Below are 57,671 nucleotides of genomic sequence, written 5' to 3' on the forward strand. Positions count from 1 at the left end.
GCGATTGAAAGCGCCCGGGGGGCACATGGGCGCGTGACCGAATCCATGGCTTCCCCCTCGAATCGCCCCCCGGAATCGCTGCGCGAGCAGGTGCGCAGCGCGGTGATATGGCGTTCGGGTACCCAGATTCTCGGCCAGATCGTCACCTGGGCCTCCACATTCCTGGTGATTCGAATCCTGAGCCCCAGCGATTACGGGCTGTTCGCCATGACCCAGGTGGTCCTGGTGCTGCTCAACATGATCAACGGCTATGGACTCGCGAGCGCGCTCGTGCGGCGCGAGGACGCGGGGCGCCATGCGCAGCGCCAGCTCTTCGGCATGCTGATCCTGCTCAACGTCGCGCTGGCGGCGACCCAGTTCGCCACCGCCCCCTTCGCCGCCGCCTATTACCGCCAGCCGATGGTGGCGGATCTGCTGCGCGTTCAGGCGCTGCTGTATCTCGCCACCCCGTTCATCGCCCTGCCCCAGGCGCTGCTCAGCCGGTCGATGGATTTCCGCCACCAGGCCAAGGTGAACCTGGTATCGGCGCTGGCCGGGGCGGTCACCGCGCTGGCCGGGGCGATGGCGGGGCTGGGCGTGTGGACGCTGGTGCTCGCGCCGATCGCGCTGTTCTTCACCCGTGCGATCGGCATGACGATGGCTGCGCGGAGCTGGATGTGGCCCAGCTTCGATTTCCGCGGCGCCGGCGACATCGCGCGATTCGGCGGAATGATGGCGGCGGGCCAGGTCTTCTGGTTCCTGCAGAGCCAGGCCGATGTGTTCATCGCCGGTCGCCTGTTCGATCCGCACACGCTGGGCATCTACACCACCAGCCTGTTCCTCACGCAGATCTTCGTGTCGAAGTTCGTGCCGCCGCTGAACGAGGTCGCCTTCTCCGCCTATGCCCGCATCCAGCATGATCGCGACGCGGTGGCGGCGGCGTTCGTGAAGGCGGCGCGCGTGATCATGGTCGCGGCAATGCCCTTCTACCTGGGCCTGGCCGCCACGGCCGAGCCGCTGGTCGCGGTGGTGCTGGGGCCGAAATGGATGGAGGCGGCGCCGATCGTCCACTGGCTGGCGCTGGCGATGCCGATGATGACACTGCAGGCGCTGTTCGCCCCCGCGAGCGACGCGATGGGCAAGCCGGCGATCAGCGCGCGCAACGGCGCCACCGGCGCGGTGCTGCTGCCCATCGGTTTTCTGATCGGGGTGCAATGGGGCATCGGCGGCATGGTGGCGGCTTGGTTCGTCGCCTACCCGCTGTTCCTGGCCGCCAGCGCGATCCGCACGCTGCCCGTGCTCGGCGTCAGCGCGCGCGAACTGGCGTCCGCGATTTCCCAGCCGGTGCTGGCGGCGATCGCGATGGCGCTGGTGGTGTCGATCGTCGACACCTGGCTGATCCCGCTGCCGCCCGCGGGCCGCCTGCTGTTCCTGGTCGGCACCGGCGCCGCGGTCTATGGCGCCTGGCTAGCCATCTTCGCGCGCGAGACGGTGGACGAGCTGATCGATCTGGTGCGCAACCGCGGCGCCCAGCCCGGATAGACGCTGGCTCAAGCCGGCAGAACCGCCCGAGCCAATGCGGAAGCGCTCAGGCCGTCTGGATATACAGCCGCATCGCCTCGGCCTCCGACTCGATCCTGTCGATCCGGTGCTTCACCAGATCGCCGATCGAAACGAAGCCGATGCACCGCCCGCGCTCGACCACCGGCAGGTGACGGATGCGCCGCCGCGTCATCAGCGCCAGCGCGCCGAGCACCGATTCGGATGGCTTCACGGTAACCGCCGGCGCGGTCATCACCTCCGACACGCGCCGCTCCATCGCCGCCACGCCTTCGCGCGCCAGCCCATAGATCACGTCACGTTCGGAAAAGATGCCCGCAACGGCATCGCCCACCAGCACCGGCACCGCGCCGATCCGCCGCGCGGCGAGCAACGCCGCCGCCTCCGCCACCGTCCGGTCCCCGGCGATGGCGATCACCTCCTGACCCTTGCCTTCCAGGATTGCCGCGATTGTCATCGCTTCCTCTCCTCAATCCGTTCAGGCGGTTGAGTCTCCCACGATTCGGGCGCAATTGCAAAGCCATGGACCAGCTCTCTACCGGCCTTGCCGATCCGGAACACGCAGCTCACGCCTGGGGCCGCTTCCGCGCGATCCTGAAGTGGATGGCGCTTGTCGCCGTGCTGGTGTCGGCGCTGGCGGTATGGCTGGTCGGCCAGTCGCTGGGCGAGTTTTACTGGAGCGCCTCGATCGCCACCGCGGCGGGCACCTTTTTCACGGTGATGATGGCCGCCGCGCTGATGGGGCTGGTGTTCCTCAGCTCCGGCACCGGCCATGACGAGCAGGTGGAAGATCCGCTGAAAGGCGAGATCGATCTGGATTAGGAGGGTGCCGCCGCAAAGTAGAAGCGGCGTCTATACCCGTTCGCGCTGAGCCTGCCGAAGGGCACCTAACCGCTTGCGATACGCCCTGGATGGCAGCCCTTCGAAAGGCTCAGGGCGAACGGCCGATCGTGGATGCACCGCCCCGCCGCTCAGCGCAGGAGGATCGCGAAATCCAGCACCGCCTCGCCATTGGCCGGAACGGTGACGCGCCACGTCTTCACGCCCTTGCGCTCGACGATGCCCGCGGGCTTGCCCGCCAGCCGATAGGGGATCGCGAACTCGAATGTCTCGGGCGTGCCGCGCGCGTTGGTCACGCGCACGCGATAGGGCGCGCGCCGCTTGCCCGGGGGCCGCGCGATCAGCTCGTACCGCACCTCGGGCGATTCGCCGGTGTCCAGCTCCACCTCTTCGCCGATCGCCAGGTCGCGCAGATCCGCCTCGGCGAGCAGCAGCGATCCGTGCGAGGCCGTCCGCTCGAACACCGCGACCTGCCCGGCGGGCAGCGGCACGCCCAGCCCCTTCGCCTCGCGATTCTCGGTCCGCAGCATCCGCGTGGCTGGCTCGCTGCCCGGCGCGTAATCGGGATCGTAATCCACCGCATCGAACTCGGCGGCATAGACGCGCTCGAAGCGCACATTGCCGCGATCGATCATCGCGACCTGCTTGCGCCCCTGCGCCGCAACGGTCACCGGCTCCGGGATGCGATAGAGCTTCAGGTCGCCCAGTTCCTCCTGCTCCGCGACGACGACGGCCACCGGGCTCGCCACGTCGAACATGGCGGCCTCCCGCCGGCTGCCCGTCACGATGATCTCGTCGCCGGCCGGGGCCATCATCATCGGCGCGGGGGGAGGCGCAGGTGGCACCGGCATGCCCCAGCTCGGGTGAGTGCTGGTGATGTCCATCGGCCAGCATTGCAGGTGCAGCTCCGGCGCCGGTCCGTTCGGCAGCGGCGCGGAATCCTCCTTGTTCGGCGCACCCGCCACCGCATTGGTCCCGGCGTTGGCGAAGCCCTGGCTGCCGCCGTTGACGATCGTCAGCCAGGCGAACAGCGACATCGACTTCCCGTCCTCCGCCACCTCCGCCACATAATTGGCCTGCCAGTCCAGCCCCTGGGCCAGATAGGAAAGCTGGACCGTCACCGTTACGGACGCCGCGCTGTCGGTCACCACCGAAAGGGTCGGCTTGGCCGAAAGATCGCCGGGAACCCCGGAATAGGAGATGCCCTCGGGCAGGCCGGAGCAGCGCAACGCCTCCACCCCGTCCGCGGTGGAAAACAGAACGCCCCCGCCCGGCCCGGACTGGATCACCGCCTCGCCCTCGGTCACCTTGCCGGTCGCGCGGCTGGTGCGGCGGATGGTCACGCGGCGCTTCAGATAGGCGTCGATCAGCGCCGCCGGGGAAAGGAGCCGTGCATCGCGGTTCTTCTCGTTCACGCCCTGGGGCAGCCCGGTGACGATCGCCGTCTCCGGCATCATCCCCTGCGAAACGCCGACGAAGCGGATCACCGATCGTCCTGCCGGGATGGTGATCGTCCGCGTCTCGGTGATCAGCGCATAGCCGCCGGGCCAATCGTCATCGATCGCCCCCTCGCCGCGGCCCGGATCGCGATAGACGGTGACCGACACCGCATCGATTCGATCCGATTCGACCAGCGGCTGCGCCTGAGCCTGCGGCGCAAGCACCGCCGCCGCCATCAGCCCGATCAGGATCGCGATCCGCCGCATCGCCGGATCAGTAGCGCGAATCGAACACCACGGTGACAGATGCCTTGCCGTTGGCGGGCACCGGCACCTTCCATTCCATGCGCTCGGCCGAAACGCGGTCGCCCGTGATGCTCTGCTCCAGCACGCGGACATCGCCCCACAGCCCGTTCTGCGCCAAGTCCACCGTCACCCCTTCCGCCTTGGCGTTGGTGAAGTCGTAGCGCATCGTCGTGCGCCAGCGGCTGGAGGAGATGCGCTTGCGCTCCACCACGGTGGAGGTGCCCTTCACGTCAAAGGCATCGCCGGTGCGGATCGACATCTGCGATCCCATCGGCGCGGCGTCGACGCGGCTTTCGCCGATGAACTGCGGATCGCCCCGCGCATCGCGCATATAGACGCGGATCGTGCCGGCGGGGAGCTGGTCGCCCAGCCCGCCGTTCCTGGAGGTGGAGAATTTCAGCACCGAAGACGCGCTGCGCGGGTCCGGGTTGGTGCCCAGCCAGCCGTTGACCCATTCATAAGTCTTGCGCGCGGGCGAACCCTTCACATCCAGGAAGCTGACCTGCTTCTGCTGGGCGTTGGCGATCGTGGTGCGCTCGCCCAGCGGATAGAGGTAGAAATCGCCCAGCCGTTCGCGCGGGCTGGTCTCGGTTCCCGCCTCGTCGATCGTCGATCCCTGCAGCCGCGAAAAGCCGCCGCCGCGCGGGTTGCCCGCCACCAGCAGCACCTCTGCATTGCGATAGGTGGTGCCGGTATTGTTGGTCAGCGTCACCCAGCCCTGCATGTCGATGGCGCCCTTCGCCTCGTCGAACAGCATCACATAGTCGCTGGTCCAGCCCAGCCCGGGCGTCAGGTAGGATAGCGTCGCGGGCACGCGGCCGGCGCGCGCCACCTGCAGCGTCACCGACAGCGTCGGGCGCGCGCGCAGATTCTCGGGCACCTTGTCGAAGATCACGCGCACCGGCAGCCCGTCGTCACGCAGCACCTCGATCCGGTTGCCGATCTGGAGCACGATGCCGCCGTTGGCCGCCAGCACCCGCGCCTGCTCGCGCGTCTCGGCTCCGGTCGCGGGGTTGGTGCGCACCAGCGTCACCACCGATCCCACCGCCTTTTCCATCAGCTTGTCGGGCGACAGCAGGTCGTAATCGAAATTCTGCTCGACGATGCCGATGCCCGGGCCGGAAAGCGTCACCGTCTCCGATCGGATCTGCGCGGAGACGTCGGGGAATTCCTGCCGCGTGCGGCCCGGCGCCAGATCGAGCTGGCGCACGTCCTGCACCAGCGACTGGCCGTTCTGATAGATGGTGACGGCGACGTCGCCCTGCGCGCTCGCGTCCGGGGCCGGTATCGCCTGCTGGGCCTGAGCCACGGCCGGAACCATGACCGGGGCGGCGGCCGCCGCCAGATAAGCCAACCAGCGCATCATGCTCTCCCAGCTCGATATCCGGCGCCGATGCTAGCAGCCCGGCGCGGAAGGGCTAGTCGATATTCGACGGGCCGAGCGAATATCCTCCCGCGCCCGCGGCCCCCCGCGCGCATGAAAAAGGGGCGGATCGCTCCGCCCCTTTCCCTGGTCTTCAGTCTGGTCCGGCTTCAGGCCGTCGCCTCGGCGTCGCGGCGCGGGCGGCCGCGGCGGCGCGGCTTGGCCTCGCCCTCCTCGGCGGCCGGAGCTTCCTCGGCGGCGATGGCCGGGGGCAGCACGGCGACGTCGATCGCGCCCTCACCGGAAGCGGCTGCCTCCTCGCGGCGCGGGCGGCCACGGCGCGGCTGACGCTCCTGGCGTTCCTGGCGCTCAAGGCGCGGCGCGGGCTCGGCGCCCTCGTCCTCGGCATCGGCCTGCCAGCCGCCGTTGGCATGGCCATTGCCATTGCTGTTGTTGCTGTTACCGTTGTTGCGGCGCGGGCGGCGCTCCTCGTACCGCTCCTCGGAAGCCTCGACGGGCTCGCGATCGTCGCGGCCCTCGGCCTCGACGTCGAAATCGTCGCCGTCATCCTCATCGCGGTCGTCGCGGTGGCGGCGCTGCTGCTGCTGATTGTCCTCGAAGCGCGAGCGGCTCTCGCTCAGCACCCGGAAATAATGGTCGGCGAACTGCAGATAATATTCGGTGTTCACCCGGTCGCCCTGCATCTGCGCGTCGCGGGCGAGATTCTTGTACTTCTCGAGAAGCTGGGCGGCATTGCCGCGGGCGCGGTTGTCGATGCGATTCCCGTTACCCTGGCCGGAGCCGCCGCCCTGGCGCTGCTGGCCGCCACGGCCGCGACGGCGACCGTTTGCCTGACGATTGTTCATCAAGGTCTGTGTGTCCTGTCTTTACTAAGCCGTCCGTCGAGCCATTCAGGGTCCCGGATGCGAGTTACCGTCCGCAAGGGTCTGCCGCACCCGGCATCCCTTGCCCGCCACGGCCGCCGGACTGCAGCGGCTCACATGACAATGGAATGGGCAGCGCCCTCGTTTCAACAGCGTGGTTGAAAGTGCCCTACCCCGTGGCCCTCTTAGCCGCTGGTGGACCAATCTCCAAGCGCAAATATGGGCGCGGCCCTAAGGGGATTCAACCGCCGCGACCACTCGGGACAACCCCTGAAGATCGCGCCGCACCGAAGGCGCCAGCCCCGCCGCCGCGATCATCGCCGATACCGCCTCGGCCTGGGTCGCGCCGATTTCCAGCAGCGCGATCCCGCCGGGCGCCAGCAGCCGCGGCAGATCGGGTATGATACGGCGATAGTCGGCCAGCCCGTCCTCGCCCGCGAACAGCGCGGCACCGGGCTCGTACAGCCGCACGTCGGGGGGCAGCTCCTCGCCTGTCCCGATATAGGGCGGGTTGGCCAGGATCAGATCGAACCGGCCCTCCGTCCCCGTCGCCCAGTCGCCCAGTTTGAAGCGCGCCCGTTCCTCCAGGCCAAGCGCCCCGGCATTCCACTCGGCATACTCCAGCGCCTTCTCGAACGAGTCGATCCCCAGTCCATGCGCCTCGGGCCACTCGGTCAGCGCGGCCAGCAATAGCGTGCCGGGGCCGGTGCCCAGGTCCAGGATGCGGCGCGGCGGGCGGCCGGCGAAATGCGCCACCGCCGCCTCGATCAGCGTCTCGCTGTCCGGCCGCGGCACCAGCGCGCCAGGGCCGACCTGGAGCGAGATGGTCCAGAAGTCGCGCGTGCCGGTGATATAGGCGACCGGCTCATGCGCCAGCCGCCGCGCGATCAGCGCCGCGAACCCCTCGGGCTCCGGCGCGTCCAGGTGGCGCAGCAGCAATTCCTCGCGCGATACGTCCAGCGCATGGGCCATCAGCAATTCGGCATCGAGCCGGGGGGTGCCGGACACGGGCCCAAGCCGCTGCGCCGCCGCGGCCAGCGCCGCGCGCACGGCGGGCGTATCAGCCATCCAGCGACGCCAGCCGGTCGGCCTCGTCCTGCGCGATCAGCGCGCCGAGCAGATCGTCCATCTCGCCCTCCAATATCTCGGGCAGGCGGTGGAGGGTCAGGTTGATGCGGTGATCGGTGACCCGGCCCTGCGGGAAGTTGTAGGTGCGGATGCGCTCCGAACGGTCGCCGGAGCCGACCATCGACTTGCGCGCGCCCGCCCGTTCGGCGTGCAGCCGCTCGCGCTCCATCTCATAGAGGCGCGCGCGCAGCACCTTCAGCGCCTTGGCCTTGTTCTTGTGCTGCGACTTCTCGTCCTGCTGGATCACCACCAGCCCGGTGGGGATGTGGACGATGCGCACCGCGCTGTCGGTGGTGTTCACCGATTGGCCGCCGGGGCCGGACGAGCGGTAGATGTCGATGCGCAGGTCCCTGTCGTCGATATGCACGTCGGCCTCCTCGGCCTCGGGCAGCACGGCGACGGTGGCTGCGCTGGTATGGATGCGCCCGCCCGCCTCGGTCACCGGCACGCGCTGGACGCGGTGGACCCCGCTCTCGAACTTCAGCCGCGCGAACACGCCCTTGCCCTCGACCGAGAGCACGACTTCCTTGAAACCTCCCGCCTCTGACGCGGAGGCGGACATCAGCTCGGTGCGCCAGCCGCGATGATCGGCATAGCGCTGGTACATGCGCAGCAGGTCGCCCGCGAACAGCCCTGCCTCGTCTCCGCCCACGCCCGCGCGGATCTCCAGGATCGCCGAATGCTCGTCGGCGGCGTCGCGGGGCAGCAGCGCCAGCGCCAGCCGCCGCTCCGCCGCCGCCAGCGCGACGGCGTTCTCGTGCAGCTCCTCAGACGCCATGGCGCGCAGTTCCTCGTCGGCGTCATGCGTCATGTGCTGGAGCGATTCGGCCTCCGCGCGCAGGCGGCGCACCTCCCCCGCCACCGCCGCGACCGGCTCCAGCTCGGCATATTCCTTCGAGACGTGCGCAAAGCGGTCGCCCGAAAGATCGCCGGTCGCCATCAGCGACTGGAGCTCGTCGCGCCGCGCCTCGATCGCGGCGATGCGGTTGGCGGGGATGGAGGTCATGCGGCGGCGATCTCCGCCAGGAGCCGCCGGACCTTTCCGAGTTCGTCCGAATCCGCGGCCGAACGGATGTTCGCCACGGCCCGCCCGTCCTGCCAGCGCAGCCCGACCAGCACCTTGGCCGGAACCTTGGCCGCCTTGTCGAAGCGCTTGCGGGGCGATCCGGTGGCGATCATGTCGGCGGACAGACCCTCGCCGCGGAGCAGCTTCAGCGTCCGCTGGGCATCCGCCAGGGCAAGATCGTCCTCCACCGCGATGATGACATCGGGGTTCTCCGCCGCCGGTTCGGCGATCAGCATCGCCAGCCGCTCGACGCCGGCTGCCCAGCCCACGCCCGGCGTCTCCGGCCCGCCCAGCGATCCGATCAGCCCGTCATAGCGCCCGCCCGCCAGCACCGTGCCCTGCGCGCCCAGCCGGTCGGTGACGAACTCGAACGCAGTGTGGCGATAGTAATCGAGCCCGCGCACCAGCCGCGCGTTGCGCGTCCAACTGACCCCCGCCGCGTCCAGCCCGCGCGTCACCGCTTCGAAGAAGGCTCCCGCCTCCGCGGTCATGAACTCGTCGATGCCGGGTGCGCTGTCGGCGACAGGCCGGTCGCGCGGGTCCTTGCTGTCCAGGATGCGCAGCGGGTTCTTGTCGAGCCGCGCGATGCTGTCTTCGGAGAGCTCGCCGCGATACTGCTCAAAATGGCGGATCAGCGCCGCGCGCCAGCCGTCGCGCGTCGCCGCGTCGCCCAGCGTGTTGAGCTGGAGCGTCACGCCGTCGGCGATGCCCAGTTCGTGCAGAAGCTGGTCGGCCAGCACCAGCAGCTCCACGTCGGCGGCGGGTTCGGCCGCGCCGATGATCTCCGCGTCGATCTGGTGGAACTGGCGGAAACGGCCCTTCTGCGGGCGTTCGTAGCGGAATACCGGCCCCGCCGCCGCGAGCTTCATCGGCGCGTGCTGCTGCCAGCCCTCGGTGATGAAGGCGCGGCAGATTCCCGCTGTGAACTCGGGCCTTAGCGTGATCGAATCGCCGCCGCGGTCCTCGAAGCTGTACATCTCCTTCGACACGACATCGCTGGTCTCGCCCATCGAACGGGCGAAGACGCCGGTCGCCTCGAAGATCGGAATCTCGACGCGCTGGAAGCAATAGAGGCGGCGGACGCGATCGAAGGCGTCGAGAACCGCGGCGAACCGCCGCTGCTCCTCGCCGAAGATATCCTGCGTGCCCCGGATGCGCTTGGGGGTTTCTATACGTGCCATTGGGGGCGGCTCCTTAATCAAGAGACGGCAGCAGCGCCAGAAGCTTGCGCTTCATTCGCGCCCGTCCGGGGGACTCCGTATTCTTACCGATTATCTGCCCCGGAGCGCGGCCCTACCCCTTTGGACGTCGGAGCCAGGGAGGCAAAGACGGAAGGCCGAAGGCAGGCGATCTTCCCGAAGCCGGCCGCCGCAAGGCGGCGCGGAACAGGGCGCCCCACACCGCCTGGTGGGGCGGAACGCAGGCACGAGGCCCACGGAACGAGCCGCACGCCCGCAAGGGCAGCGCGCCCGTTTTCCCCGAACCCCTGGAGCATGAAGACGGGAACGCGCGGCTTGCGCCAGCCTGGCTCCGACACCCCGGCCGGTCCGCCGGCCGCGGCGCCGCCGCGCCACCGGGTCAGGTACGGCGGCGCCCTAGGCGGCCCTGCGTCGCGAATCTCTTGCCTGCGCCGCGCGGCGGGGCTAACCCGCGCTCTCCGCCGGGAATGCGGGTATAGCACAATGGTAGTGCAGCAGCCTTCCAAGCTGAATACACGGGTTCGATTCCCGTTACCCGCTCCATCCCCCTCCCGCCGCAGCGAACCCGCGTTCCTTTGTGGCGCTCCGCCCAACAGGGCTACGGGCCTTTGTGGCGCTCCGCCCAACAGGGCTACGCGCATGGTTCGATTCCCGTTACCCGCTCCATCCCCTTCCCGCCGCAGCGAACCCGCGCCTTTTGGCCGCCCGCCTGCGCAACAAGCGAAGCATCCGTGACCGCCGAACCGCTCGCGCTGTACGTCCACTGGCCGTTCTGCGTCTCCAAATGCCCCTATTGCGACTTCAACAGCCACGTCCGCGCCGATGTGGACCAGGCGGCGTGGCGGGCGGCGCTGCTGGCCGATCTGGCGCATGAGGCGGCGCTGCTGCCGGAGCGGCGGCTGGGGTCGATCTTCTTCGGCGGGGGCACGCCTTCGCTGATGCCGCCGGAGACGGTGGCGGCGGTGCTGGACGCGGCCGGGCGCCACTGGGGCTTCGCGCCCGGGATCGAGATCACGCTGGAAGCCAACCCGAGTTCGGTCGAGGCGGCACGCTTCGCCGATCTGGCGGCGGCGGGGGTCAACCGCGTCTCGCTGGGGCTCCAGGCCCTCGACGACGCGACGCTGGCGTTCCTGGGCCGCGCACATGGCGTGGACGAGGGGCTGGCCGCGCTGGAGACCGCCCAGCGCCACTTCGCGCGGGCCAGCTTCGACCTGATCTATGCCCGCCCCGGCCAGCCGCTGGCGGCGTGGGAGGCGGAACTGCGCCGGGCGATCGGCTTCGGCACCGGCCATCTGTCGCTGTACCAGCTCACCATCGAGCCGGGGACGCGCTTCGCCACGCTGGCGGCGAAGGGCGAGCTGGTGCTGCCCGATGGCGACGCGGCTGCCGACCTGTTCGACGCGACGCGCGCCATCGCGGCGGCGGCCGGGCTGCCCGCCTATGAGATATCCAACCACGCCCGGCCCGGCGAGGAGAGCCGCCACAACCTGACCTATTGGCGCTATGGCGACTATGCCGGGATCGGCCCCGGCGCGCACGGGCGGCGCGGGGGAATGGCGACGTTCCGCCGCCGCAAGCCCGAGAACTGGATCGCGGCGGTGGACCGCAACGGCCACGGCATCGAGCGCGAGGACGCGCTGGCCCCGCACGAACGCGCCGTGGAGGCGCTGCTGATGGGGCTGCGGCTGGACGAGGGCGTCGATCTCGATCGCATCGCCGCGCTGGCCGGGGGCGAGGTGCCGGTCGACGCAAAGGCGCTGGCCCGGGTCGCGGCGCAGGGGCTGGCGGTGCGCGAGGGCACGCGGCTGCGCGTCACGCCCGCGGGCATGCCCGTGCTGGAAGCGGTGCTGCGCGAGATCGTGGCCTGAGGCGGGGCGCGCGGGCACCGGCCCGTGCGCGCCCCAACCCCGCCGGCGTCAGTCGCCGAAGCCAGTGGGCGCGGCGGAGACCGTGGCGGTCGATCCCGCGCCGATCTCCTGAACCTCCAGCGCACGCTCGGCCACGCCGTCACGGCCGAAGCGGAATGCGCCGTCGAGCCCCGAGAAGCCGTCGCGCGCCTCCAGCCGTCCATCGGGGAAGGGCGTGCCCGGCCGCCATTCGCGCGCGATCCGCACCGTCAGCAGCACCGCGTCATAGCCCATCGTCGAAAGCCGGTAGGGCGCGACGCCGAAGCGGGCGCGATATTTGGTCGCATATTGGCGATAATATTTGTTCGGCACGCTGGCGAACCAGCCGCCGTTGAGCACCGCGTTCGCGCCGATCGCCGAATCGGCGTTCCACAGCTCGGTGCCGAGCAGCCGCGCGGTCTTGCCGCCGGCCGTCTTGCGCAGGATGGGCGTGGCCGTCACCGCGCTGGAGCCGCTGCCGGCGATCAGCACCGCCTGGAACGGATTGCGGCCCAGCTTGGTGATCGCGGTGGTCATCGATCCCGGGCGGCTGTCATAGGTCTCCATCCCCACCACGACGCCGCCCGAATCCTCCACCGAACGCAGGAACGCGGTGGAGGCGCGATCGCCGTAGAGGCCCGCGGGCATCAGACCGGCGAACTGGGTGATCCCCGATGCACGGGCATAGCGCACCACGCGATCGATCGACTGCGAGGGCGAATAGCCGAGCGTGTACACGCCCCGGCCCGCCACCCCGGCATCGTTGGAGAAGCTGAGCACCGGCACGCGCGCGCGTTGGGCGATCGGGGCCACCTCGCGCGCTTCCTCCGCCAGCAGCGGGCCGAGGATCAGCCGGGCGCCGTCCGCGATCGCGGCGCTGGCCGCGGCGGCCGCCCCGCCGGGCAGCGCGGTATCATAGGTGGTGATGCGCACCGTCTCGCTCTTGGTATCCAGGATCGCGAGCTGGGTCGCGTTCTGAAGCGACTTGCCGACCGCCGCGTTGGGGCCGGACAGCGGCACCAGCAACGCGACGCGATGGCGCTCCGCGTCCTGCGGCAGCGCGTTGGTGATCGGTGCGGGTGCCGGACGCGGTACGGCGACCGGCGCGGCAGGCCGCGATTCGGGAACGATACGCGCGCCGCCCGCGCAGGCCGCCGCCAGAAAGGCCAGGCCCAGGGTCGCCCAGCGCAACGCGGAACGCAGTCCCGGTTGCGGTTTCGATGCTGCCTCTGCCATGAACTCTCCCCGATGGACTCTACGCTTACGCCCGGCCTCTACATCGTCGCCACCCCGATCGGCAATCTCGGCGACCTTTCCCCGCGCGCGGCGGAGATATTGCTGAACGCCGATCTAGTCGCCGTCGAGGACAGCCGCGTTACCGCCGGGCTGTTCCGCCACCTGGGCGGCAAGGGGCGGATGATCCCCTATCACGATCACAACGCCGATTCCGTGCGCCCGGGGCTGGTGGCGCGGATGGGCGGCGAATCGGTTGCGCTGGTGAGCGACGCCGGAACGCCGCTGATATCCGATCCGGGCTACAAGCTGGTGCGCGACGCGCGCGCGGCGGGGCATATGGTGACGACGATCCCCGGCCCCTGCGCGGCGATCGCGGCGCTGACGCTGGCGGGGCTGCCGACCGACCGGTTCCTGTTCCTGGGCTTCCTGCCCGCCAAGTCCGGCGCGCGTGCGCAGGCGATCGCGGAGGTGGCCGGGGTGCGCGCCACGCTGGTGCTCTACGAATCGGGTCCGCGGCTGTCCGCCTGCCTTGCGGCGCTGGCCGATGGACTGGGCGATCGCGAGGCGGCGGTGGCGCGCGAGATCAGCAAGAAGTTCGAGGAGACCGTGACCGGCACGCTCTCCACGCTGACTGCGCGCTATGCCGATGCGCCGCCCAGGGGCGAGATCGTGGTGGTGGTCGCCCCGCCCGGCGAGGCCGCACCCGCGACCGCGGAGGATGCCGACGCCGCGCTGGCCGAGGCGCTGACCCGCCTGCCCCCGGCCAAGGCGGCGGGAGAGGTGGCCAAGCGGCTGGGGATCGATCGCAAGGCGCTGTACGCCCGCGCGATGGAACTGCGCGGCGGGCGCTGACCCGGCGCTATTCCAGGATCCAGCTTCGTCCCGCGATCGTCCGGCGGATGCCGGGCATCGGTATCCCGGCGGGCGTATCCGGCGTGGGCGGCGGGCGCCAATGGACGGACCCGTTCTCCGTCCCGCGATAGACGGCGACGGTTTCGAGCTGGCGCGATTCGTCGATTCCGGTGATCTCGGCCAGGCGGCGCAGATAGGTTGCCGCAAGGTCGCGCCGCCGCGTCCACGCGTGCGGGGTCACCGCACGGCGAGCGGCTGCAAGTTCCTGAATGGCGCGACGCCGGTAGTAGCTTTCGTTTGATTCCACCTATGCTCCCCCCCGGCAGCATTGCAGAAGCCCGGACCTTAAGCGATTCGGGACAGTAGGATTTACCCTATTTATCCACAGGCGGGAACCCGTGTCAGGATCATGGTGAACAAATTTGGCCAGGGATAGACGCGCCGCCGAATCGCGCGGGCGCGATGGCGAGACGCAGGCCGCATGGTTCCTGCGGATGAAGGGCTGGCGCATCCTGGACCGGCGCGTGCGCACGCCGGCCGGCGAGGTGGACCTGGTGGCCCGGCGCGGCAGCCTGATCGCCTTCGTCGAGGTGAAGACGCGCGCGCGGGGCGCCGATCTGGATCACGCCATCGACGCCCATCGCCTGCGCCGCGTGGCCGCCGCCGCGGAGTATCTGATGCAGCGCTATGCCGGCCCCGGCGACGATATCCGCGTCGACGTGATCCTCATTGCCCCGGGCACCCTGCCTCGCCATATCGAGAACGCCTGGATCGGGTGACCCCGGCGGGCCAAGCCAGCCACGAGAACGTGGAGCAGGAGGAAGAATGTCGCTTACGGTCGCGGTTCAGATGGACCCGCTGGAGAGCATCAACATCGCGGGGGATTCCACCTTCGCGCTGATGCTGTCGGCCCAGTCGCGCGGATATGCGCTGTTTCATTATTCGCCGGAGGACCTGAACTATCGCGACGGGCGCGTATGGACCCGCGCGCATCCGGTAACCGTGCAGCATGTGGTGGGCGATCACTTCCGATTCGGCCGCCCGATGAGCCTGGATCTGGGCAAGGACGCCGATGTGGTGCTGATGCGTCAGGACCCGCCGTTCGACCTGGGATATATCACCGCCACCCACTTGCTGGAGCGGATCGCGGACCAGACGCTGGTGGTGAACGACCCCGCATCGGTGCGCAACGCGCCCGAGAAGGTGTGGGTGCTGGATTTCGCGCGCTTCATGCCGCCGACGCTGGTGACGCGCAGCCTGGAGGAGGCGCGCGCCTTCCTGGCCGAACATGGCGAGATCGTCGTCAAGCCGCTGCACGGCAACGGCGGCAAGGCGATCTTCAAGGTGGGGACCGACGGCGCCAACCTTTCGTCGCTGATCGAGGTGTTCAACACCGCCTGGCGCGAGCCGCACATGGTTCAGGCGTTCCTGCCCGGCGTGGCCAAGGGCGACAAGCGCATCGTGCTGGTGGACGGCGAGGTGGCGGGCGCGGTCAACCGCATCCCAGGCGAGGGCGAGATCCGCTCCAACCTGGCCGTGGGCGGCAGCGCGGCGCAGACCGAGCTGACCGAACGCGAGCTGGAAATCTGTGCTGCGCTGGGACCCGAGCTGAAGCGCCGCGGGCTCCTTTTCGTGGGAATAGACGTTATCGGCGGCGAATGGCTGACCGAGATCAACGTGACCTCCCCCACCGGCATCGTGGCGATCGACCGGTTCAACGGCACCGATACGCCCGGACGCATCTGGGACGCGATCGAGGCCCGGCTGGCCGCGCGCGCGGCCTGAGCCCGCGGGACTGAGGGACGCATCCCGATGGTCAACTGGCTCGATTGGATCGAATGGGGCTATTGGGGCATCTTCCTGCTGATGGTGCTCGAGAATGTGATCCCTCCGATCCCTTCGGAGGTGATCATGGGGCTGGGCGGCATCGCGGTGGCGCGCGGCAAGATGGATTTCGCGATGCTGGTCGCCGCCGGCACCGCGGGCACCGTGGTCGGCAACCTCTTCTGGTGGGAGGCCGGGCGGCGGCTCGGATACCGGCGGCTGAAGCCGGCGGTGGACCGCTGGGGGCGCTGGCTGACGATCGAATGGGACAATATCGAGCGGCTGAAGGCCTATTTCGACCGCTGGGGCGGGCTCACCGTGTTCCTGTTCCGCTTCCTGCCGTTGGGGCGCACGATGATATCAGTGCCGGCGGGGCTGATGCACATGCCCTTCTGGCGCTTCACGCTGTTCACCACGGCGGGCAGCCTGGTGTGGAACGTGATGCTGGCCGGGGTTGGGCTGGGGCTCGGCACGCTGATCCAGGACGTCGAACGCTGGGTGACGCCGGTGGCGTTGGCGGGGGCGGCGGCGATGCTGCTGCTCTATGTCTGGCGGCTGCTCACCTGGCGGCCGCGGCACCGGGCCTGACGCCTCACGCCCGCGGATGGGCGTTGCGATAGACGTCGAGCAGATGCGCGGCATCGACCGCGGTATAGACCTGTGTGGAGCTGAGGCTGGCATGGCCCAGCAACTCCTGCAGCGCGCGCAGATCCGCGCCGCGGCCCAGCAGGTGGGTGGCGAAGCTGTGGCGCAGCGCGTGCGGCGTGGTGCGATCGGACAGGCCGAGCGCGGTGCGCGCGGAACGCACCGACTTGCGGATCATGCCGGGCGGCAGCGGCCCGCCCTTCGCCCCGCGGAACAACGGAGCGCCGGCGGAGACGCCCCAGGGGCAGGCGGCGGCATAGGCCTCGATCGCCTCGCGCACCTGGGGCAGCAGCGGCACCATGCGCGTCTTGCCGCGCTTGCCGGTGACGCGCAGCGTCTGGCCGAGCGGCAGCACCCCGCCGTCGAGCCCTACCGCCTCGCCGATGCGCAGGCCCGCGCCGTAGAGCAGGAGCAGCACCGCCCAGTCACGCGCGGCGATCCAGGGCTCCCGCGCCTCCTCCGACGCCAGCTCCGCCAGCGCCACCGCCTCATGCGGGGCAACCGGGCGGGGGACGCCCTTCTTGACCCGCGGCCCGCGCAGCTTCGGCAGCTCGGCACGCTCGCCCGCAGCCCATTTGAGGAAGCCGCGCACTGCCGAAAGCTCGCGCGCGGCGGAGACATTGGCCAGCCCATCCTCGCGCCGCTGCGCCAGGAAGGCGCGCAGATCGGCGGCGGAGACCCCCGCCAGCGCCTCACGCGCCACCGCCCCGCCCCAATGGCGCTGAAGGAAGGCGATCAGCCGCTCCGCCGTCGCCTGATAGGCACGCACCGTATGCGCCGACCGCCGCCGGTCGCGGGCCAGGTGCCGGGCATAGAGGAGCGGAAGCGGTTCCACGGACGCGGCCTACCAAATCCTCCCCGGCACGGGGAAGGGGACCGCGGAGGAATGGCTCAGCCGATCTTCTGCCCGGTCTTTTCCCAATCGGCCAGGAACGCCTTGATGCCGTTGTCGGTCAGCGGGTGCTTGACGAGCTGCTTGATGACCGAGGGCGGGGCGGTCATCACATCGGCGCCGATGCGCGCGGCCTCATAGACGTGGATCGGATGACGCACGCTCGCGACGAGGATTTCGGTCGCGAAGTCGTAATTGTCGTAGATCAGCCGGATGTCGGCGATGAGCTGCATGCCATCGAAGCCGATGTCGTCATGGCGGCCGACGAAGGGCGAGATGAAGGTCGCCCCCGCCTTCGCCGCCAGCAGCGCCTGGTTGGCCGAGAAGCAGAGCGTGACGTTGACCATCGTGCCGTCATCGGTCAGCGCCTTGCACGCCTTCAGCCCGTCGATCGTCAGCGGCACCTTCACCGCGACATTGTCGGCGATCTTGCGGACCACCTCGGCCTCTTTCATCATCGTCTCGAAATCGAGCGCGACGACCTCGGCCGAGACGGGGCCGGAGACGATGCCGCAGATCTCCGCGACCACCTCCAGGAAATCGCGGCCCGCCTTGTGGATCAGCGAGGGATTGGTGGTTACGCCGTCGAGCAGCCCGGCATCGGCCAGGTCGCGGATCTCGGCGGTGTCGGCGGTGTCGGCAAAGAATTTCATCGGTGGCTCCGCGAAGGAATTGTGACGCTCGAATGACGCTTGTGTTACAGGCCGCGCCCGAATCGGAGCTTCTCTATAGCTCCGCCGACAGGAGAGGCACCCCCTTGCGCCGGATTCCCTTCCTTATCGCCGCGTTTCTGGTGCCGCTGCCCGCGCTGGCGCAGCAGCAGGACGAGCAGCTCTGGCTGCAGACCAACGCCTCCGTCACCATCGGCGATCGGGAGAAGATCACGCTGGAGGGCATCGGCCGCTTCAGCGACCGCGCGGACGGCTTCTCGCATGCCGAGGCGGGCATCCTCTTCACCCACACCACCGATGGCGGCATCGAGCTTTCGATCGGGTACCGCCATGTCGAGGACTGGAACCAGGGCGTGGCGCTGCCCAACGAGGAGCGGCTGCGCCAGATGGTGCTGGTGCCGCTGGGATCGGGCTTCACCGGCCGGCTGCGCTTCGAACAGCGGTTCAACAGCAGCGGCAGCGAGATCGGCGTGCGGCTGCGCCCGCGCCTGGGCTTCGATACGCCGTTGAACGACAAGGGCGTCAAGCTGTTCGCCACGCAGGAGCATTTCCTCAATTTCAACACCACCGGCTGGGGCCAGCGCGCCGGTTATGAACGGATGCGCAACGCGGTGGGCATATCGCTGCCGCTGGGCGGCAAGCTGCGCGGCGAGGTCGGCTACCTCAACCAGTATCGCTTCGGCCGCGCCGGCAAGCGCGACCAGATGGATCACGCGCTCACCTTCACGCTCAGCTTCAACGTCGCCAGCTTCGGCGACGGGGATTAGGGTCTGTCCTGCTAGGCGAGCCGGCCCGCCAAAAGCGGACAGTCCCTATGGCGCGACGAGCATCAGCTTCACTTGCGGCTTCGTCAGACGGGTGAGCGACACGCGGTAGACGCCGGGCTGGAGATCGAACTGCACGATCTTGCGGATCGTGGAGCATTCCGGGCCATGCCCATGCCCGGCGGACTTGAGCGGCGCGGCGGCGCCGAGCGGCGTCACGTCGATCCAGCCGCCCTGATCGAGCGCGATGCCATAGCGGCCCGCGGTCTCGATCCGGAAACCGATCTCAACGGTGCCATCCTTTACCTCCAGCACCGCGGCCTGGCCGGGACCGAACGCCTCCACGGGTGCGGTCCAGCCCGAAAGCGCGGGCGGCAGCGCAGCATCGGTGGCAGCACAGGCGGGCACAGCCTGCGCGAACAGCAGCACGGACAAAGCGGCGGCAATCGGCATCGGCGGATACTCCATCTACTTCCCGGCCCGGGGGAATAGGAGTTTCGCGCACTGGCGCAAGGCCGGCGGGCTTTCCCGGGCCGCGCCCGCACGATAGGCCTGTGCCATGCCCACGCGCGCCGAACCCCTGCTGGAAATCACCTTCGACGCCGAGGTGATCCATTGGCGCGGACCGGCGCCCTTCCTGTTCCTGCCGGTGCCGGAGGAGCATGTGGGCGCGGTGCGCTTCGCGGCGCGCGCGGCCAGCTATGGCTGGGGCTGCGTGCCCGCGACGGCAACCATCGGCGGCTTCACCTTCACCACCTCACTGTTTCCCCGGGACGGTGGCTATCTGCTACCGCTGAAGGTGGCGGCGCAGCGCGCGTGCGGCGCGGGACTGGGCGATCGCGTCACGGTGTCGATGCGGATCGACGATCCCCTGCCGGCCCGCCCCTGAGCGATCGGAAGCTGCGGACTGGACCTTGCGTCCGCAACCCCTAGATGACGGACATGGCCTCCAACCGCGTCCGCGTCATCGTGCTGCACCCCGCGCTGGGGCCGCTCGACTATCGCGTGCCGCACGGCATGACGGTGGAGCCCGGATCTGTCGTGGTGGTGCCCATCGGCCCGCGCCAATATGCCGGCGTCGTCTGGGAGGAAGACCGGTTGCCGTGCGAGACGGTGGGCGACAATCGCCTGCGCAACCTGGTCTCTGTCGCCGATGCGCCGCCGATCCCCGCGCCGGTGCGCCGGCTGATCGAGTGGACGGCCAACTATTATCTCGCCCCGCTGTCCTCCGTGCTGGCGATGTCGCTGCGGACCTCGGCGGCGTTCGAGGCGGCGCCGACGATCGTCGAATATCGCGCCACCGGCCTGGTGCCCGATCGGCTGACCCCGCAGCGCGCGCAGGCGCTGGAGCGGATCGCCGACCGCCAGGGGCTGGTGCGCGAGCTGGCCACCATCGCCGACGTGACCGAGGCGGTGATCCGCGGGCTGGTGAAGGCCGGTGCGATCGAGAGCGTGACGGTGAACACCGACACCCCCTATCCCCTGCCCGATCCGCGCCACGCCCCGCCCGATCTTTCGGACCAACAGGCGGCAGCGGCCAGCATCCTGCGCCAGGCGATCGGGGCGCACGCCTTCCAGCCCTTCCTGCTCGACGGGGTGACCGGATCGGGCAAGACCGAGGTCTATTTCGAAGCGATCGCCGCGGCCATCGCGGCGGGGCGCCAATCGCTGGTGCTGCTGCCCGAGATCGCGTTGACCGAGCCGTTCCTGACGCGGTTCGCGCGGCGCTTCGGCTGCGATCCGGTGGCGTGGCATTCGGACCTGCGCCAGTCGCAGCGCCGCCGCGCGTGGCGCGCGATCACCCGCGGCGAGGCGATGGTGACGGTGGGCGCGCGATCGGCGCTGTTCCTGCCCTATCCCAACCTCGGCCTGATCGTGGTGGACGAGGCGCACGAGACCAGCTTCAAGCAGGAGGACGGCGTTCACTACCACGCGCGCGACGTGGCGGTGATGCGCGGCAAGTTCGAGGATTGCCCGGTGGTGCTCGCCACCGCCACCCCCGCGATCGAGACGCGGCACCAGGTGGAGCTGGGCCGATACGAGGAGCTGAAGCTGCCAGGCCGCTATGGCGCCGCCGAGCTGCCGCAGATCGAGGCGATCGACCTGATCCAGGAGCCGCCCGAGCGTGGACGCTGGCTCTCCCCGCGCCTCGTCACCGCGATCGACGCCTGCCTGGAGCGCGGCGAGCAGGCGCTCTTGTTCCTCAACCGGCGCGGCTATGCTCCGCTCACGCTGTGCCGTGCGTGCGGCCACCGGTTCCAATGCCCCAACTGCACCGCATGGATGGTGGAGCACCGGCTGATCCGCCGGCTGGCATGCCATCATTGCGGCCACACCAACCCCGTGCCGGAGGCATGCCCCGAATGCGGGGCGGAGGACGCGCTGGTCGCCTGCGGCCCCGGCGTCGAGCGGATCGCCGACGAGGCGGCGGCGCTGTGGCCCGATGCGCGCGCGGCGGTGGTCACCTCCGACACCATCTGGTCCCCCGTCAAGGCCGCCGAGTTCGTCCACCGGATGGAGCATGGCGAGATCGACATCGTGATCGGTACCCAGCTCGTCACCAAGGGCTATCATTTCCCCAATCTGACGCTGGTGGGGGTGGTGGATGCCGACCTGGGGCTGGCGGGCGGCGACCTGCGCGCTTCGGAGCGTACCTTCCAGCAGATCATGCAGGTCGCCGGGCGCGCGGGCCGGGGCGAGAAGCCGGGCACCGTCTATATCCAGACGCACAGCCCCGACGCACCGGTGATGCAGGCACTGGTGAACGGCGATGCCGAAGGATTCTATGCCGCCGAGACCGAGGCGCGGCGCGATGCAGGCGCCCCGCCCTTCGGCCGCTTCGCCGCGATCGTGGTGTCGTCGGAAGACCGGCAGGCGGCCGAAGAGACCGCACGGCTGATCGGGCGCAGCGCGCCGAAGCCGGACGGGATGCACGTGTTCGGCCCCGCCCCCGCGCCGCTGGCGATGCTGCGCGGGCGGCACCGGTTCCGCCTGCTGGTCCACGCGCGCCGCGCCTTCGACGTGCAGGACGTGATCCGCGAGTGGCTGGGCGCGCTAAGCTGGCCGCAGAAGGTGCGCGTGACCGTGGACGTCGATCCCTACAGCTTCGTTTGAGGGGGGCTTCCGGCCCCGCGACCGGCAGGACCAGCGGCGATATGCTCCGGCCATGGAGCGCCGCCGCCAAGATACCGGAAAACGGCACATCCACCGCCACGCCCGTCCCAATTCTGGCAAATCACCTTTGCTTCTCGCATATATTGCGCGCGGCCCGGTGATCGATAGTGTCCGTCAACAAGGGGGCTTTACCGACATGATTCGCTTACTGGTATCGACACTGCTGCTGCTTGTTCCGGGGACCGCGCAAGCCGCCTGGTATGAGGCGACGACGAGTCACTTTGTTTTCTATTCCGACGACACGCCCGAACGGATTGCTGCGTTCGCCCAGTCGCTGGAACGCTATGACAAGGCGATGCGGATTTTCCGCAATATTCCCGACGATCCGGTTGCGCCGGTGGACCGGGTGACAATCTATGTGCTCGCGTCAACAAGCAGCCTCAGCGCGCTGGGCTGGCAGGGCGTAGCCGGCGTATACATGGGCCGCGCAGGGGAACCGGTAGCCTACACGATCAAATATGGCGACGAGTTGAAGGGGTCGCGCGTCCGTGTTGATGAGATCTATGAGTTGAAACCTGCCGAGGTGCTTCGGCACGAATATGCGCACCATTTCATGTTCAGCAACTTTCGGATGGGTGCGCTGCCTACATGGTTCGCTGAAGGCTTCGCCGAATTCCATGCGACCGCGATCGAAGGCGCCGATGGGTCCATCACCTTTGGCCAGATGCCGGGTTATCGCGCAGGCCAATTTTACCGTCCGTCGGGATGCACCGCGAAGCACCTCGTGACGACCAGCGATCTCCGCAAGCTGCCGCTATGCCGTTATGTGGACCTCTATTCGACCGGCTGGCTCCTGACGCATTACCTCACCTTCCAGCCGAATGGCCCGGCGCAAATGGGTGCGTATCTTCAAGCGATCAACAGCGGCAAAACGCCAGCCGAGGCTTCTGCGGTCTTCGGAGATCTCGATGCGCTGAACAAGACCCTGAGCAAGTATCTGAACGGCAGCAAGCTTCCAGCCTATGTGGTTCCCGCTGAGCAGATCAAAATCGCCGCGCCCGTGGTTCGGCCACTGACCCCTGCCGAAGCGGCCACGATCCCAGTCCGCATCCGCTCCAAAGCAGGCGTTGACGAGAAGGAAGCGCCAGGCGTCTATGAACAGGCGGTGCGGGCCGCGGCCCCCCATCCGAACGACCCCTTTGCCCAGGTGGTGCTGGCAGAAGCCGCCTTTGACGCCAAACATTATGACGAGGCAGAGGCCGCAGCGCGGCGGGCGCTGGCCAGCGATGCCAAATCGGGAACCGCGATGCTCTTTATCGGCAAGGCCAAGATGGCCAAGGCCGTTGCTGACAGGTCGGCCGATCCCTTGATTTGGCGCGAGGTGCGCAAATGGTTCAGCGCGGCCAACCACAACGACCCGAACGATCCGCGCCCGCTGATGTATTTCTATCGCAGCTTTCTCGCCGCTGGCCAGGCACCCACCGCGAATGCGATTGCGGGACTTTATCAGGCTCTGGACGTCTCTCCGTACGACCGCTCGAGCAGCCTGCTCGCCGCTTATGCCCTTCTGAGCGACAAGAAGGATGCCCAGGCCCGCGCCGCACTTGCGACGCTAGCCTACAACCCGGATTCGCCCAAGCTGCGCGAACGGGCAGGCAAGATTCTGGACATGATTGAAGCTGGGCAGACGGATGCCGCAATGGCGGCACTGCTGCCCTGGGCGCGCGATCCGGACTATGTCGATCCGGAAGACAAGAAGGGCAAGAACTAGCCGGATGCCGGGGCGCGGGGCGGCGGGCCGGAGCCCCAGCCCCGCGCCCATCGCTGCGGCGGACAATCGCGCCCGCTTTGCGTTCACGCCCCTCTTGATGGAGCCGCTGTTTTCGCCGAAACCCGGGGCATGATGCGGCACCTGATCCTTTTGCTGACGCTGGCGCTCTGCTGGGCCGCGCCGGCGCGCGCGGACGATATTTCGGCCTCGGCGCGCGGCGTGGTGCGCATCGTCACCATCGCGGTGGTGGGCGACGAGGTGGTGGGCTTCGGCCATGGCAGCGGCTTCGCGGTCGCGCCCAACCGGGTGGTGACCAACGCCCATGTCGTCGAACTGGCGAGCCGCTATCCCGACAATGTCGTGATCGGAGTGGTGCCGTCCGAAGGCGACAAGTCGTTCCAGGGGCGGCTGATCGCGATCGACCCCGACCGCGATCTGGCGCTGATCGAATTCTCCGGCGTGCGGCTGCCGACGCTGGCGATCTACACCGGCGCGGTGGCGGAAGGCGACGCGCTGATCGCGCTCGGCTATCCCGGCAACGTCGATCTGGCGACCGCGCGCAGCGCGGCCGACTTCATCAATCCCCAGTCGCCGGTGCGCAGCCAGGGCAATTTCTCCGGCAACCGCCGCCTGGGCAACACCAGCGTGCTGATCCACACCGCCGCGATCGCGCGCGGCAATTCGGGCGGGCCGCTGCTCGATCGTTGCGGGCGCGTGCTGGGCGTCAACACCGCGCAGACCAATGGTGATTCGGGCGATTCGAGCTTCGGCTTCGCGGTTTCCGCCGCCGAGCTGGCCGCCTTCCTGGCCGAGGCGAAACAGCCCGCCTCCACGGTGACCGTGCCCTGCACCACCGTGGAGCAACAGATGGCGCAGGACCGCGACGCGGCCGAGGCCGAACGCCTGGCCGCCGAGGAGCGCGCCCGGGTGGAGGCCGCCCGCGCCGACGCGCAGCGGCAGGAGGCGATGGCCCAGGCGCGCGCCAGCAACGCGGCGGCGCGCGAGAATTTCATGGCCGGCGCGGCCGTGCTGCTGGTGCTGGGCGCGCTGTGCCTGGGCGGCGGCGGGCTGCTGCTGTCGCGCGGACGCCAGCGCGAGGCGATCTGGGTCGCGGCCGGCGGCGGCGTGCTGTTCCTGGGCGCGGTGGCGCTGTTCATCAGCCGCCCGACCTTCGACGAAACCAAGGTGGTGCCCCTGCCCGCCGACAACGGCACGGGAACCGGCAGCACCGCGGCCCCGGCTCCCGCCGGGCGGATGGTGTGCAAGCTGGTGCCCGAGCGCAGCCGCGTGATCCTGAGCAAGACCGACGATGTGACGCTGGATTTCGGTGCCGACGGCTGCGTCAACGGCCGCACCCAATATGCCGAGGCAGGGCGCAACTGGCAGCGCATCCTGGTGCCCGATCAGGAGCAGACGGTTTCGGTGCTGGACTATGATCCGGCCACCCAGACCTATACCAACACCCGCTACCTGCTGTCGGCGGAGGAAATGGGCAAGGCGCGCAAGCTGCGTTCCGAGGTGAAACTAAAGAGCTGTTCGACCGACCAGGCGGCGCGCGCCGGCATGGCGACGCAGCAGCAGCAGATCCGCGCGTCGCTGCCCCAGGTCTATAACGAGAAGCTGGTCTACCGCTGCGCCGCGGGCAACTGAGCGCGGGACAGCGCCGCCGAAACGGACGGTTCCCCGCCCGCCCCCGATCGTGCTAATCGTTCCGGCAGGCTAACGGGCGGGGAAGCATGGCAGGGGCGCTGGGCAGGATCGTTACCGGCACGCGCAAGCGGCTGTGGGCGGCGGTGCCCGGCCTGATCGCGCTAATCGTGATCATGGTCCTCCAGTTCGTCCAGGTGCCGCAGGTCGAACGGCTGGGGCCGCTGCTGTTCGACGGCTTCCAGCGCGCCGCGCCGCGCCCGTTCGAGGATACCGCCGTGCGCGTCGTCGATATCGACGACGAGACGCTGAAGCGGCTGGGCCAATGGCCCTGGCCGCGCAGCGACGTGGCCGAGCTGACCCGGCGGCTGACCGACGCGGGCGCCGCCGCGATCGGTTTCGACGTGGTGTTCGCCGAGCCGGACCGCACCTCGCCAGCGATTCTGGCCGCGCGCGCCGAGAAGGAGGGCGCCGCACCCGAAGCGCTGGCCGCGCTGAAGGCGCTGCCCGACAATGACGCGGTCTTCGCCGAGACGCTGGCCAATTCGCCGGTGGTACTGGCCTATTTCCTCAACAACGAGCCCAAGGGCGCCCCGATCGAGCCCAAGGCGGGCTTCGCCACCACCGGCACCTCGCCGGACAAGTCGGTGGTGAACTTCACCAACGCGATCCGCCCGCTGAAGCAGCTCAACGACGCGGCGATGGGCAACGGCTTCGTCAGCCTCCAGCCCGATCTGGACGGGATCGTGCGCAAGCCGGCGCTGCTGGCGGCGGTGGACGGGCAGCTCCTCCCATCGCTGGCGGCGGAGACGCTGCGCGTGGCGCAGGGCGCGGGATCGATCATCGTCAAGTCGAGCGACGCCAGCGGCGAGCTGGGCGCCGACGGCAGCGGCAGTTTCGAAAGCGCGGGCAGCCAGGTTGCATCGCTCAAGATCGGCGATTTCGAGATCCCGACCACGGCACGCGGCGAGTTCAACGTCTATTACACAAAGCCCGCGCCGCAGCGGATCGTACCCGCCTGGAAGATCCTGACCGGCGCACTGACGCCCGAGCAGATGGAGCAGGAGTTCGGCGGCCGCATCGTCCTGATCGGCACGGGCGCGGCCGGGCTGCGCGACCTGGTTTCCACCCCGGTCGCCGAGCGCGAACTGGGCGTCGTCGTCCACGCCCAGGTGATCGAGCAGGTGCTGCTCAAGAAGTTCCTCGTCCGCCCCTATGACAAGGTCTTCTGGTTCGAGACAATGGGCACGCCGCTGCTGGGGCTGCTGCTGGCGCTGCTGCTGCCCTTCCTGGGGGCGATCCGCGGCGCGGTGGTGGGCATATTGCTGTCGGCCGGGATGGTGGCGGCGAGCTGGCTGGCGTTCCGCCAGGGGATGATGCTGCTCGATCCCACCTATCCGGTGCTGGCCATCCTGGCGGTGTACGTCACCAGTACCGCCTTCACCTATTACCGCGAGGAGAAGCAGCGCGCCTATATCCACCAGGCGTTCGACCGCTATCTCTCGCCCGATCTGGTGCAGCGCATCGTCGACGATCCCAGCCGGCTGGAACTGGGCGGCGAGGAGCGCGAGATGACCGTGCTGTTCTGCGACGTGCGCAGCTTTTCCGCGATATCGGAAAAACTCAGCCCGCAGGAGATCATCCGCTTCCTGATCGCGTTCCTGACGCCGATGTGCGACATCCTGCTGGCGCGCAAGGCGACGATCGACAAGTTCATCGGCGACGCGATCCTGGCCTTCTGGAACGCACCGCTCGACGATCCGGACCAATATGGCAACGCCGCGCGCGGCGCGCTGGCGATGGTCGACCGGCTGAAGCAGCTCAACCGGGAGATGCCCGGCGGCACGGAGCCATGGCCGGGCGAGGTGAGCATCGGCATCGGCCTGAACGCCGGCCCGTGCTGCGTCGGCAACATGGGATCGGCGCAGCGCCTGTCCTATTCGCTGATCGGCGACACGGTGAACCTGGCATCGCGGATCGAGGGGCTGACCAAATATTATGGCGTGCCGATCCTGATGGGATCGGCGCTGCAGGAAAGGCTGCGCGAGTTCGCGACGCTGCCGGTGGACCTGGTCCGGGTGGTGGGCCGCGACGCGCCCGAGCAGCTCCATGTGCTGCTGGGCGACGAGGCGATGGCCGCCGCGCCCGCGTTCGGCGAATTCGCCAAGGCGCATGAGGCGATGCTGAACGCCTATCGCGCGCAGGATTGGGACGCGGCGCAGGCGCTGGCCGACCAGGGCATCGAAGGGCCGGCGGCGGCCTATGGCCTGGTCAAGCTCTATGCGCTGATCCAGGGCCGGATCGCGCTCTATCGCGAAAATCCGCCGGGCGCGGACTGGGACGGCGTGTACCAGGCGACGGAGAAGTAACGCGCCGGTTGCGGGCGGTGGACGGGGATGACAGGATCGCCCGGCGTGACCCACAGTATCTTCCCCAACCTGCAGCCGCTCCGCGAGCGGCCGATCCCGGCCCAGCATGCGGTGCGCGAGCGCCAGTCCGGCTATCGCGCACATCCGATCGCCATGGACGGCGCGGCCAGCCGCGAGCCGCTGATGCCCGCGGAGGCTTTCGGGCTGGCGGGTGCCAACTATTATCATCTGACGCGCAACCCGCCCTATTATGCGCGCATTCCCGGATCGGTGCCCTATGTCGCGGTGCGCGAGGGCGTGGGCCGGCGGCTGGCGGCCGTGCAACGGCGGCTGGCGGCAGACGGCGTGGCGCTGTGGCTGTACGACGGGTGGCGGCCCAATGCGGTGCAGGCCTATTTCTACGATCGCTGGATCCCCGATCAGGCTGCGCTGCGATATGGCACCGAGGAAGGGCTGAGGGCGATGCGCGGCTATTGGTCGCGGCCGACCACCGATCCGCTATCGCCCGCCCCGCACCTGACCGGCGGCGCGATCGACCTGACCCTGTGCTGGGCGGACAGCCGCGAGCCGCTGTGGATGGGATCGCTGTTCGACGATGTGACCCCGGTGGCCCATCTGGACCATTTCGAGGCGCCGATCGCGGGCATCTCCTATTCGGACGAGGAAGCGCGGGCGAACCGGCGGCTGCTCTATTGGGCGATGGCGGAGCAGGGTTTCCTCGCCAACCCGACCGAATGGTGGCACTTCAGCTTCGGCGACCAGATGTGGGCCAAGGTGACCGGCGAACCCGCCGCACTCTATGGCCCGGCAGAGGGGCTGTAGGGCTTATCCCCCCTGCCCTATTTTCTGTCTATCAGCACGGCCTGCTGCCATCGGCCCGGCGCCTTGTCGGTGCGGTGGATGCAGCCGGGCCAGCAACAGGGCCGCTTCTTGCCCTCCATCAGCTCCTCGACGGTTCGTTCGATGCGGCGCTGGCGCGTTGCGGGCTGTTTCGCGTCCTCGACCCAGCAGATGAACTCGTTGCGGCCGAGCGGCGTCAGCCCCTCCCACAGCGCCAGCACGCCGGGGCCGGATCGCAGCGCGGCCTGAAGATCCTGGCCGGCCTCATGGACGGTGCCGTGCGCAAAGCCTGCCGTCACCAATGCCTCCCATGAACGGGCGCGGCGCCCATGCCTAGAACGGCACCCCAAGCGCCTTCGCCTGGCCTTCCAGCTCGGCCTTCGCGCCGGGGTTGGCGGCGACGGCGGCCTTCAGCGCGGCGCTGGCCCTGGCGGGCTCGCCCAGCGTCATGCGGCTGCGCATCAGCATCACCCAGCGTGCCACGTCCTTCGGATCGGCCTTCAGCCGCTCCTCCAGCCGCGCGACCATGCCCTGCGCCATCTCGTTCTGCTGGCTGGGCGAGAGCCTGGCCGCCTCGCGCACCTCATCGGCGGTGGGGCCGCCGAGACCGGCCATCGCGGGCGCGGATGCTCCGGCAGGCGGCATCGCGGGCGGCGCGGGCTGCTTCACGCTGGCCAGGCGCGGGGCGACGTCGATGCCATGGAGCTTGCCGACCTGCTGGATCGTGCGGCGCAGATCGGTTTCCCAGGGCGCCCCGGGCGGCGTATCCGCCAGCAGCGCGAACCAATCGTCGATCGCGCCCTTGTGATCGCCGTCCAGATCGCGCTTCGCCGCCAGGAAATAGCGGCTGGGCGGGTCTTTCGGATCGATCGCGAGCGCCTTGCGGAACGCCTCCACCGCAGCCGGTGGCATCGGATCGCGTTCGGAGCCGCGCGCCCGCGCCTCCCCCAGCACCGACCATATGCGCGCGCGATCGGGCGCCAGGTTCGCGGCATGCTCCAGCGCGGAGACGGCGCGCGGATAATCGTCCGCGTCGAAATAGGCCATGCCGAGCGCCATCCAGGCCTCCGGGTCCTGCGGCGCGGCCTTGGCCGCCGCCTCCAGCGATTCGAGGGTGACGCCCGCCGAGGCATTCATCGCGGGGACGGGCGGCGCATCGCCCTTGTCCCGAAGTGATGCAAAGACCAGCACCCCCGCGAGCCCGAAAGCCGCCGCCGCCAGCGCGATCTTGCCCGCCGTCGCCGCCTGCATGCCGCCCATCAAACCGCCCGTTCCCCTGCCGTAATGGCTGGCGCACGATGCGCCGCTTGCGCTATTCTGCCTCGCCGGGCGGCGAAAGCCTAGCCGCAACGAGGGGGATCGGATGGCGGATCGCGTGAAGATCGCGATCGTGGGATCGGGGCCTGCGGGCCTCAGCGCCGCCGCGCGCGCGGCGCAGCTTGGCCTCAGCCACGTCCTGCTCGAAAAGACCGACCACCTCTCCGACACGATCTACAAATACCAGAAGGGTAAGCATGTGATGGCCACGCCATCCGCGCTGGTGCTGCGATCGGACATGGATTTCGACGCGGGCAAGCGCGAGGCGGTGCTCGGCACCTGGGACAGCCAGGCGGCCAAGTTCAAGGTCAACGTGCGCTACCGCAGCGAGGTGAAGGCGATCGAGGGCGAGAAGGGCGCCTTCGCGCTGACGCTGACCGACGGGGCGAGGATCGAGGCGGAGACGATCGTTCTCGCCATCGGCACCCAGGGCAACCCCAACCTGCTGAAGGTGCCCGGCGCGGAGACCGGCAACATCCAGTATCAGCTCGACGATCCCGGCGAATATATCGACGAACATATCACCGTGATCGGATCGGGCGACGCCGGGATCGAGAATGCGCTGGGCCTGGCCGCCGACGCGGCGCAGGGCAACACCGTCACCATCCTGAACCGCTCGGCAGATTTCGCCCGGGCCAAGGGCGCCAACGTCAAGCTGTTGCAGGAGGCCGCGGACCGCGGGCGCATATCGATCCGGCTGGAAACCACCCCGGCGGAGATTCGCGGCAACCAGCTCCTGCTCGATACGCGCGACGGGCAGGAGACGATCCGCGCCGACCGGATCATCGCGCGCATGGGTTCCGCCGCGCCGCGCGCCTTCGTCGAAAGCTGCGGGATCGAGTTCACCAGCCCGGACCGCGAGGCCTTTCCGAAGCTAACGCCCACGTTCGAATCGACCAAGCCCGGCATCTTCGTGATCGGCGCGCTGGCGGGATATCCGCTGATCAAGCACTGCATGAACCAGGGCTATGACGTCGTCGAGTTCATCAACGGCAACAAGAGCCTGAAGCCCGCCGACGAGCCGTTGCTGCTGGCCAAGTTCGCCAAGTTCCGCGCGAAGCGCAGCGTCGACGAATGGCTGGAATTGCTGCGCGGCAACGTCACCATCCTGAACGAGCTGTCGCCGCTCCAGATGCGCGAGTTCATGCTCGATTCGGAGGTGCGCAGCTACAAGGCGGGCGAGGAGATATTCGAGCGCAACGACCCCGGATCGTCGCTGTTCGCGATCGCGCAGGGCTCCGTGCTGGTCGAGATCGACCCGAAGAACCGCAGCGTCACCGTGCCGATCGAGCAGGGATCGATCTTTGGCGAGGTGGGACTGATCTCCGGCCGCCGCCGCGGCGCCACGGTGCGCGCGGGCGAGAATGCGGTGGTGGTGGAGATATCGCGCACCGCCGCGCTGAAGCTGATGGCGTCGGTGCCCGCGGCCAAGCGCGCGATCACCCGCATCTCGGTGGAGCGGCAGTTGCTCCAGATGTTCGGATCGGGGCTGACCGCCACCGATCTGGCCGAGGTGCTGGACACCAGCGAGATCATGACCGTGCGCGCCGGCCAGCCGATCCTGAAGGAAGGCGACGAGGGGCAGGACATCTTCGTCATCCGCGTCGGATCGATGATCGTGGAGAAGGCGATCGGCGGGCGTCAGGTGTTCCTCAACTATCTGCCCGCCGGTTCCTATGTCGGCGAGATGGCGATGATCGCGGGCGGGCGGCGCACCGCCACCGTGAAGGCCGCGGTGAAATCCGAGGTGATCCAGCTGAAGGGCGAGGCGTTCCTGAAACTGCTGGCCGCCCGCCCCAGGCTGGCCGAGAAGCTGCGCGGCGACATGGCGGCGCGGCAGAACATCAACGCCTTCATCGAAAGCCGCAAGGACAGCTTCTCCGGCGCGGTCGACCTTTATTCCGCCACCGCCAGCTTCCTGGTCGAGAACGGCATCGGCGAGGCGACCGACGTGCTGCTGATCGACGAGAATCTGTGCGTCGGCTGCGACAATTGCGAGAAGGCCTGCGCCGACAGCCATGACGGGCTCAGCCGCCTCGATCGCGAGGCGGGCAAGACCTATGCCCATCTCCACGTGCCGACGAGCTGCCGCCATTGCGAGCATCCGCACTGCATGGCCGATTGCCCGCCCAACGCGATCCACCGCGGGCCGGACGGCGAGGTCTTCATCGACGAGAAATGCATCGGATGCGGCAATTGCCAGCGCAACTGCCCCTATGGCGTGATCCGCATGGACAGCGTGCCGCCGAAGAAGCCGCCGCTGTTCGCCTGGCTGGCGCTCGGCCTGGGCCCGGGGCCGGGCGAGCCGGGCAAGGCATGGAAATACAAGGCGAAGGCCAAGGGCACTGAGGCGCCCAAGAAGGCGATCAAGTGCGACATGTGCGCCGGCATCAAGGGCGGCCCGGCATGCGTGCGCGCCTGCCCCACCGGCGCGGCGATCCGCGTGGCGCCCGAGGAATTCCTGGGCGTGGCCCGGCTAGAGCGGGGTGACGGCTGATGGCCAGCCGCGCGGAACGGGCGCGCGACACCGCGCTGCACGACGGCTTTCTGCGCCACCGGAACTTCCGCTGGCTCAAGATTTCCACCATGCTGTGCCTGGCGGTGATCGCCGGATATTTCCTGGCCGACGTGAAGCCCCGGCCCAACGGCGGGAGCTGGTACGGCTATACGCTGGGCACCATCGGCGCGCTGCTGATCCTGTGGCTGACGCTGCTGGGCGTGCGCAAGCGATGGATGACCAGCGGCCACTGGCGGCTGAAGGCGTGGACCAGCGCGCACGTCTATCTGGGCCTCAGCCTGATCGTGATCGGCACGCTGCACACCGGATTCCAGCTCGGCTGGAACGTCCACACGCTGGCGTGGGCGCTGATGATGCTGGTGATCATCACCGGCATCTGGGGCATCATCGTCTACGCCACGCTGCCCAAGGCATTGTCGAACAACCGCGAGGAACTGACCCAGACCCAGATGCTGGAGGGGCTGCGGGCGATCGACCGGCAGTTGCACGAGGCGGCACAGCCGCTGGAACATGCCGACGCCGAACTTGTACGCAAATCGCTGGAACAGAACCCGTTCGGCGGCGGCATCCTGGCGCGGCTGACGGCGAGCAACGCGGGCTGCGCCACCTGCAAGGCGCTGGCCCGCATCCGCCGGATCACCGGGCCGCAGGCGGACCTGGGCGGCGATCCGCTGGAGAAGGTGGATTCGCTGCTGGAGCGCAAGAAGGCGATGCTGGTCCGCCTGCGCCGCCACCTGCAGCTAAAGGCGATGCTGGAGGTCTGGCTCTACATCCATGTGCCCGCCACCTTCGCGCTGATCGCGGCGCTGACGGCGCACATCGTCAGCGTGTTCTTCTACTGGTGAGCGGCGCATGACGTTCCTGATCCGCACCATCAGCTTCACCGCCGACCATCGCGAGATCGTGCGCGAGACGCGGGTGGCCGCCGATGCGGTCACCATCGGCCGCGCCGCCGAGAACGACGTGGCGCTGCCCGACCTGGCGGTCGAACCGCAGCATGCGCGGATGACGATCCACGGCCGCCGGGTGCAGGTCAGCGCGCTGAGCGCGCTCGGCTTCGAGGTGGACGGCCGTTCGCAGGCGCGCGCGGACATCGACGCGGGCAAGGGCGCCGAGATCGGGCTGGGCGGGCACCGCATCACCATCGGCCTGGCGCCCGACGGCGCGGTGACGCTCACCGTGCGCCGCGTAGACGCCATCTCCGACGCGGAGGAGGAACGCGAGGAAGCATCCGCCTTCTCGCTCGCCGGCAAGCTGCCGGGACGGCGGCTGACCGCGTGGCTGCTGGTCGCGGCGGTGCTGATCGGCTTCCTGGCGCTGCCGGTCTGGGGCTATCTGCAGGGCGAGCGGCGGGCAGACCACAACCGCAACATCTACAGCGTCGATGCCGATGCGAGCTGGTCGAGCGGGCCGCTGTCGGCCGCGCACCATGCGCTGGAGAAGAACTGCGAATCCTGCCACGTCCAGGCATTCGTCGCGGTGCGCGACGAGACGTGCCGGACCTGCCACACGGACGTTCACGACCACGCCCCGCCCGCGCGCATCGCCAATGCACGCGCGGCGCCGGGGGCGTTCGGCGCCTTCCTCAATTCGGTGGCGTCCTTCTTCAACAAGCCCGGGCCGGGCGCCTGCGTCGATTGCCATAGCGAGCATGAGGGCGCCGGGCCGATGCAGCAGACCGCCCAGGCGTTCTGCGCCGATTGCCACGCGACGCTGGACCAGCGGCTGAAGGATACCAGGCTGCCCAACGCGGGCGATTTCGGCAATGCGCATCCGGAGTTCCGCCCCACCTTTGCGCGCACGCCGGGCGGCGAACTGATCCGCGCCGCGCTGGACCGGCCGCTGACCGCCGAGAGCGGGCTGAAATTCCCCCACCGGATGCACCTGGACAAGGCCGGCGGCGTCGCGCGGATGGGCCAGAACCTGGGGCTGGGCGCCGGGCTGGACTGCGCCGATTGCCACAAGCCGACCGCCGACGGCGTCCGCTTCCTGCCGGTGGACATGGAGAGCAACTGCGGAAGCTGCCACAGCCTGGCCTATGACCGGGTGGGCGATACGGTGCGCAAGCTGCGCCACGGCGACATCGCACAGACGATCGCGGACCTGCGCGCACGCTATAGCAGCTACACCCCGCCGCGCCCGATGGAGCTGGGCAACGGGCGGCGGCGGCCGGGCGCCTATGCCCAGGGGCAGGTCTATTCGATCTACTTCGGCCCCGCGTCGCGGCGCAGCGCGGACAGCGTCATCAACCAGATCTTCGCCAGCGGCGGCGCCTGTTCCGAATGCCATACGGTGACCGGGGGCTATGGAAGCTGGTCGGTCGCGCCGGTATCGCAGCCTTCGCGCTACATGCTGCACGGCTGGTTCGATCATGGCGCGCACAAGACCGAGGATTGCGCGACCTGCCACAAGGCGGACGCATCGGACAGTTCGTCCGATCTGCTGCTGCCCGGAATCAAGACATGCCGGACATGCCATGGCGGGGAAGCGGCCTCGTCGCCGGTTCCCTCAAGCTGTGCCATGTGCCACAGTTACCATAGCGCCGAAGGGGCTCCCTGGCGGCCGGGCGGGCAGGCGGCCCGCCAGGGCGGCCGCGCAAGGGGGGGCGGAACATAGGGGTTCGAACGATATGCTGATCGCCCAGATCACCGACCTGCACGTCGGCTTCGAACCGGACAATCCGGACGAATATAATACGAAGCGCCTGCGCCGCGTGCTGGAGACGATCGCGGACGGGCCGAACAAGCCCGACCTGATGATCGCCACGGGCGACCTGACCGAGCGCGGCGACGTGGACAGCTATAAACGCTGTGCGGAGATGCTCGCGGAGCTGCCCTTCCCGGTCTATCCGATCCCCGGCAACCACGATCTGCGCACCAATTTCTCGCGCGCCTTTCCGGATGTGCCCACCCCCGGCGGCTTCGCCCAATATACCGTCGATACCGGTCCGGTGCGGCTGATCCTGCTCGACACGCTGGAGGAGGGCCGCCACGGCGGCGCCTTCTGCGAGGTGCGCGCGGCGTGGCTGAAGGAGCGGCTGGCCGAGGAGACGGGCAAGCCCACGGTGATCGTGATGCATCACCCGCCGATGGACGTGGGCATCGATTGGATGCGCACCGATCCCGCCGAGCCCTGGGTGGCGCGCTTCGCCGATGCGATCGCGGGCGCGGAGCAGGTGAAGGCGATCCTGTGCGGCCACCTGCACCGCCCGATCGTGAGCCCGTGGAAGGGCGTGCTGACCGCGGTATGCCCCGCCGTCGCGCCGGGCGTGACGCTGGACCTGCGCCCGATGGACCCGGAAGCGCCCGACCTGCGCCCGATGGTGGTGGCGGACATGCCCGGCTTCGGCTTCCACTGGTGGAACGGCACCGAGCTGGTCAGCCTCTACGACTATGCCGAGGAGAGCGTGCCGCTGGCGAAGTTCGATACGCGGATGCAGGGGCTGGTGAAGCACCTGATGGCCGAGCGCCCGGGAGCCGCGGGGCACCACTGAGCGGGTTGCGGGTCGCGGGTTGCGGCGGATCGCCCGCGCCTGTGCCGCCGGTGCCGGGCATCACCACCGTTCAGCCCGTGAAGGGCGGCCATCCATGGATGTATCGCAAGCGGCAACGCGCCCTTCGACGGGCTTGTCTGTGTGAGAAGGCGTAAGCTGAGATTGCCGGGGTGGGGTGGCCACCCCACCCCGGCGGCGGATGTGAGGCCGTTCGACAGGCAGGTCTGCGAAGACCGTCTCTGAGCATGGCCGCATCCGTCTTCCCAAACCCCGAACAGTTGCTTGGGGCCGTGGTCACGGACCCCGCACGACAAGCTTGGGAGACCGGATCATGCCACAGCCCGACCTGTTTGTCGGCATCGATGTCGCCAAGGACGAGCTCGTCGTCCACCTCCACCCCGCCGGAACGCAGTGGCGGATCGCCAACGGCAAGGCCGGCCTGGCCACGCTCGGGCGCAGGCTCGCCCGGCTTGCCGGAACAGCCTGCCTGCGCGTCGGCTTCGAGGCCTCGGGCGGGTATGAGCGCAAGCTTGCGATCCTGCTCGATCGCCTCGGGCTTGCCGCCTATCTGCTCGATCCGGCGCGCGTCCGAAGCTTCGCGCGCGCCGAGCGGCAGATCGCCAAGACCGATCCGCTCGACGCCGCCGTGATCGCACGATGCCTCGCGGCCCTGCACCCCCAGCTCGTGCCCCACGTCCATGACGCTCAGGCGATCAGGCTCGCCGAGCATGTCCGCATGCGCGACCTGGCCGTCGCCCAGGCCGTTCAGTTGGGCAACCAGCTCGACACCATCGCCGATGCCGCCATGCGCCGCCTCATCAGCTCCCAGATCGCACGTCTCAAGGCGCTCGCCCTGCGGATCGCAAAGGCCATCGCCGCCCTCATCGCCGCCTCGCCCCGACTGGCTGCGCGCGATGCCCTCCTGCGCACCGCTCCCGGCGTCGGACCAGCCGTCGCCGCATGCCTGCTCGCCAGAATGCCCGAACTCGGACGCCTCTCAAGCCGCCAGGCCGCAGCCCTCGCCGGCCTCGCACCGTTCGACCGCCAGAGCGGCAACACCAGCCGCCCCGGACGATGCTCCGGCGGCAGACCCTCCGTCCGCCGCGCACTCTACCTCGCCGCCCTCTCCATCGTGCGCACCGGAAAAGGACACCTCGCCGAAACCGCTCAGCGACTGCGCAACAACGGCAAACCCTTCAAACTCGCCATCGTCGCTACCATGCGCAAACTCATCATCACCCTCAACGCTATGCTAAAACTCAACAACCCCTACCAACCCAACTGAACACAGTTGCTCAGCGCGATCGGTGGTGGGATGGCCGGTTCCGCAAGCCCAGCGCCCCGGCCCGCTCAGGGCGAACGGTGGGAATGGCCGGTTCCGCCGGCCCGGCCCGCTCAATCCTCCGGATAGACGATCTCGCCTTCGGGCATGAACTTCGCCGCCGCGTCGGCATCCACATTGCCGCTATCGCGCGGCGTGCAGCTTATGTCCCTGATCTGCTTGCCATCCTTGCGGACCAGCACACCGGAGCTGAATTCGGGCATGTTGCCGCGCGCGTCGAAATTGGTGCGGACGGTGCGGCTGTAGACGGTGTAGCCGTGGCTGCCGCTGGTGAAGCTCACCTGAGCCTCGCCGCCGCCCGAATAGCCGGTGCGCGCCCATTGCATCGTGCCGGTGCCGCTGGCGGGATAGCTGAGCTCCAGCTTCTTCGCGGTGCCGAAACGGTATTGGGCATAGTTGGCTCCATTGGCGGTGCCGCCGCAGACGCTGATCGTCTTGGTGCCGCTACGGCAACTGAACACCACCGTCTCGCCCGGCTTGCAGAGGCCGCGCCCCTTGGCGGCGACGGCCACGCCCGGCGCGCTATCCACGGCGGCGACTGGCGCGGCGGCACCCAGCGGCGCCAGGGCGAGCGGCGCGGCAAGCGCCAGCGCGATCGGAAACAGCTTCATCTTCCCCTCCCCGAAATCCCGCGACGGGAATAGCCCGGCGATGCTGAACGGCCAATGGCCAGGGCGACGCCTTGAGCGCTACATTCTGTGCAACCCCAATCCGGCTTCCTGGCCGGGCTTGCAGCGTGCGAAGCGAAGCCCGCTTTCGCGAATCTCGATCTCGTCGTCGGCGATGCGGATATCGATGTCATGCGTCGTATCCGCCGCCCGCACGAGCGACAGGCGCAAGGTATCGGGCGAAGGCTGATGCACCGTCCGCACCCGCTCGAACTCGTGGAGGCCGGGCACGAAGAATGCGAGCATCAGGGAATGCCCCGGAGCGAGTATCTCGAACTGAAGCCATCCTCGCCTCGGCGCGCCGAAAGGGGTTTCTGCGACCTGGCCCGCACAAACCATCGCCGCAGTCTCGCCCGTCAGTATCTGGACAAAACCCTGCCCGCCCGAGATCGCGGGAGTGAGCGCGAGCAGATTGGCATTGCTCACTTCCGGACCGATCGGATTGGGAGCCGCAGGACAACGGCGCCAGTGATTGCCCGGCTTGCCGTCCTCGTCGAGCAACGCGAATTCGTTCTGTCCTATCTGGCGCAACTGCGTCAGCGGAAGCCGCTCACCGTCGCGATGCACCGCGGTGAGGGTGATCACCGCGCCTTCGGCCGTAGCCTTTAGGCCGGCGATCGAGGTGAAGAGATCCGGCGGCTCATAGCGCAGCAAACGACCGCCCGACCGCGCAAATTCGAAGGCGATCTGCTCGCCACGCGCCACAATCGAGCCGCAGGCTCCGCCCGGCTCCTCGTCAACCCTTAGCCAATTCCCGGCGAGGAACTCCTCGGGCGAGGGGCTGGCTGCCGTCGGCGCCGCAACCTGCAGCGCCGCGATCAAGGCCATCAGTCGCATCACCGCCCAGCCCCGTTCCCCGCCGGCATCGGCCCCAGCCAGGCGCGCATGTCGGGCTGGTCGGTGACCTTCCACACCTGGCCGTCGGGCCGCAGGAACAGCCGCTCCATCTCCGGCCGGGTGAAGGGGCGCGAGCCCAGGCGGCCGAAGATCGCGATCTGGCCGCCGGTCTCGTCCACCGCGCGATCGCGGTCCAGGCCCTTGGACAGCGACAAGGCCGGGCTGGGCGTGCGCGCCCAGGCGATCAGCTCCGGCACGGGCGCGGGGGAGAAGCCGTAGAAATTGGGCTGGCTGGCGGGCGAGGTGAGCTGGAGCACCTTCAGCCCGTTCCGCCCGTCCGCGACATAGGCGAAGAGCGATGCGTTGGTGGCGCCCAGGATCACGTCCTGCGCGTCGTTGAGCTGCCCGTCGAACGTATAGGCGCCGAACCATTTAGGCTGCGCCGGATTGGTGACGTTGACGATCGCCAGCCCCTGCGCCCCGCCCGCGACATAGGCATAGGTGCGGCCGATATAGACGCGGCGCGCATCGGGCATCGCGATCAGGCCGGATGGCACCGCCACCGGATCGCGCAGGTTGGTGACGTCGAACAGCTCGACGCCGTTCGCGGTGGTGACCCACAGATAGCGGAACTGGATCGCGCTGGCCCGCGCGTCGCGCAGCGGGCGGACCGCCGCCAGCCGGGGCGCCAGCGGATCGTGGAGGTCCACCACCACCAGCCCGGCGTCGGCGGTGATATAGGCCACCTCGCCCGCCAGCACGATGTGGCGCGCGCCGTTGAGCACGCCGTCCGGGTTCCACGCGGGGGCGGCGCGCTTCAGGAAATTGTTGCGCAGCTCGCCATCGGCCATCGTCTCGATATTGACGAGGTACAGCCCCTCTTCCGCATCGGTGACCGCGGCATAGCTGTAGATCGGCAGGAACGGCTGTTCCTGGTTCGCCTCCAGCAGCGATATCTCGCGGCCGTCGGGGCCTTTCACCATCATGCCCGCCATCTTGCGGCTGCGATCGGGCGCGATCGGCTGGTTGGTGGGCAGCGCCATGCAGGTGGCGTTGCGCGACTTCACCTGGGTGTTGTGCCCCAGCTTCGAATAGGGCGCGGTGAGGATGCGTTCGGAGAAGCCCTTGTTGGCGATCGACGCCACGTCATAGACGCGGAAGCCGCCCTTGCCCTCCGCCACATACATATATTCGCCGCGAAGCTGGAGGCAGCCGACGCTGCCCGGCGTGCCCTGGACGACATTGGCGAATTCTTCCTGCGCGCCGGTTTCGCCCGAACCCTTCTTGCCGAAGGTCTTGCCGCGGACCCAGTTCTTCAGCTCGCGGCCATTCTGCTCGACGTGCAGGCGATAATAGTCGGGATAGGCATAGCGCTGAAGATAGGAGCCGATCACCGCCTGGGGCTCGTCCCATTCGGTGACGCGCGTCGCCTGGAAGCCGCCTTCCAGCCCGCTCCATGCATTGAGGCCGACGAAGTTCACGGTGTTGGTGCCCAGCAGCAGGAGCTGGGCCATGATCGCGTTGTTGTCGTCCTTCGCGGAGACGTGGCAGTCGCTGCACTGCTTGGTCTCGGTCGTGCGGACGGTGTGCGGGAAGTGGGGGGCGAAGGCCTGGCTGGAGAAGCCGGGGGCGGAGATCGGAGGTTGCTGGATGTAGATCCGCTCGCGGTTCACGTTGGTTGAGGACAGTACCAGCGCCGAGGAGCTGCGCACGGGCGCGACCTGGTTGCCCTTGGTCGTCTGGTGCTTGCCGAGCTGGAACATGTCGTCGCGCGCCACCTGGGGGTTGTAGGTCGCGAAGTTGCGCGTCTCCTCCCCCTCGAAATGGTGCATCTTGGTCTTCCAGTTCGCCTCGATCGGCAGGTGGCATCCGCCGCAGCTCGTGGTCCAGGAAAGGTGGCAGGTGAAGCACGCCATCTCCTGCTCGCCATGCGCGCGATCGCCCTGCGACACGCCCAGCCCGAAGCGGAAGCCGTTGCTGGCGCCGTCCTTGCTCATCAGCTTGGCGCGCGCCGCCTTGGCGTTGAAGATCGGGTTGCCAGGCGTCACCGAATCCTTGACAAGATGGACCTCCCATTCGAGGTCCGGATCGACCAGCGAGCGCTGGATCAGCTTGCGCCGGCCCCCGCCCAGATCGATCCATTCGAAGCGGCGCTTGCCGTCCGGATTGCGCAGCAGCTCAAGGTTCGATCCCTGCGGCCGCGCGGCGGGGCCGGAGGTGCGCAGGTCCGGATAGGCGTCCGCGGTGCCGTGGCAATCCTTGCAGCCGATCTCGACCGCGTTCGCCACCTCGCCATAGATCAGGCCGTTGCCGTGGCTGTCCTGCGCGAAATGGCAGTCGGCGCATTGCATGCCCTTTTCGGCGTGGATGTCCATCAGATGGACCGCCTTGCCCGGATTGGTGCCGGGCTTGACGAACTTGCCCTCCCCCTTGCGGCGCCACTTCTCCGGATCGTCGGGGCTGATGATGTTGCCCTCCGCGTCGAGCAGATTGCCCTCGCGATCGCGCTTGAAGATGCCGCGGAAGTTCCAGCCGTGGCTGTGATAATCGGCGAACTGCGTGTCCTTCAGGCCCGGGTTCAGGTCATAGACGTTGCGCAGGAAATCCAGGTCGCCCCATTTGCCGCGGACCGAGGCGCCCTCCGGATTGCGCTCCAGGATCGCATGCTGCTCGGCGATGGTGGGGTGCTTCTGCTTTTCCGGCCACATCGCGGGCGCGTCGGATTCATAGTCCCACATCGTGTAGCCGAGGTAGGAGTTCAGGAAGATGTTGGGCTGGTGCATGTGGCAGCTCATGCACTGGCTGGTGGGGATCGCGCGGGTGAAGGCGTGGCGCAGCGGATGGCCGCGCTCCTTCTCGCCCGGCTTGATCAGCGATCCGTGGCCGTCGCCGTGCCCGTCCCCATGCCCGGCGTCTTCCTTGCCCAGCTTGGCGGCGATGGTGGGATCGACCGAGACGCTCTGACCGTCGCGCCCGTATTTGGCATAGACCAGGCTGTGCCGCGGCTCGCGATCGTTGGCGTAGATCACATGGCAGCCGGTGCAGCCCGATCCGCGGAAATCGCCCGGCTGATCGTTGGTGCCCATGAACCACAGGAACGGATCGTTGAGCCGCGTCTTGTGGATGTTGAGCACGGGGATGGCGACGCGCAGGCCGGTGCCCGGGCCGCGGTTCGACTGTTTCAGGTCCGGGCGGCCAGGCTCCTCCAGCCGCTGGATCGATCCGGTGGGATTGGGCAGCCCCACCTCGGCGAACTGGGTGCTGACGTTGCGGCCACCGCGTTCGAACACGCGGAAGATGTCGCCGGGCGGAATCACCTGCCAGTTGGGCAGCGGATAGAGCGCCGCCAGCGCGCCGCGCCGCGCCTCCTTCTCGGTCACCGTGCCCGGGGGATCGCCGGCCGACACGATCTTCGCCGGCTGGCCGTCGCGCGTATAGGCCTCGCCGAAGATGTAGCTCTTATAGGGGACGATGCCGTTGTTATAGGCCGCGCCGCCCCACAGCATCGATCCCGTGGCCATCAGCGATCGTTCGGCCGCCTCGATCACCTCCATGTGGCAGGCGCCGCAGCTTTCGCGCACCACGCGATAGTCGCCGGGGTTCACGAAGCGGATATATTCGGGCGCTTCCTTGTTGAGCAGCGTGTAGCTGCGCGTCGGATTGGCCGAGCTGGGGTAGTTCCACCCCTTTGGATAGCGCGGCAGCACATGCGCCTTGTCGCGCGCGGCCACATATTCGGCGGCGTCGAAGCCCAGGTTCGGATCGCCGCGCACGCTGGCGTCGCCGCCATGGCAATCGGTGCAGCCCAGCCGCACCGCGGGGGTGGCGTGCATCGACGGCTCGTCGGTGCGGGTGTGGCAGGAATAACAGCCCTCGGACTTGGCGGAGACCTGTTCCGGCGTCTGGTTGCGCGGCGCGGGCGGCGTGGCCGCATAGCTGCGCTCGACCGGCTTCTCCTCGTCGCTGGCGTGGAGCGCCACCGGCACCAGCAGCGCGGCCAGCGCGAGCGGCGCCAGCATCGCGATCCGTTTCGGAAGAAGGGAGAGCAGCCGCATCAGTAGGACAGGATCGCATTGGCGAGCACGGAAACATAGCGTTTGTCGCGCGCGCGGTTTTCAAACAGGTCGCGGAAGCCCTTGCTCGGTTCGAGCACGGCGGCCGAGAGGCGGAAGACCAGGTTCTGCGTCGCCTTGGGCCGCCAGATCGCCGCGGCGGACACATCCCAGCCGATGCTGCGCGGGATGCTGCCTTCGTTGCGCAGCGTTTCCAGCGTGGTGGTGTTGGCGAAGCCCAGCTTGTTGACATTGGCCGACAGGCGCACGCCGGGCGTGAGATCGAAATCCGCGCCCACCCCCACCAGCCAGGTGCCGGGATTGTTGAAGTTCGACTGGCCCTGTTCCTTCGACGAGCGCAGCGAATTGAGGATGCCGTTGCGCCCGTTGAGCGACACCGCGCGCCCGCCGCCCGCGAACGGGATCGTCTGGCGGATCCAATAGCTGGTGTCGGCGCCGGCGAAGACCGGGTTTTCGAAGATCGCGTCGAACCCCGCCTCGGTATCGTTATAGGGGTCGGCGTCTCCGCTGGCGTAGAGGCCGGACAGGCGGAAGCGCATCCAGTTGTGATCGTAGCTCAGCTCCGCCGCGCCGAAATAGGCGCGGATCTGGGCCGGGCGGCTGGTGAAGAAGCTGTTCGAATCGCGGCCCAGCGCGCCATAGGCCGATGCGGTGACGTTGATCCGGCCGATGCGGCCATCGGCATTGTAGCCCAGATAGACCACGTCATAATCATGCCCGCGCAGATCGCCCAGCAGCTCGGGCCGCACGGGGAAGCCGTTATCGTCGATCTTGATCCCGTCGCCTTCGCGATTGCGGTTGTAGAGCGCGGTCACCTGGCTGGTCAGGCTGGGGATCAGGAAATCCTGGCGATAGAGGTTGGCCACCAGCACGAAATCGTCGCGCGGGCGCGTGATGACGCTGTTCAGGCCCGAATTGGTGTCCTTTTCCAGCCGCCAGAAGGCCGCGAGATTATATTGGAAGCGGTTGCCGTCGCGATTGCCGAACAGCCGCACGCCAAGCTGCTGATCGTTGAACAGGAAGCCGCGGAAATCGCTCTGGAACGGCTGGATGCCGACACGGATCGAATCGAAGTCGTAGCGATCGGAGACGTTGCGGATGTGGTAATCGACGAACAGCTCCTGCACGCCGACGAAGCTGTCGGTGCGGCGGCTGGGCTTGCTGGGCAGCACGGAGAGCACGCGGCGTTCGGGCACATCGACATGGTTGATGTTGAACGCCAGCGCGACGCGATATTCGATCTCGGGCGGCTTGAACGCGGTCGATCCCTTGATCAGCGACGCGCCGACGATGAAAGTCTGCGAGGCGACGAAGCTGGCGTCCTTGCCGAACACGTCCAGGCTCTGGGGGCGTTCGGTGGTCTGCACGCCCACGGGAATCGGGAAGGTGCGCGGCTCCAGCACCGTATCGCTGACGGCTGAGGCGGCGAGGAACCAGTCCTCCCCCTTGATCCCGAGCCAGCCCCATTTGTGCGGATCGAGCGGGCGATCGCCCTTCAGCGTGTTCTGGTTATAGGGATCGAACCAGCGTTCCTTCACCACGCCCAGGCTTTCGATCAGGCGCCAGCGATCGGGGATCGGCACCTGATCGGTGGGAAAGGCCTCCGGCGGGGGCGCGCGGACGGCGCCGGGATTGAAATGGACGATCCTGTCGGGCAGCGGCTCCACGAAATCGGGGCGGCGGCGGCCGTCGAGCGTTTCGGCCGGATCGGTCTCGAAATCGCGGGGATCGATCTTTTCGGGCTTCGGGGGCGGCGGCGCCTCCTGCCCCTCCTCCGGCGGCGGGGGCGCCTCCTGCGGATCAGGCCCGTGCCAGGGATCGAACTCCGCCGGCGAAAGCATCAGGACCGCGGCAGGGGCGAGCAGCGCCATCGCTACAGCCCCTGGCAGACATTGTTCGCGGAAGAATCGAGGAAGGGGGCGAAGGGGCAGCTCACATAGCGCAGCCGCACGGTGGCGCCGCCCGAAAGCGTGACGACGATATTGTCGGCGCGGATCGCCGCGGGCGCGTTGCTGATGCCGCCCGCGCGGGCGCCGCCGTTATGCACGCCCAGGAAGCTGATCATGTCGTCCTGATCGATGCCGTCGCCCGACACACCGATCGCGCCGACCAGCGTGTTGCCGCGATAGACGGGCACCGATCCGGGGAAGATCTGGATGCCGTTCTGCAGCCGGTTGCGGCCCGGCACCGCATCCGGAATGCCGGTGCAGCGCGGCGCCGTGTCGATCAGGCTGGCGCCGGTGACGAAGCCCAGATGCTGCGCCAGATTGGTGAGGATCAGCGCCGATTGCAGCCCGGTGGAGAAGGGGTTGAACTGATCGATCGGCCGCGAGAGCGGGCCATGGGGGCGCCCCACCTCTCCATCGGGGAAATAGGGGCGCGAGAGGTTGCCGCCCGAACGATCCGCAAAGGCATGGGTGCCGGTGAGCGCCGCGGGATCGTTGAGGAATGTCCTGAGCGCGGGGACGAAGGCGCGGACATCGGCGCTGGGATCGGCGAGGAGCTGGGCACCCGCCACGCTGTTCGAGAAGAAGGCCGCGGTGCGCGCCTTTTGCAGCGACACGTCGATGCCGAAGATCGGCGCATCGGGCGCGCGGACGATGCCCAGCACCGCGCCGTGCGTGTCCACCAGGCTGATCGACACTTGGGCGCGGCTGTCGAGCGGCTGGCGGATCTGGGCGCGGGCGCGCGACATGATCGTGAACGCCTCCTCCAGGATCGCGCGCGCCTCCGCCGCGGTGATCGGATTGGCGACGCTGCCGCCGTCCGTGCCCGCGCTGACCGGAAAGCGGTTCGTGCCCGAACCGTTGCTGAGGACATAGGCGTCGATATTGGCGAACTCGCCCGCCGTCGCCGCGCGGACGCCCGAAGCCTCCGTGCCATAGACCGCGCCGGGCAGAATAGCGGGCGCCGGGCCGTAATAGCCGGTGACCGCGACCAGCGATCCCAGCGCCGGATTGGTGGCGGCATAGGTCGCCGTGCCGGGGCTCGCCAGGCCGGTGTAGGCCACGTCGCTGAAGCGGAGCTGGGTGCCGTCGACATAGATGCGATCGGCGCGGATCGTCTCGGGCGATTCGAAGCCGCGGGTGCCGGCGAGCGCGATCGCCTCCTCCGCGCTGGCGTCCACGTCGCGCACGTCGGTGTCGAAGCCATAGTCGCCATCGGCCATCACGCCGACGCCGCCGACCAGCACCCCGTTCTTGTAGAGCGGGAAGCCCCCCGGATCGGCGGCCAGGCCCAGCGGCGACCGCTTCGGCCCGATCTGTGCCGCCGGGGCGGGATTGCCGAAGCGCTGGACCAGATCGGAACAGGGCAACTGGCTGAACTGCACGCCGAACAGCGGCCCGCTCTCCAACCCCGGCGTGATGCCGGAGGGGGGGAAATGCTGTTGCACGATCATGCTGGCGGTGCGCGTTGAGAAGGCGTTGCCGCCCGACGAGAGATAGGCGCCGGTAATCGCCTTGGCGATGGCGCCGGCCTCTGCCGGGATGGTCAGGTTCTGCGCGTCGATATTGGCGCCGTTGGGCGCGGGGCGGGTGAGCGCGGTGGCGGCCGCGCCGGTCATGCGGAACACCGCGAGCACGTTGCCGACGCGATCGACCACCGCAATGACGGCGGGGAGCGAGCGGGCCTGCGCCTCCGCCGCCGCGCGGGCGACGACATTCTCGACATCGGCGATGCTGAGCGATTCGGCGCCGGGCGCCGTATAGAGGTGCGCCGCCGGGGCGGGCGTGGGCGTGGGCGTCACCGCCGGGCTGGGCGATCCGCCGCCCCCGCCCCCGCCGCACGACTGGAGCAGCAGCGCGGAACCGGCGAGCAGCGCCGTGGCCCGCCGCATCATCGCAACGCCCGGATGCTGCGCACGGCGCTGGCCAGCGAGGCGCGGAAATCGGGGCCGCGATAGCCGTTGGGCTCGTTCACCGCGGCATAGGCGCGGTTGATGTCGGCGCGGATGCCCGCCGCCGCGCCCAGCGTGATCCGCCCCTGCTTGACCAGCGCGTTGAGCAGCGTGTCGATCGCCATCACCGCCTGCACCGATCCCTGGTAATCGGTGAAGCGCGCCGCGTTCGGCCCGGCGATGCTGTCCACCATCGCGAAGGCCGCGTCGCCGCCGAAGCCCGCGCCCGAAAGCGCGCCGGCCAGCGCCTGCGCCGTTCCCGACAGCCGGCGCGCGGCGGCCACCGCCGCCTCCCGCCCCTGGCCCAGCGCACGGTGGAAGCCCTTGCTGTCCGCATCGAGCCGCGCCGCCAGCCCCGGCGCCCCCACCCGCGCCGCGGCGGCGAGCAGGATCATGTTCTCGTCCTGGTACGGCGGCATGCCGAAGGGGATCGGGCGGCCGGGATTGGTTTCGAACGTCAGGTTGCGATCGGCCGCGTCATAGATGCGGCGATGGCAGCTATGGCAATCGAAGAAGGTGAACTCCGGGAACGCCCCCTCCGTCCCGCGCGGGCTGGCGAACAGGTCGAGCGAGCGTTCGAGCGCCATCGCCTGGCCGACCGCCCACAGCTTCACGCTGTCCGTGCCGCCCTTGCGCCGGGAATAGTCGGCGTCCTCGTCCCAATGCTGCTGCAGCGTGGAGAAAAGGTCGATCTCGAAGCTGATGCGCGGGTGGCCGGCGGCCATCATCCGGTGGGTGACATATTGGCCGCTGCGCGCGCTGCCTAGGTGGCAATCGAGGCAGACGCCCGCGCGCGCGGCCGGGCGATCGAGCGCGGTCAGCCCGCGCGACACATTGTCGGCATGATCGGCGCCGACCTTGTAATGGCTCGCGATCCAGCCGGTGGCGCCGCCGTGGCACGCCTCGCAGCTAACGCCGTCGGTGGTGAGGAAGCGGCGGCCCTTCGGCCCGTCCACGGGCGTGGCGTGGCAGCCGAGACAGGCGGGCGCCGCCGAAGGATCGCCCAGCCCCAGCGTCGCCGCGATCTGCTTGCCCCGGCGCGAGGAAAGCACCGCGAAGGCGCGGCTGTGCGCGCCGCCGGGTGAGGAAGGCTCCTGCCAGCGCATCAGCTCGTCCTGGCGGACGACGGCGCCGTCGGCCTCCATGCGGCCGTGGCAGGTGGTGCCCGCGCAGCTCGCCACGCCCTCGAACCCGGCCGCGGCAGGAGCGCCGGCCGAGGCGGCGCCGATCGCCGCGCTGACCGCGGCGAACAGAATCGCGGCCGCGAGCGCCAGCGCCCCCGGCTTCGATCCCAGCAGCTTCCCCCCAATCGCCATTCGCGCCGATCCCTGTGTCAGCCAAGCGATATTGCCCCATCAGCCGCAAGGGCGACAGGGCCATCTCATCCTTTTAGCGTATCGTTTCAGGAACGGAATCCCTTTCACGCACAGGCTTATCCACAGGCTTTCCCACAACTCTATTTCCGGCGGATCACCAGATTGCGAATCTCGGTCATGTCCTCCATCGCAAACTTGACGCCTTCGCGGCCCAGCCCGGATTCCTTCACGCCGCCATAGGGCATGTTGTCGACGCGATAGCTGGGCACGTCGTTGATGACGACGCCGCCCACCTCCAGCCGGTCCCAGGCGTCGAGCGCCTGGAACAGATCGCGGGTGAAGATGCCCGCCTGGAGCCCGAACTTGCTGTCGTTCACGATGTCGAGCGCCTGGGCGAAGCTGTCGAACGGCACCAGGAAGGCGACGGGGCCGAACGCCTCCTCGCAATTCAGGTCGCTTTCGCGCGGGACGTTTTCCAGCAGCGTCGCCTGCAGCATCGCGCCGTCGCGCCTGCCGCCGCACAGCAGCTTCGCGCCCGCCGCCACCGCCGACTGGATCCAGCCGTCGAGCCGCCGCGCCTCGCCCTCCGAGATCATCGGGCCGATGAAGGTGGCGCGATCCTTGGGATCGCCCGCGACCAGCGTTTCCGTGCGCGCGACCAGCATGTCGCGGAAACGGTCATAGACCTCGCGGTGGATCAGGATGCGCTGCACACCGATGCACGACTGGCCGGACTGGTAGAAGGCGCCGAAGATCACCCGTTCCAGCGCGTCGTCCAGATCGGCGTCGCGATCGATGATCACGGCGGCATTGCCGCCCAGTTCCAGCACCACCTTCTTCTTGCCCGCCCGCGCCTTCAGGTCCCATCCGACCGCGGGGGACCCGGTGAAGCTCAACAGCTTCAGCCGCTCGTCGGTGGTGAACAGGTCCGCGCCCTCGCGATGGGCGGGCAGGATCGAGAAGGCGCCCTTCGGCAGGCAGGTCTCCGCCAGTATCTCGCCCATGATGATCGCGCCCAGCGGCGTGCGGCTGGCGGGTTTCATCACGAAGGGCGCGCCGACGGCGATGGCGGGCGCGATCTTGTGCGCGGCGAGGTTCAGCGGGAAGTTGAACGGCGAGATGAAGCTGCACGGGCCGATCGGCACGCGCCGCCACATGCCCTGATAGCCCTTGGCGCGCGGCGAGATGTCGAGCGGCTGGACCTCGCCGGTCATCCGCACGGCTTCCTCGGCGGCGATGCGGAAGGTGTCGATCAGGCGGCCGACCTCGCCCTCGCTGTCCTTGATCGGCTTGCCCGCCTCGACGCACAGCGCATAGGCCAGTTCGTCGAAGCGCTGATCGAACCGCTCGACGCAGTGCATCAGGATCGCGCGGCGCTCATAGCTGGCCAGCTTCGCCATCGGCTCCACCGCCGCCACCGCGCCGGCGATGCCCGCGTCGATCGTCGCGGCGTCGGCCTGGGCGACGCGGAACGCCACCTCTCCGGTGAACTTGTCGGTCACCTCCAGATCGGCGTTGGGCTGCTGCGCCTCGTTGTTGAGGTAGAGCGGGTAGACGGGTTTCAATATAGGCATCGTGACTCCTCCTAGCCCCTCGCCCCCTTTTGGGGGAGAGGGGCGAGCCGCCGCAGGCGGCGAAGGGAGAGGAGGGCCGTTCGAGAGCGCATGGCACTCCCCCCTCTCCCCGGCCCTCTCCCCCTGATGGCGGAGAGGGAGGCGTGCATCCGGAGCTTCCGCGGTCGGCCCTTCTCCCGTGCTCCGGGAGGGAGACGGGCTCAGAGCTTCGCGCTCAGTTCCTTGATCTCGCGGTTCAATATCCGGTCGTTGTCCGAATAGTCGACCGGGCAATCGACGACATGCACCCCGGGTTCGCTGAGCGTGCGGCGGAGCAGCAGCGGCAGGTGCGCCGCGCTCTCCACCCGATGGCCGATCGCGCCATAGGCCTCCGCATATTTGACGAAATCGGGGTTGCCATAGGTCAGGCCCCAGTCCTGGAAGCCCATGTTCGCCTGTTTCCAGCGGATCATGCCATAGCTGCCGTCGTTGAGGATCAGCACGGTGATGTTGAGCTTCAGCCGAACCGCGGTTTCCAGCTCCTGGCTGTTCATCATGAAGCCGCCGTCGCCGCAGATCGCCATCACCTTGCGATCCGGATAGACCATCGCCGAAGCCATGGCGCTGGGCAGCCCCGCGCCCATCGTCGCCAGCGCGTTATCGAGCAGCACGGTGTTCGGCTGGCGCGCGACATAGTTGCGCGCGAACCAGATCTTGTAGACGCCGTTGTCGAGGCAGATGATCCCGTCGCCGGGCATCGCCGCGCGCACCTCCTTCACCAGGCAGGGCGGATAGACGGGGAAGCGCTCGTCGTCCTCCAGGCGGCGGGTATGCTCCATCTCGGCGCGGCGCGCGGCGAGCATCGTATCGAAGCTCCAGTCGCGCGGGACGATATCCTCCTTGATCTGCCAGATGGCGTTGGCGATGTCGCCGATCACCTCGATCTGGGGGAAATAGACCGGGTCCACCTCCGCCGTGCGCGTGGAGATGTGGATCACCTCCGTCCCGCCGGTTCGCATGAAGAACGGCGGCTTTTCGATCACGTCGTGGCCGACGTTGAGGATCAGGTCCGCATCCTCGATCGCGCGGTGGACGAAATCGCCCGCGGAGAGCGCCGCGCAGCCCAGGAACCGGGGGTGCGTCTCGTCGATCACGCCCTTGCCGAGCTGGGTGGTGAGGAAGGGGATGCCGGTCTTCTCGACGAACTGGAGCAGCATCCGCCCGGTCATCTTGCGGTTGGCGCCCGCGCCGATGACGAGGACGGGGCGTTTCGCCGCCTCGATCCGCTGCACGGCGGCGCGCACCGCCTTTGGCTCGGCGGAGGGGCGGCGGGCCAGGCTGGGCTTGATCGGGCGGCTGTCGGTCTGTTCGTCGGCGACGTCTTCCGGGAATTCCAGATGGGTGGCGCCGGGCTTCTCCTCCTCCGCCAGGCGCACCGCCTCGCGGATGCGGCTGGGGATATTGTCGGCGCTGGCGAGCTGGTGCGTGTATTTGGTGATCGGCCCCATCATCGCCACCACGTCCAGGATCTGGAAGCGGCCCTGCTTGGATTTCTTGATCGGCTTCTGCCCCGTCACCATCAGCATCGGCATGCCGCCGAGCTGGGCATAGGCGGCGGCCGTGACCAGGTTGGTGGCGCCCGGGCCGAGCGTGGCCATGCACACTCCCGCCTTGCCCGTGTGGCGGCCATAGGTGGCGGCCATGAAGCCGGCGCCTTGTTCGTGCCGCGTCAGGATCAGCTTGATCTTCGTCGACCTGCTCAGGCTGTCGAGCATGTCGAGATTCTCTTCGCCGGGGACGCCGAAGATATATTCGACCCCCTCTTCCTCCAGGCACTGGATGAACAGGTCAGAGGCCTTCATGGGCGCGTCTCCCGCTGCACGATTTCGGTGCCGCAACAAACTAGGCTAGTCTTCCGCCGATAGGAAGCGCGACTCGGCGCGAACTTGTCCCGGGCCGCGACGAAGGAGGGGACAGCATGGCGATCACCGATCACGTCGATCTGCCGACGTTCATCGAAGGCGTGCAGAAGCGCAACCCGGGCCAGCCGGAATTCGTCCAGGCCGTGCAGGAGGTCGCCCAGGACATCTACGACTTCATCGCCGACAAGGAGGAATACCACCATTACCAGATCCTGCGCCGCATCGCGGAGCCGGACCGGATCGTCAGCTTCCGCGTGTGCTGGGAGGACGACAACCACAATATCCGCGTCCAGCGCGGCTGGCGGGTGCAGAACAACAACGCGATCGGGCCGTACAAGGGCGGCATCCGCTTCCACCCCTCGGTCACCGAGAGCGTGCTCAAGTTCCTGGCGTTCGAGCAGACGTTCAAGAACGCGCTGACCGGCCTGCCGATGGGCGGCGGCAAGGGCGGGGCCAACTTCAACCCCAAGGGCAAGAGCGACCATGAGGTGATGCGCTTCTGCCAGAGCTTCATGACCGAGCTGTACCGCCATGTCGGCGCGGACGTGGACGTGCCCGCGGGCGACATCGGCGTGGGCGGGCGCGAGATCGGATATATGTTCGGCCAGTACAAGCGGATCACCAACCAGTTCACCGGGGTGCTGACCGGCAAGGGGCTGGAATATGGCGGATCGCTGATCCGGACCGAGGCGACCGGATATGGCGCGGTCTATTTCCTGGCGGCGATGCTGCGCGGCAGGGGGCTGAACCTGGAGGGGCGGCGCGCGGTCATCTCCGGCTCCGGCAACGTCGCGACGCACGCGGCCGAGAAGGTGGTGCAGCTTGGCGGCAAGGTGCTGACGCTGAGCGATTCCGAAGGCTTCATCCACGATCCCGACGGCATCGATCAGGAGAAGATCGACTGGGTGAAGGCGCACAAGACCCGCCGGCGCGGGCGGATCAGCAAATATGTGGAGGCGTTCCCGCGCGCGACCTTCCACCCCAATCTGCCGCCCTGGGGCGTGCCGTGCGACGTGGCACTGCCCTGTGCCACGCAGAACGAGCTGCTGGGGATGGACGCGCGCGCGCTGGTTTCCAACGGCTGCATCGCGGTGGCCGAGGGCGCGAACATGCCGACCAACCTGGAAGGCGTGCATGTGTTCAAGGAGGCCCGGATCCTGTTCGCGCCCGGCAAGGCCGCGAACGCGGGCGGGGTCGCGGTATCGGGGCTGGAGATGAGCCAGAACAGCGAGCGCCGCGCGTGGAAGGAGGCCGAGCTGCAGCAGCTCCTGCTCGACATCATGGAGGGCATCCACGCGCGCTGCCTGGAACATGGCCGCCAGCCGGACGGCCATGTCGATTACGTCAAGGGCGCCAACATCGCCGGCTTCAAGAAGGTGGCCGACGCGATGCTGGCGTTCGGCGTGGTGTGACGCGCCCGGCCGGCGCAGCGCGGGGAGCGCCGCGCCGGCAGGGGTTCGCCGAAAGCGCCTCCCGCCGCGTCAGAACGGCTGGGTGACGCCGCAGCCGCCCAGCGGACCCGAGCTGATGTTGTCGCTCAGCGGGCCGGCGGCCCCGCCCCCGGCGCACAGCCCGTCGCCGAAGATCAGCAGGTCGTCCTCGCCGGTATAGTCGCCCCAGCCGCCGGGCTCGCCCGGGCCGGTGCCGATCGCGAAGGGACCGCCGCCGCTGAGCCACGACAGATAGGCCTGGCCCCAGTCGCCAAGCAGGAACGGGCCGATCGGCTCCTGGCCGGGTCCGGGGATGAACACGGCATAGCCCGATCCGGTGAGCGACACGGTCTTGCCGCCCGCCTCCACGTCGATCGCGCCGGGATGCTCATCGCCCTGGGTGCCCGCGCCGGGGCCGCGCAGCAGGATCAGCGTCGCCTGTTCGGGATCGGCCTTGAACGCGGGCAGGCCCGGCTGGTTGCGCGCGATGCGGATCGCGTCGCGGCCCACCGCGCCCTCCACGATCGTGCCGCGGATGCCGATCGAGGCCACGGGCGTGCGGATGCCCGACTGGCCCGGATTGGCGCGCACCGGCTTGCCCGACATGAAGCGGAACGCGCCCTTGGTGACGCTGACGCCGACGGTGCTCGACTTGCGATTGGGATCGTAGACGAAGCGATCCACCTTCATCCGCGCGTTGGCGCCGACGGTGAACACGGTCTTGTCGAGCAGCAGCACCTGAAGCCGCCCGCCGCGCCCGGTGACGATGTCGTTGCCCAGCGACACGCGCTCCTTCACCACCGCCGGGTGCATGCGCGGGTTGGCCTGGGTGGTCATCTTCACGTCGCTGACCACGGTGGCGTTGACGCCCACCGTCTGCGCGGACGCGGGCGCGAGCGAAAGCGCCGCCGCGGCGGCACCGGACAGCATGGCATGCTTCAGCCAGATCGCCATCGGGGTCACTCCTTGCCGAACTTGAGGATGAGGCGGATTTCCGCGCCGAAGCTTTCGTAATCGGCGACCAGGCTCGCGGGATTATAGTCGCGCCTTGTGTAGTTGGCGGAAGGCTCCAGCGTCAGCCGCTGCGCGACCGGCAGGCCCAGCGCGACGCGCGCATTGTAGCGCGTCTCCTTGTAATCGCGGGTCATCGGATCGTTGTAATAGTCGATATGGCGCACGGCCGCGCCAAGCCCGAGATAGGCCCCGTCCATGGCGAGCGGGAAGCGCACCGCGGCATAGCCGCGCACCGCATCATACCCCAGATAGTCGGTCTTGGCCGACTTGCTGTCATAGCCGCCGCCGACGACATAGCTGATCCGCCCGGCCCCGCCGCGCTGGAAATCGGCGCTGATATCGTAATGCATGCCGTCCCGGTCGAGCAGCGGCAGCGTGAGATAATCCTGGTCCGCGATCTCGCCGCGCAGCGTGATCCGGCTATCGGCGCCGGTGGCGATCACCGCCCGCGCCTCGCCCCCGAACTCGGTCAGGTAGCGATCGTTGTAGACGCGGCTGTAGCGCAGCAGCGCGCCGCCGCTCAGCTCCACCTTGCCCAGCTTCTGGCCGAAACCGCCCGCGAAGCCGGCCTGCTGATAATCGTAGCGCGGCCCGATCAGGTCATTGTGGAAATAGCCCGCGGCGCGGCCATAGAAGAAGCTGTCGCCGTCGATCGCGCTGCGCCCGTCGAGGTTGAGCGACCCGGCGACGGCATAGCCGGACTCGCTGGGCGGGACGAGACCCGGGATGTCGAGGGTGACGCGCAGCGCGCCCGCGGCATTGCGATCCCAGGCGAAGCCGAGCGCGGCCTGGCCATGCCATCCGGACTCGCTTTCGCCCTCCCCCTGCGCCAGCGCGGCGGGGGCGATCGTGCCGCACGCCGCCTGCACCTCGGCATTGGCGGGGGCACCGGCGCGTGCCAGCTCCACCGCCGCGCGCGGGCGATCGTCGAGCCGGCAGAGCAGCGCGACATAGAAGAGGCTGAGCTCGCTATCGCTGTTGCCCGCCAGCAGCGCGCGCTCCACGGTGGCCGCTGCATCGGTGAGCGCACCGGCCGCCGCCTGGCCGCGCGCGGTGGCCAGCGCGGCCTCCGGCGTGGCGCTGGCGTCGATCAGCGCGTCGATCTCCGCCTCCGGACTTTCCTGCGCAGCCGCCGGCGCGGCCGCCAGCGATGCCGCCATCGCAAGCGCGGCCACACCCGGCCCAAGTAACCGCATCCGCATGTACACCCCCTGGAAACGCTTTCGAAACGTCGTGGAAACGACTGCAACGCGCCATTCCCGCCGTCAAGCGCGCGCGGCTTTACTCACACCCTGCATCGCTCCATCATCGGACGATGCCTGGGCAGCGCGACAATTCGGAGACTCCGCCACCGACCCTGGAGGCCCTGGCCGCGCTGGCCGCGATCGAGCTGCCCGGCGCTTGCGAACAGGGGGTGCGCGACAATCTGGCGCTGCTCGCCAGCCACTGGCGCAACCTGGAGGGGTTCGCGATCCCCGGCGATGCGGAGCATCCCGAATGAGCGGCGCGCTGGCGGCGATCGCCGCCGATGTGCGCGGCGGGCGGCGGAGCGCGCTTGCGCTGGCCGAGGAGGCGATCGCGCGCATCCGCACCCGCGACGGCGCGGTGAACGCGGTCACCCGGCTGCTGGCGGACGATGCGCGCGCCGCCGCCGCCGCGATCGATGCGCGGGTGGCGGCGGGCGAGGACCCGGGGCCGCTGGCGGGCGTGCCCTTTGGCGTGAAGGACCTGTTCGACGTCGCGGGGCTTCCCACCACTGCGGGCGCGGGGATGCGGCGCGAAGCCGCGCCCGCCGCCGCCGATGCAGTGGCCGTGGCGCGGCTGAAGGCGGCGGGCGCGGTGCTGGTCGCGACGTGCAACATGGACGAATATGCCTATGGCTTCGCGACGGTGAACGCGGCCTTCGGCACCACACGCAACCCGCACGATCCGGAACGGCTGGCGGGCGGCTCCTCCGGCGGATCGGCGGCGGCGGTGGCGGCAGGGATGCTGCCGCTGACGCTGGGATCGGACACCAACGGATCGATCCGTATCCCGGCGGCGCTGTGCGGCCTTTACGGCCTGAAGCCCACGCACGGATCGCTGCCGATGGCAGGCGTGTTCCCCTTCGTCGACAGTTTCGACGATATCGGCCCCTTCGCGGCATCGGCGGCGGACCTGAAGCTGGCGTGGCAGGTGCTGGGCGGCTCCTCCGGCGGAGCGGCGGCCGGCGGGCTGAAGGTGGCGCGGCTGGGCGGCTGGTTCGCGCGCAACGCCGATGCGGAGCTGATCGCCGGGATCGACGCCATCGCCGCGCATCTGGGCGGGATCGAGACGGTGGCGCTGCCCGAAGTGGGCCGCGCGCGATCCGCCGCCTTCCTGATGACCGCGGCGGAGGGCGGCGCGCTCCACCTGCCCGAACTGCGCGCGCGGGCGATGGAATATGATCCCGCGACGCGCGACCGGCTGATCGCGGGCGCGATGCTGCCGGCCTCCGCCTATTTCGCCGCCGAGCGTTTCCGCGGCTGGTTCCGCGCGCAGGCGGCGGCGCTGTTCGCGCGCTGCGACGTGCTGATCGCGCCCGCCGCCGGAACCGTGGCGCCGCGCATCGACGATCCGGCGATCATGGTGGACGGCCAGCGCGTGCCCGCGCGCGCCAACCTGGGCATCTTCACCCAGCCGCTGAGCTTCATCGGCCTGCCGGTGGTGACGGTGCCGCTGAAGCGGCCCGGAATGCTGCCGCTGGGCCTCCAGCTCGTCGGCCCGCCCGGCGGCGAGCCGGCGCTGTTCGCGCTGGCGGAGGCGCTGGAGGCGGCGGGGCTGACCGGGACGGACCTGCCGGGTTAGGCCGGACGCGCTCCGGCCGAACAAGGTGTACGGCAAGGCGCTCTCCACGCGCTCCAACAGCCATCTTCCCCTGCCCTGCCATCGCGCTATGCTGCGTCCGCGAAATGGGGCGCGAAATGGGGCGCGAAAGGGGACGTGGATGAGCGAGGAAGCGGGCGCGCTCGACCGGCGCTTTGAGTTGACGGCACGGGGCACCACGCTCCGCACCGAGGTGCTGGCCGGCGTCACGACCTTCCTCACCATGGCCTATATCATCCTGGTCAACCCATCGATCCTGGGCGCGGCGGGGCTGCCGGTGGCGGCGGTGGCGGCGGCGACCTGTATCGCGGCGGGCTTTGCCAGCATCCTGATGGGGCTGAGCGCCAATGTGCCGCTGGCGCTGGCGCCGGGCATGGGGCTCAACGCCTATTTCACCTACACGGTGGTGATCGGCATGGGCGTGCCCTGGCCGGTGGCGCTGGGATGCGTGTTCCTCTCCGGCATCGTCTTCCTGCTGCTGACGCTGGCGGGCATCCGCCAGATGATCGTCGCCGCGATCCCGCCGCACCTCTATGCCGCGGTGGCGGGGGGCATCGGGCTGTTCATCGCGCTGATCGGGCTGGAGAACGCCAGGATCGTCACCGCCAGCCCGGCGACGCTGGTGACGCTAGGCAGCCTGAAGGAGCCCGGGGCGGCGCTGGCGCTGTTCGGGCTGGTGCTGATCGCGGTGCTGACCGCGTGGCGGGTGCGCGCGGCGATCCTGATCGGCATCGTCGCCACCACGCTGGCCGGATGGCTGGCGGGCATCGTCTCCTTCGCCCCACAGCCCTATGACCTGACCGCGATCACCCAGACCGCGTTCAAGCTGGACCTGGCCGGGGTGTTCGGCCTTTCGGGCAGCCACGGGCTGGGGCTGTTCGAGATCATCTTCGTGTTCCTGTTCGTCGACCTGTTCGACAATCTGGGCACGCTGATGGGCGTCACCAAGCGCGCGGGGCTGATCGACGCGAACGGGCAGGTGCCGAAGCTGAAGCGCATCCTGACCACCGATTCGATCGCCACCATCTTCGGTTCGCTGATGGGGACGAGCACGGTCACCAGCTATGTCGAGAGCGCGGCCGGGGTGCAGGCGGGCGGGCGCACCGGCATCACCGCGATCGTTACCGGCGTGCTGTTCCTGGGCGCGACCTTCCTGGCGCCCTGGGCGCAG

At 68.9% G+C, this 57,671-nt stretch carries 47 protein-coding genes and 1 tRNA gene (1 of these 48 running past the window's edge); 24 read left to right on the plus strand and 24 right to left on the minus strand.

The annotated features are described in order from the left end of the window. The first annotated feature begins 45 nt into the window (after positions 1–45). A complete protein-coding gene (locus OM513_RS14990; protein WP_264945355.1) occupies positions 46–1,521 on the plus strand; it encodes a lipopolysaccharide biosynthesis protein in 1,476 nt (491 codons plus the stop codon). A gap of 46 nt (positions 1,522–1,567) precedes the next feature. On the opposite strand, the gene OM513_RS14995 is transcribed toward OM513_RS14990, so the two are convergent. Further along, positions 1,568–1,996: a CBS domain-containing protein gene (locus OM513_RS14995; protein WP_264945356.1), complete on the minus strand. Its 429-nt coding sequence runs from the start codon at positions 1,994–1,996 to the stop codon at positions 1,568–1,570. Between the two features lie 65 nt (positions 1,997–2,061). Here OM513_RS14995 and OM513_RS15000 point away from each other — a divergent pair, with 65 nt between their 5' ends. Continuing rightward, entirely contained in the window at positions 2,062–2,361 is a 300-nt protein-coding gene (locus OM513_RS15000; protein ID WP_264945357.1) for a hypothetical protein, read from the plus strand. A gap of 149 nt (positions 2,362–2,510) precedes the next feature. On the opposite strand, the gene OM513_RS15005 is transcribed toward OM513_RS15000, so the two are convergent. The 6 genes from OM513_RS15005 to hisS all read right to left on the minus strand — a co-directional run bounded on the left by OM513_RS15005 (position 2,511) and on the right by hisS (position 9,746). Next, positions 2,511–4,085: a DUF4139 domain-containing protein gene (locus tag OM513_RS15005; protein ID WP_264945358.1), complete on the minus strand. Its 1,575-nt coding sequence runs from the start codon at positions 4,083–4,085 to the stop codon at positions 2,511–2,513. A gap of 7 nt (positions 4,086–4,092) precedes the next feature. Continuing rightward, positions 4,093–5,490, minus strand: coding sequence for a DUF4139 domain-containing protein (locus OM513_RS15010; protein ID WP_380916353.1), 1,398 nt, complete (start codon positions 5,488–5,490; stop codon positions 4,093–4,095). Positions 5,491–5,657: 167 nt separating this feature from the next. After that, the gene (locus tag OM513_RS15015; protein ID WP_264945359.1) at positions 5,658–6,353 is read right to left on the minus strand and encodes a DUF4167 domain-containing protein; all 696 of its coding nucleotides are present in this window, start codon (positions 6,351–6,353) and stop codon (positions 5,658–5,660) included. 249 nt (positions 6,354–6,602) lie between these two features. Continuing rightward, positions 6,603–7,439 (minus strand): peptide chain release factor N(5)-glutamine methyltransferase, encoded by an 837-nt coding sequence (prmC, locus tag OM513_RS15020; protein WP_264945360.1) that lies wholly within the window; start codon positions 7,437–7,439, stop codon positions 6,603–6,605. Then, on the minus strand, positions 7,432–8,505 hold the full coding sequence (gene prfA / locus OM513_RS15025) for a peptide chain release factor 1 (protein ID WP_264945361.1): 1,074 nt from the start codon (positions 8,503–8,505) through the stop codon (positions 7,432–7,434). The genes prmC and prfA overlap by 8 nt, the downstream gene beginning before the upstream one ends. Continuing rightward, positions 8,502–9,746 (minus strand): histidine--tRNA ligase, encoded by a 1,245-nt coding sequence (gene hisS, locus OM513_RS15030; protein WP_264945363.1) that lies wholly within the window; start codon positions 9,744–9,746, stop codon positions 8,502–8,504. The genes prfA and hisS overlap by 4 nt, the downstream gene beginning before the upstream one ends. A 487-nt stretch (positions 9,747–10,233) precedes the next feature. On the opposite strand from hisS, the gene OM513_RS15035 reads away from it, so the two are divergent. Both OM513_RS15035 and hemW read left to right on the plus strand, forming a co-directional pair. Beyond that, a tRNA-Gly gene (locus OM513_RS15035) sits at positions 10,234–10,307 on the plus strand. A 188-nt stretch (positions 10,308–10,495) separates the two neighbouring features. After that, on the plus strand, positions 10,496–11,632 hold the full coding sequence (gene hemW / locus OM513_RS15040) for a radical SAM family heme chaperone HemW (RefSeq protein WP_264945364.1): 1,137 nt from the start codon (positions 10,496–10,498) through the stop codon (positions 11,630–11,632). 48 nt (positions 11,633–11,680) lie between these two features. Here the strand turns inward: hemW and OM513_RS15045 are convergent, their stop codons facing one another. After that, complete coding sequence (locus tag OM513_RS15045; RefSeq protein WP_264945366.1) at positions 11,681–12,886, minus strand: penicillin-binding protein activator; 1,206 nt, start codon at positions 12,884–12,886, stop codon at positions 11,681–11,683. A 12-nt stretch (positions 12,887–12,898) separates the two neighbouring features. Between OM513_RS15045 and rsmI the strand changes: the two genes are divergently transcribed. Continuing rightward, entirely contained in the window at positions 12,899–13,738 is an 840-nt protein-coding gene (gene rsmI / locus OM513_RS15050; protein WP_264945367.1) for a 16S rRNA (cytidine(1402)-2'-O)-methyltransferase, read from the plus strand. A gap of 7 nt (positions 13,739–13,745) precedes the next feature. Here rsmI and OM513_RS15055 read toward each other — a convergent pair whose 3' ends face one another. Further along, positions 13,746–13,979, minus strand: coding sequence for a hypothetical protein (locus OM513_RS15055; RefSeq protein WP_264945368.1), 234 nt, complete (start codon positions 13,977–13,979; stop codon positions 13,746–13,748). 181 nt (positions 13,980–14,160) lie between these two features. Between OM513_RS15055 and OM513_RS15060 the strand changes: the two genes are divergently transcribed. Genes OM513_RS15060 through OM513_RS15070 form a run of 3 tightly spaced genes read left to right on the plus strand, consistent with a single transcriptional unit; the run spans position 14,161 to position 16,150 of the window. Continuing rightward, entirely contained in the window at positions 14,161–14,517 is a 357-nt protein-coding gene (locus tag OM513_RS15060) for a YraN family protein (protein WP_264945369.1), read from the plus strand. 46 nt (positions 14,518–14,563) lie between these two features. Then, complete coding sequence (gene gshB / locus OM513_RS15065; RefSeq protein WP_264945371.1) at positions 14,564–15,523, plus strand: glutathione synthase; 960 nt, start codon at positions 14,564–14,566, stop codon at positions 15,521–15,523. A gap of 27 nt (positions 15,524–15,550) precedes the next feature. Next, entirely contained in the window at positions 15,551–16,150 is a 600-nt protein-coding gene (locus tag OM513_RS15070) for a DedA family protein (protein ID WP_264945372.1), read from the plus strand. Between the two features lie 4 nt (positions 16,151–16,154). Here the strand turns inward: OM513_RS15070 and OM513_RS15075 are convergent, their stop codons facing one another. Further along, positions 16,155–17,042: a tyrosine recombinase XerC gene (locus OM513_RS15075; RefSeq protein WP_264945374.1), complete on the minus strand. Its 888-nt coding sequence runs from the start codon at positions 17,040–17,042 to the stop codon at positions 16,155–16,157. Between the two features lie 56 nt (positions 17,043–17,098). Continuing rightward, positions 17,099–17,752 (minus strand): fructose-6-phosphate aldolase, encoded by a 654-nt coding sequence (fsa, locus tag OM513_RS15080; protein ID WP_264945375.1) that lies wholly within the window; start codon positions 17,750–17,752, stop codon positions 17,099–17,101. A 104-nt stretch (positions 17,753–17,856) separates the two neighbouring features. On the opposite strand from fsa, the gene OM513_RS15085 reads away from it, so the two are divergent. After that, entirely contained in the window at positions 17,857–18,537 is a 681-nt protein-coding gene (locus OM513_RS15085) for a DUF2490 domain-containing protein (protein WP_264945377.1), read from the plus strand. 45 nt (positions 18,538–18,582) lie between these two features. On the opposite strand, the gene OM513_RS15090 is transcribed toward OM513_RS15085, so the two are convergent. Further along, complete coding sequence (locus OM513_RS15090) at positions 18,583–18,987, minus strand: hypothetical protein (protein ID WP_264945378.1); 405 nt, start codon at positions 18,985–18,987, stop codon at positions 18,583–18,585. A gap of 106 nt (positions 18,988–19,093) precedes the next feature. On the opposite strand from OM513_RS15090, the gene OM513_RS15095 reads away from it, so the two are divergent. The 6 genes from OM513_RS15095 to OM513_RS15120 all read left to right on the plus strand — a co-directional run bounded on the left by OM513_RS15095 (position 19,094) and on the right by OM513_RS15120 (position 28,257). Further along, positions 19,094–19,423, plus strand: a complete 330-nt coding sequence (locus tag OM513_RS15095) for a DUF1905 domain-containing protein (protein WP_264945380.1) — start codon at positions 19,094–19,096, stop codon at positions 19,421–19,423. A 44-nt stretch (positions 19,424–19,467) separates the two neighbouring features. After that, positions 19,468–21,648: a primosomal protein N' gene (locus OM513_RS15100; RefSeq protein ID WP_264945382.1), complete on the plus strand. Its 2,181-nt coding sequence runs from the start codon at positions 19,468–19,470 to the stop codon at positions 21,646–21,648. A gap of 52 nt (positions 21,649–21,700) precedes the next feature. Further along, positions 21,701–23,419, plus strand: coding sequence for a tetratricopeptide repeat protein (locus OM513_RS15105; RefSeq protein WP_264945383.1), 1,719 nt, complete (start codon positions 21,701–21,703; stop codon positions 23,417–23,419). A 129-nt stretch (positions 23,420–23,548) separates the two neighbouring features. Beyond that, positions 23,549–25,069 carry a S1C family serine protease gene (locus tag OM513_RS15110; protein ID WP_319951622.1) on the plus strand — a complete coding sequence of 507 codons (1,521 nt, stop codon included), beginning with the start codon at positions 23,549–23,551 and terminating at the stop codon, positions 25,067–25,069. 86 nt (positions 25,070–25,155) lie between these two features. Then, complete coding sequence (locus tag OM513_RS15115; RefSeq protein WP_264945384.1) at positions 25,156–27,435, plus strand: CHASE2 domain-containing protein; 2,280 nt, start codon at positions 25,156–25,158, stop codon at positions 27,433–27,435. 45 nt (positions 27,436–27,480) lie between these two features. Further along, a complete protein-coding gene (locus tag OM513_RS15120; RefSeq protein WP_264945386.1) occupies positions 27,481–28,257 on the plus strand; it encodes a M15 family metallopeptidase in 777 nt (258 codons plus the stop codon). 17 nt (positions 28,258–28,274) lie between these two features. Here the strand turns inward: OM513_RS15120 and OM513_RS15125 are convergent, their stop codons facing one another. Beyond that, the gene (locus OM513_RS15125) at positions 28,275–28,574 is read right to left on the minus strand and encodes a YdeI/OmpD-associated family protein (RefSeq protein ID WP_264945387.1); all 300 of its coding nucleotides are present in this window, start codon (positions 28,572–28,574) and stop codon (positions 28,275–28,277) included. Positions 28,575–28,608: 34 nt separating this feature from the next. Beyond that, positions 28,609–29,526: a tetratricopeptide repeat protein gene (locus tag OM513_RS15130; RefSeq protein ID WP_264945389.1), complete on the minus strand. Its 918-nt coding sequence runs from the start codon at positions 29,524–29,526 to the stop codon at positions 28,609–28,611. Between the two features lie 112 nt (positions 29,527–29,638). On the opposite strand from OM513_RS15130, the gene OM513_RS15135 reads away from it, so the two are divergent. The 5 genes from OM513_RS15135 to OM513_RS15155 all read left to right on the plus strand — a co-directional run bounded on the left by OM513_RS15135 (position 29,639) and on the right by OM513_RS15155 (position 36,888). Next, positions 29,639–32,089 (plus strand): cyclic nucleotide-binding domain-containing protein, encoded by a 2,451-nt coding sequence (locus OM513_RS15135; protein WP_264945390.1) that lies wholly within the window; start codon positions 29,639–29,641, stop codon positions 32,087–32,089. Next, entirely contained in the window at positions 32,089–32,955 is an 867-nt protein-coding gene (locus OM513_RS15140) for a hypothetical protein (RefSeq protein WP_264945391.1), read from the plus strand. Before OM513_RS15135 ends, OM513_RS15140 begins: the two co-directional genes overlap by 1 nt. A 7-nt stretch (positions 32,956–32,962) precedes the next feature. Then, the gene (locus OM513_RS15145) at positions 32,963–34,726 is read left to right on the plus strand and encodes a cytochrome c3 family protein (RefSeq protein WP_264945392.1); all 1,764 of its coding nucleotides are present in this window, start codon (positions 32,963–32,965) and stop codon (positions 34,724–34,726) included. Positions 34,727–34,739: 13 nt separating this feature from the next. Beyond that, entirely contained in the window at positions 34,740–35,603 is an 864-nt protein-coding gene (locus OM513_RS15150; RefSeq protein ID WP_264945394.1) for a phosphodiesterase, read from the plus strand. Positions 35,604–35,934: 331 nt separating this feature from the next. After that, positions 35,935–36,888 (plus strand): IS110 family RNA-guided transposase, encoded by a 954-nt coding sequence (locus tag OM513_RS15155; protein ID WP_264945395.1) that lies wholly within the window; start codon positions 35,935–35,937, stop codon positions 36,886–36,888. Positions 36,889–36,998: 110 nt separating this feature from the next. Here the strand turns inward: OM513_RS15155 and OM513_RS15160 are convergent, their stop codons facing one another. From OM513_RS15160 to OM513_RS15195, 8 genes are all read right to left on the minus strand, one after another. Further along, positions 36,999–37,556, minus strand: coding sequence for a hypothetical protein (locus tag OM513_RS15160; RefSeq protein ID WP_264945396.1), 558 nt, complete (start codon positions 37,554–37,556; stop codon positions 36,999–37,001). Between the two features lie 78 nt (positions 37,557–37,634). After that, a complete protein-coding gene (locus OM513_RS15165) occupies positions 37,635–38,441 on the minus strand; it encodes a hypothetical protein (RefSeq protein ID WP_264945397.1) in 807 nt (268 codons plus the stop codon). Positions 38,442–38,449: 8 nt separating this feature from the next. Beyond that, positions 38,450–42,505 carry a multiheme c-type cytochrome gene (locus OM513_RS15170; protein ID WP_264945399.1) on the minus strand — a complete coding sequence of 1,352 codons (4,056 nt, stop codon included), beginning with the start codon at positions 42,503–42,505 and terminating at the stop codon, positions 38,450–38,452. Further along, positions 42,505–44,394 (minus strand): hypothetical protein, encoded by a 1,890-nt coding sequence (locus OM513_RS15175; protein WP_380916352.1) that lies wholly within the window; start codon positions 44,392–44,394, stop codon positions 42,505–42,507. Before OM513_RS15175 ends, OM513_RS15170 begins: the two co-directional genes overlap by 1 nt. A 2-nt stretch (positions 44,395–44,396) precedes the next feature. Next, complete coding sequence (locus OM513_RS15180) at positions 44,397–46,361, minus strand: heme-binding protein (protein WP_380916351.1); 1,965 nt, start codon at positions 46,359–46,361, stop codon at positions 44,397–44,399. Then, positions 46,361–47,737: a cytochrome c family protein gene (locus tag OM513_RS15185; protein ID WP_264945401.1), complete on the minus strand. Its 1,377-nt coding sequence runs from the start codon at positions 47,735–47,737 to the stop codon at positions 46,361–46,363. The genes OM513_RS15180 and OM513_RS15185 overlap by 1 nt, the downstream gene beginning before the upstream one ends. A 140-nt stretch (positions 47,738–47,877) precedes the next feature. Then, entirely contained in the window at positions 47,878–49,311 is a 1,434-nt protein-coding gene (locus OM513_RS15190; protein WP_264945402.1) for an aldehyde dehydrogenase family protein, read from the minus strand. A gap of 200 nt (positions 49,312–49,511) precedes the next feature. After that, positions 49,512–51,152 (minus strand): acetolactate synthase large subunit, encoded by a 1,641-nt coding sequence (locus OM513_RS15195; RefSeq protein WP_264945403.1) that lies wholly within the window; start codon positions 51,150–51,152, stop codon positions 49,512–49,514. Positions 51,153–51,268: 116 nt separating this feature from the next. Between OM513_RS15195 and gdhA the strand changes: the two genes are divergently transcribed. Continuing rightward, positions 51,269–52,624, plus strand: a complete 1,356-nt coding sequence (gdhA, locus tag OM513_RS15200; RefSeq protein ID WP_264945404.1) for an NADP-specific glutamate dehydrogenase — start codon at positions 51,269–51,271, stop codon at positions 52,622–52,624. Positions 52,625–52,693: 69 nt separating this feature from the next. Here gdhA and OM513_RS15205 read toward each other — a convergent pair whose 3' ends face one another. Together OM513_RS15205 and OM513_RS15210 are read right to left on the minus strand one after the other, a co-directional pair. Beyond that, a complete protein-coding gene (locus OM513_RS15205) occupies positions 52,694–53,596 on the minus strand; it encodes a FecR family protein (protein ID WP_264945406.1) in 903 nt (300 codons plus the stop codon). Positions 53,597–53,601: 5 nt separating this feature from the next. Then, positions 53,602–54,858, minus strand: a complete 1,257-nt coding sequence (locus OM513_RS15210; RefSeq protein ID WP_264945407.1) for a hypothetical protein — start codon at positions 54,856–54,858, stop codon at positions 53,602–53,604. Between the two features lie 113 nt (positions 54,859–54,971). Here OM513_RS15210 and OM513_RS15215 point away from each other — a divergent pair, with 113 nt between their 5' ends. The 3 genes from OM513_RS15215 to OM513_RS15225 all read left to right on the plus strand — a co-directional run. Then, a complete protein-coding gene (locus tag OM513_RS15215; RefSeq protein WP_264945408.1) occupies positions 54,972–55,157 on the plus strand; it encodes a hypothetical protein in 186 nt (61 codons plus the stop codon). After that, entirely contained in the window at positions 55,154–56,482 is a 1,329-nt protein-coding gene (locus OM513_RS15220) for an AtzE family amidohydrolase (RefSeq protein WP_264945409.1), read from the plus strand. The genes OM513_RS15215 and OM513_RS15220 overlap by 4 nt, the downstream gene beginning before the upstream one ends. A 139-nt stretch (positions 56,483–56,621) precedes the next feature. Further along, positions 56,622–57,671 carry the 5' portion of an NCS2 family permease gene (locus OM513_RS15225; protein ID WP_264945410.1) on the plus strand. It continues 285 nt past the right edge of the window, so the window shows 1,050 of its 1,335 coding nt (coding positions 1–1,050); it begins with the start codon at positions 56,622–56,624; its stop codon lies off the right edge, out of view.

Source organism: Sphingomonas canadensis (assembly GCF_026013525.1).
GTDB lineage: Bacteria > Pseudomonadota > Alphaproteobacteria > Sphingomonadales > Sphingomonadaceae > Sphingomonas > Sphingomonas canadensis.

Coding starts and splice junctions, on each gene's coding strand:
- OM513_RS15170 (WP_264945399.1), bottom strand. CDS start 42,505: ATGCGGCTGCTCTCCCTTCTTCCGAAACGGATCGCGATGCTGGCGCCG.
- OM513_RS15210 (WP_264945407.1), bottom strand. CDS start 54,858: ATGCGGATGCGGTTACTTGGGCCGGGTGTGGCCGCGCTTGCGATGGCG.
- OM513_RS15015 (WP_264945359.1), bottom strand. CDS start 6,353: ATGAACAATCGTCAGGCAAACGGTCGCCGTCGCGGCCGTGGCGGCCAG.
- OM513_RS15130 (WP_264945389.1), bottom strand. CDS start 29,526: ATGCAGGCGGCGACGGCGGGCAAGATCGCGCTGGCGGCGGCGGCTTTC.
- OM513_RS15195 (WP_264945403.1), bottom strand. CDS start 51,152: ATGAAGGCCTCTGACCTGTTCATCCAGTGCCTGGAGGAAGAGGGGGTC.
- gdhA (WP_264945404.1), top strand. CDS start 51,269: ATGGCGATCACCGATCACGTCGATCTGCCGACGTTCATCGAAGGCGTG.
- prfA (WP_264945361.1), bottom strand. CDS start 8,505: ATGACCTCCATCCCCGCCAACCGCATCGCCGCGATCGAGGCGCGGCGC.
- OM513_RS15140 (WP_264945391.1), top strand. CDS start 32,089: ATGGCCAGCCGCGCGGAACGGGCGCGCGACACCGCGCTGCACGACGGC.
- OM513_RS15100 (WP_264945382.1), top strand. CDS start 19,468: ATGACGGACATGGCCTCCAACCGCGTCCGCGTCATCGTGCTGCACCCC.
- OM513_RS15185 (WP_264945401.1), bottom strand. CDS start 47,737: ATGGCGATTGGGGGGAAGCTGCTGGGATCGAAGCCGGGGGCGCTGGCG.
- OM513_RS15105 (WP_264945383.1), top strand. CDS start 21,701: ATGGAGCGCCGCCGCCAAGATACCGGAAAACGGCACATCCACCGCCAC.
- OM513_RS15110 (WP_319951622.1), top strand. CDS start 23,549: ATGATGCGGCACCTGATCCTTTTGCTGACGCTGGCGCTCTGCTGGGCC.
- prmC (WP_264945360.1), bottom strand. CDS start 7,439: ATGGCTGATACGCCCGCCGTGCGCGCGGCGCTGGCCGCGGCGGCGCAG.
- OM513_RS15000 (WP_264945357.1), top strand. CDS start 2,062: ATGGACCAGCTCTCTACCGGCCTTGCCGATCCGGAACACGCAGCTCAC.
- OM513_RS15010 (WP_380916353.1), bottom strand. CDS start 5,490: ATGATGCGCTGGTTGGCTTATCTGGCGGCGGCCGCCGCCCCGGTCATG.
- gshB (WP_264945371.1), top strand. CDS start 14,564: ATGTCGCTTACGGTCGCGGTTCAGATGGACCCGCTGGAGAGCATCAAC.
- OM513_RS15150 (WP_264945394.1), top strand. CDS start 34,740: ATGCTGATCGCCCAGATCACCGACCTGCACGTCGGCTTCGAACCGGAC.
- fsa (WP_264945375.1), bottom strand. CDS start 17,752: ATGAAATTCTTTGCCGACACCGCCGACACCGCCGAGATCCGCGACCTG.
- OM513_RS15180 (WP_380916351.1), bottom strand. CDS start 46,361: ATGCGGCGGGCCACGGCGCTGCTCGCCGGTTCCGCGCTGCTGCTCCAG.
- rsmI (WP_264945367.1), top strand. CDS start 12,899: ATGGACTCTACGCTTACGCCCGGCCTCTACATCGTCGCCACCCCGATC.
- OM513_RS15115 (WP_264945384.1), top strand. CDS start 25,156: ATGGCAGGGGCGCTGGGCAGGATCGTTACCGGCACGCGCAAGCGGCTG.
- OM513_RS15135 (WP_264945390.1), top strand. CDS start 29,639: ATGGCGGATCGCGTGAAGATCGCGATCGTGGGATCGGGGCCTGCGGGC.
- OM513_RS15145 (WP_264945392.1), top strand. CDS start 32,963: ATGACGTTCCTGATCCGCACCATCAGCTTCACCGCCGACCATCGCGAG.
- OM513_RS14990 (WP_264945355.1), top strand. CDS start 46: ATGGCTTCCCCCTCGAATCGCCCCCCGGAATCGCTGCGCGAGCAGGTG.
- OM513_RS15160 (WP_264945396.1), bottom strand. CDS start 37,556: ATGAAGCTGTTTCCGATCGCGCTGGCGCTTGCCGCGCCGCTCGCCCTG.
- hisS (WP_264945363.1), bottom strand. CDS start 9,746: ATGGCACGTATAGAAACCCCCAAGCGCATCCGGGGCACGCAGGATATC.
- OM513_RS15005 (WP_264945358.1), bottom strand. CDS start 4,085: ATGCGGCGGATCGCGATCCTGATCGGGCTGATGGCGGCGGCGGTGCTT.
- OM513_RS15215 (WP_264945408.1), top strand. CDS start 54,972: ATGCCTGGGCAGCGCGACAATTCGGAGACTCCGCCACCGACCCTGGAG.
- OM513_RS15175 (WP_380916352.1), bottom strand. CDS start 44,394: ATGGCGCTGCTCGCCCCTGCCGCGGTCCTGATGCTTTCGCCGGCGGAG.
- OM513_RS15165 (WP_264945397.1), bottom strand. CDS start 38,441: ATGGCCTTGATCGCGGCGCTGCAGGTTGCGGCGCCGACGGCAGCCAGC.
- OM513_RS15090 (WP_264945378.1), bottom strand. CDS start 18,987: ATGCCGATTGCCGCCGCTTTGTCCGTGCTGCTGTTCGCGCAGGCTGTG.
- OM513_RS15155 (WP_264945395.1), top strand. CDS start 35,935: ATGCCACAGCCCGACCTGTTTGTCGGCATCGATGTCGCCAAGGACGAG.
- OM513_RS15220 (WP_264945409.1), top strand. CDS start 55,154: ATGAGCGGCGCGCTGGCGGCGATCGCCGCCGATGTGCGCGGCGGGCGG.
- OM513_RS15190 (WP_264945402.1), bottom strand. CDS start 49,311: ATGCCTATATTGAAACCCGTCTACCCGCTCTACCTCAACAACGAGGCG.
- OM513_RS15070 (WP_264945372.1), top strand. CDS start 15,551: ATGGTCAACTGGCTCGATTGGATCGAATGGGGCTATTGGGGCATCTTC.
- OM513_RS15095 (WP_264945380.1), top strand. CDS start 19,094: ATGCCCACGCGCGCCGAACCCCTGCTGGAAATCACCTTCGACGCCGAG.
- OM513_RS15045 (WP_264945366.1), bottom strand. CDS start 12,886: ATGGCAGAGGCAGCATCGAAACCGCAACCGGGACTGCGTTCCGCGTTG.
- OM513_RS15205 (WP_264945406.1), bottom strand. CDS start 53,596: ATGGCGATCTGGCTGAAGCATGCCATGCTGTCCGGTGCCGCCGCGGCG.
- OM513_RS14995 (WP_264945356.1), bottom strand. CDS start 1,996: ATGACAATCGCGGCAATCCTGGAAGGCAAGGGTCAGGAGGTGATCGCC.